At 72.8% G+C, this 43,461-nt stretch carries 35 protein-coding genes, 1 pseudogene and 1 riboswitch; of the genes and pseudogenes, 17 read left to right on the top strand and 19 right to left on the bottom strand.

Annotated features, from left to right (window positions below; genetic code table 11):
- On the top strand, positions 1 to 221 hold a 221-nt coding region (locus ABD54_RS27820), incomplete at its 5' end, for a hypothetical protein (RefSeq protein ID WP_152692020.1).
- Between the two features lie 326 nt (positions 222 to 547).
- On the opposite strand, the gene ABD54_RS08530 is transcribed toward ABD54_RS27820, so the two are convergent.
- On the bottom strand, positions 548 to 973 hold the full coding sequence (locus ABD54_RS08530) for an NUDIX hydrolase (protein WP_042281200.1): 426 nt from the start codon (positions 971 to 973) through the stop codon (positions 548 to 550).
- Positions 966 to 1,712 (bottom strand): GntR family transcriptional regulator, encoded by a 747-nt coding sequence (locus ABD54_RS08525; RefSeq protein ID WP_042281198.1) that lies wholly within the window; start codon positions 1,710 to 1,712, stop codon positions 966 to 968. The genes ABD54_RS08530 and ABD54_RS08525 overlap by 8 nt, the downstream gene beginning before the upstream one ends.
- A gap of 175 nt (positions 1,713 to 1,887) precedes the next feature.
- Here ABD54_RS08525 and ABD54_RS08520 point away from each other — a divergent pair, with 175 nt between their 5' ends.
- From ABD54_RS08520 to xerC, 8 genes are all read left to right on the top strand, one after another.
- Complete coding sequence (locus ABD54_RS08520) at positions 1,888 to 2,220, top strand: hypothetical protein (RefSeq protein WP_013151645.1); 333 nt, start codon at positions 1,888 to 1,890, stop codon at positions 2,218 to 2,220.
- 117 nt (positions 2,221 to 2,337) lie between these two features.
- Entirely contained in the window at positions 2,338 to 3,678 is a 1,341-nt protein-coding gene (locus ABD54_RS08515) for an FtsK/SpoIIIE domain-containing protein (RefSeq protein ID WP_047868890.1), read from the top strand.
- Between the two features lie 116 nt (positions 3,679 to 3,794).
- Positions 3,795 to 4,493, top strand: coding sequence for a DUF2637 domain-containing protein (locus ABD54_RS08510; protein ID WP_047868889.1), 699 nt, complete (start codon positions 3,795 to 3,797; stop codon positions 4,491 to 4,493).
- Between the two features lie 107 nt (positions 4,494 to 4,600).
- The gene (locus ABD54_RS08505; RefSeq protein WP_047868888.1) at positions 4,601 to 4,732 is read left to right on the top strand and encodes a hypothetical protein; all 132 of its coding nucleotides are present in this window, start codon (positions 4,601 to 4,603) and stop codon (positions 4,730 to 4,732) included.
- A 653-nt stretch (positions 4,733 to 5,385) separates the two neighbouring features.
- Positions 5,386 to 5,796, top strand: a complete 411-nt coding sequence (locus ABD54_RS08500; protein ID WP_047868887.1) for a DUF3307 domain-containing protein — start codon at positions 5,386 to 5,388, stop codon at positions 5,794 to 5,796.
- Between the two features lie 204 nt (positions 5,797 to 6,000).
- Positions 6,001 to 7,410 carry a replication initiator gene (locus tag ABD54_RS08495; protein ID WP_047868886.1) on the top strand — a complete coding sequence of 470 codons (1,410 nt, stop codon included), beginning with the start codon at positions 6,001 to 6,003 and terminating at the stop codon, positions 7,408 to 7,410.
- A complete protein-coding gene (locus tag ABD54_RS08490; RefSeq protein WP_019606815.1) occupies positions 7,407 to 7,583 on the top strand; it encodes an AlpA family transcriptional regulator in 177 nt (58 codons plus the stop codon). Before ABD54_RS08495 ends, ABD54_RS08490 begins: the two co-directional genes overlap by 4 nt.
- A gap of 9 nt (positions 7,584 to 7,592) precedes the next feature.
- Positions 7,593 to 8,807 (top strand): tyrosine recombinase XerC, encoded by a 1,215-nt coding sequence (xerC, locus tag ABD54_RS08485; RefSeq protein ID WP_047868885.1) that lies wholly within the window; start codon positions 7,593 to 7,595, stop codon positions 8,805 to 8,807.
- Between the two features lie 39 nt (positions 8,808 to 8,846).
- Here xerC and thiD read toward each other — a convergent pair whose 3' ends face one another.
- The 4 genes from thiD to ABD54_RS08465 all read right to left on the bottom strand — a co-directional run bounded on the left by thiD (position 8,847) and on the right by ABD54_RS08465 (position 13,721).
- Positions 8,847 to 9,650 carry a bifunctional hydroxymethylpyrimidine kinase/phosphomethylpyrimidine kinase gene (gene thiD, locus ABD54_RS08480; protein ID WP_047868884.1) on the bottom strand — a complete coding sequence of 268 codons (804 nt, stop codon included), beginning with the start codon at positions 9,648 to 9,650 and terminating at the stop codon, positions 8,847 to 8,849.
- A riboswitch (TPP riboswitch) is annotated at positions 9,638 to 9,736 on the bottom strand. It overlaps the preceding gene by 13 nt.
- A gap of 126 nt (positions 9,737 to 9,862) precedes the next feature.
- A complete protein-coding gene (locus ABD54_RS08475) occupies positions 9,863 to 10,558 on the bottom strand; it encodes a DedA family protein (protein ID WP_235432011.1) in 696 nt (231 codons plus the stop codon).
- Positions 10,559 to 10,577: 19 nt separating this feature from the next.
- On the bottom strand, positions 10,578 to 11,507 hold the full coding sequence (locus ABD54_RS08470; RefSeq protein WP_047868882.1) for a DUF368 domain-containing protein: 930 nt from the start codon (positions 11,505 to 11,507) through the stop codon (positions 10,578 to 10,580).
- A gap of 540 nt (positions 11,508 to 12,047) precedes the next feature.
- Positions 12,048 to 13,721, bottom strand: a complete 1,674-nt coding sequence (locus ABD54_RS08465) for an acyl-CoA synthetase (RefSeq protein WP_047868881.1) — start codon at positions 13,719 to 13,721, stop codon at positions 12,048 to 12,050.
- 362 nt (positions 13,722 to 14,083) lie between these two features.
- Between ABD54_RS08465 and rocD the strand changes: the two genes are divergently transcribed.
- Entirely contained in the window at positions 14,084 to 15,358 is a 1,275-nt protein-coding gene (gene rocD, locus ABD54_RS08460; RefSeq protein ID WP_047868880.1) for an ornithine--oxo-acid transaminase, read from the top strand.
- 35 nt (positions 15,359 to 15,393) lie between these two features.
- Here rocD and ABD54_RS08455 read toward each other — a convergent pair whose 3' ends face one another.
- A complete protein-coding gene (locus tag ABD54_RS08455; RefSeq protein WP_082166741.1) occupies positions 15,394 to 16,833 on the bottom strand; it encodes an SGNH/GDSL hydrolase family protein in 1,440 nt (479 codons plus the stop codon).
- Between the two features lie 50 nt (positions 16,834 to 16,883).
- A pseudogene (locus tag ABD54_RS08450) lies at positions 16,884 to 18,120 on the bottom strand (8-amino-7-oxononanoate synthase).
- A gap of 247 nt (positions 18,121 to 18,367) precedes the next feature.
- Here ABD54_RS08450 and ABD54_RS08445 point away from each other — a divergent pair.
- Positions 18,368 to 19,720, top strand: coding sequence for an adenosylmethionine--8-amino-7-oxononanoate transaminase (locus tag ABD54_RS08445; RefSeq protein WP_047868878.1), 1,353 nt, complete (start codon positions 18,368 to 18,370; stop codon positions 19,718 to 19,720).
- Positions 19,717 to 20,454, top strand: coding sequence for a dethiobiotin synthase (gene bioD / locus ABD54_RS08440; protein ID WP_047868877.1), 738 nt, complete (start codon positions 19,717 to 19,719; stop codon positions 20,452 to 20,454). Before ABD54_RS08445 ends, bioD begins: the two co-directional genes overlap by 4 nt.
- On the opposite strand, the gene ABD54_RS08435 is transcribed toward bioD, so the two are convergent.
- Entirely contained in the window at positions 20,420 to 20,905 is a 486-nt protein-coding gene (locus ABD54_RS08435) for a DUF3291 domain-containing protein (RefSeq protein ID WP_047868876.1), read from the bottom strand. The two genes, bioD and ABD54_RS08435, sit on opposite strands and share 35 nt — an antisense overlap.
- Positions 20,906 to 21,025: 120 nt before the next feature.
- Here ABD54_RS08435 and ABD54_RS08430 point away from each other — a divergent pair, with 120 nt between their 5' ends.
- Complete coding sequence (locus tag ABD54_RS08430; RefSeq protein WP_047868875.1) at positions 21,026 to 22,501, top strand: PLP-dependent aminotransferase family protein; 1,476 nt, start codon at positions 21,026 to 21,028, stop codon at positions 22,499 to 22,501.
- A gap of 150 nt (positions 22,502 to 22,651) precedes the next feature.
- On the opposite strand, the gene ABD54_RS08425 is transcribed toward ABD54_RS08430, so the two are convergent.
- A complete protein-coding gene (locus tag ABD54_RS08425; RefSeq protein WP_047868874.1) occupies positions 22,652 to 23,266 on the bottom strand; it encodes a superoxide dismutase in 615 nt (204 codons plus the stop codon).
- A 776-nt stretch (positions 23,267 to 24,042) separates the two neighbouring features.
- Here ABD54_RS08425 and ABD54_RS08420 point away from each other — a divergent pair.
- From ABD54_RS08420 to ABD54_RS08410, 3 genes are all read left to right on the top strand, one after another.
- Positions 24,043 to 25,089 carry a class I SAM-dependent methyltransferase gene (locus ABD54_RS08420; RefSeq protein ID WP_047868873.1) on the top strand — a complete coding sequence of 349 codons (1,047 nt, stop codon included), beginning with the start codon at positions 24,043 to 24,045 and terminating at the stop codon, positions 25,087 to 25,089.
- Between the two features lie 236 nt (positions 25,090 to 25,325).
- The gene (locus ABD54_RS08415) at positions 25,326 to 27,338 is read left to right on the top strand and encodes a glycosyltransferase family 2 protein (RefSeq protein ID WP_047868872.1); all 2,013 of its coding nucleotides are present in this window, start codon (positions 25,326 to 25,328) and stop codon (positions 27,336 to 27,338) included.
- Positions 27,335 to 28,990, top strand: coding sequence for a glycosyltransferase family 2 protein (locus ABD54_RS08410; RefSeq protein ID WP_047868871.1), 1,656 nt, complete (start codon positions 27,335 to 27,337; stop codon positions 28,988 to 28,990). The genes ABD54_RS08415 and ABD54_RS08410 overlap by 4 nt, the downstream gene beginning before the upstream one ends.
- A gap of 91 nt (positions 28,991 to 29,081) precedes the next feature.
- Here ABD54_RS08410 and ABD54_RS08405 read toward each other — a convergent pair whose 3' ends face one another.
- The 4 genes from ABD54_RS08405 to ABD54_RS08390 form a co-directional block, all read right to left on the bottom strand.
- Positions 29,082 to 29,537, bottom strand: coding sequence for a MaoC family dehydratase (locus tag ABD54_RS08405; RefSeq protein WP_047868870.1), 456 nt, complete (start codon positions 29,535 to 29,537; stop codon positions 29,082 to 29,084).
- A 208-nt stretch (positions 29,538 to 29,745) separates the two neighbouring features.
- Positions 29,746 to 30,903, bottom strand: a complete 1,158-nt coding sequence (locus ABD54_RS08400; RefSeq protein ID WP_047868869.1) for an enolase C-terminal domain-like protein — start codon at positions 30,901 to 30,903, stop codon at positions 29,746 to 29,748.
- A gap of 186 nt (positions 30,904 to 31,089) precedes the next feature.
- Positions 31,090 to 32,211, bottom strand: a complete 1,122-nt coding sequence (ald, locus tag ABD54_RS08395) for an alanine dehydrogenase (protein WP_047868868.1) — start codon at positions 32,209 to 32,211, stop codon at positions 31,090 to 31,092.
- A gap of 488 nt (positions 32,212 to 32,699) precedes the next feature.
- Positions 32,700 to 33,917: a dihydroorotase family protein gene (locus ABD54_RS08390; protein ID WP_047868867.1), complete on the bottom strand. Its 1,218-nt coding sequence runs from the start codon at positions 33,915 to 33,917 to the stop codon at positions 32,700 to 32,702.
- Between the two features lie 390 nt (positions 33,918 to 34,307).
- Here ABD54_RS08390 and ABD54_RS08385 point away from each other — a divergent pair, with 390 nt between their 5' ends.
- Entirely contained in the window at positions 34,308 to 36,503 is a 2,196-nt protein-coding gene (locus ABD54_RS08385; RefSeq protein ID WP_047868866.1) for a cytochrome c oxidase assembly protein, read from the top strand.
- A gap of 346 nt (positions 36,504 to 36,849) precedes the next feature.
- Here ABD54_RS08385 and ABD54_RS08380 read toward each other — a convergent pair whose 3' ends face one another.
- The 5 genes from ABD54_RS08380 to ABD54_RS08360 form a co-directional block, all read right to left on the bottom strand.
- Positions 36,850 to 37,278: a hypothetical protein gene (locus ABD54_RS08380; protein WP_047868865.1), complete on the bottom strand. Its 429-nt coding sequence runs from the start codon at positions 37,276 to 37,278 to the stop codon at positions 36,850 to 36,852.
- Between the two features lie 47 nt (positions 37,279 to 37,325).
- The gene (locus ABD54_RS08375; protein WP_047868864.1) at positions 37,326 to 40,313 is read right to left on the bottom strand and encodes an AAA family ATPase; all 2,988 of its coding nucleotides are present in this window, start codon (positions 40,311 to 40,313) and stop codon (positions 37,326 to 37,328) included.
- The gene (locus tag ABD54_RS08370; protein ID WP_047868863.1) at positions 40,313 to 41,470 is read right to left on the bottom strand and encodes an exonuclease SbcCD subunit D; all 1,158 of its coding nucleotides are present in this window, start codon (positions 41,468 to 41,470) and stop codon (positions 40,313 to 40,315) included. The genes ABD54_RS08375 and ABD54_RS08370 overlap by 1 nt, the downstream gene beginning before the upstream one ends.
- A 95-nt stretch (positions 41,471 to 41,565) precedes the next feature.
- Positions 41,566 to 42,225, bottom strand: a complete 660-nt coding sequence (locus ABD54_RS08365; protein WP_047868862.1) for an O-methyltransferase — start codon at positions 42,223 to 42,225, stop codon at positions 41,566 to 41,568.
- A 78-nt stretch (positions 42,226 to 42,303) separates the two neighbouring features.
- Positions 42,304 to 43,017 (bottom strand): metal-dependent hydrolase, encoded by a 714-nt coding sequence (locus tag ABD54_RS08360; RefSeq protein WP_082166740.1) that lies wholly within the window; start codon positions 43,015 to 43,017, stop codon positions 42,304 to 42,306.
- Between the last annotated feature and the right edge of the window lie 444 nt (positions 43,018 to 43,461).

The raw sequence follows: 43,461 nt of genomic DNA, 5'->3' as shown, positions 1-43,461 counted from the left end.
TCGAGCCGCGCGCACTGACCTCCGGCGACCTCTTCGCCACCGTCCGCGAGCGCGAGGTCCTCGTCCACCACCCCTACGAGTCCTTCGCCACCACCACCGAGCGCTTCCTGGCCCTGGCCGTCACCCTTCGTCCACGCGCAGCGCAACCGCGCCACCCAGGGGCCACAAGGTGGAGCGCCCCACTGTCCGAACGACCTTGTGGCCCCTGGGTGGTGTGGTAGGTCCTTGACTGGACGACGGGTGAGAGGGGAGAGGGGCGCACCACCACAGCAGACCTGCACCGTGCGCAGCTCCCCCCGCTTCCTGGAGCCCGGAGTCCCCGCCGGAGGCCATGTTCTCGCCGTGGCAACCGCGGGGCCGCAGCCGCCAGCAACGCGCTCGGCCATCCGCCCTCCTGGCCGCGTCCCGCACCCGACCGCCCAGTTCAGCCGAAGGCTGCCCCGCACCGCAGGTGCGGGCTTGAAGACGTAAGGAAACTTCTCATCACCCGGGTTCGGGCATGAAGAAACCCGGAAGACTCCAAGGTCTTCCGGGCTCCTCCTCTGGTTCACACCAGATTCGTACCGTCGTGGCAGCGGATGAACGGGCCGTCATCCCGCAGGGCGTCCAAGACACGAATCAGCCTCGCTTCCGGCATCCGCTCCCGTGCCTCCTCAACGGAGATCCACCGTGCGATCACGGCTTCATCCGATGGCCTCGGATCCCCGCTTTCGACCTCACAGGAGATCGCCATGCTCACCACACCGAGCGGCATGTTCTTGTAGACCCCGATGAGGTTGCCTGGCCTCACCTTCACGCCGGTCTCCTCGAAGACCTCGCGCACGACTCCTTCCCGAGGATCCTCGTGCAGCTCCAGAACGCCCCCAGGTGGAACCCAACGGTCGTCATCCTGGCGCTGGATCGCGAGGACTTGGCCATCGTCATTGAAGACCACACCTGTCACGCTGACCGAGTGGCGCGGTAGTTCACTCATGGGCGTTCCACTCGTAGGTCAGGGCCCACTGGGTGGCGGGGAAGACGTTGAACGTCACGTCCACCGGCTTCTCATCCTGGTCGTAGGCGGTGCGCACGACTTCAAGGACGCTGGTGCTCTCAGTGATGCCGAAGAACGTCGTTTCTTTCTCGGTGGGGCGGCGAACTTCAATACGCTCTTGGAAGCGCGTCACCTTGTGGCCGCGCTGGGCCAACCGCTCATACATCCCTGTGGGGTTGGTGTCAGTGCCGGTGATGTCCAGAGAACCGGCGGCACTGAGCGGTATGTGGGATATAGCGATCTGCATCGGGTGGCCCGATCCGAACATGTGCCGCTCGCGCCGGATCACCTGTCCTTCACCCATCTGTAGGTAGGTCGCCACCTCGGCCGACGGCGTGACTACTTCCGGCTTGGCAGCCAAGGGTGTGTGCGGTTCGAGACCGGCCTCGCGCATCGCCTGGGCGAAGCTGCCGCCCTTCCCCTCGTAAGGGGTTCGCCGGACACGCTTGACGGTAGGTACTTCGAGAACCGTGGCGCCCTTACCGTCCTCAACTCGGACTAGGCCTTCGTTCTTGAGCCGTGCGATCGCACGACCGATGGAAGTCTGCGCCAGACCGTACTTGCGAGCCAACTGTGTCTGGCTTGGCAGCTTCTCGCCCGGCGGGTACTTGCCTTGCTTGATGTCGTTACGAAGGCGCTCGGCGACCTGCTCGTAGCGCGACTTCGGCTTCTCCAGCATGTAGCTCTTCCTCCATCGGTCACCTAAAGGCTAGCGGTTCGCTGAAAAGTTACTGGTAGGTAGCTTCTCAATACTTCTTGACGCCTAGCCGCTATGTGTTAGGTTCGTGTTAGGCCGACTGCCGCAAGCGGTCAGCCTTCGAGCTACCTAACGCCTAACCGCTAGGAGAGATTCCGTGCGAAGCATCCCTGTGGACACGTCCCAGATGGTCTTCATCGCTGCTGGTTCCCCGCGCCCCAAGGTCAAGGACCGCCAGACCGGCGAGATCAAGTACAACGCCGACGGCTCCCCGATGTGGCAGCTCAAGGTGCTCGCCCAGGTGGAGGACAACGACGCCGAGACGCTGCTGGTCAGCTTCCCGGCCACCAACGCCATCACCGCCCGTCTGGGCACCCCGCTGACCGTGCAGGGCCTGACCGCGATCCCCTGGGAGACGAACGGCCGCCACGGCGTGGCGTTCTCGGCCTCCTCGATCGCGCCCCTGGACCTGCGCAGGGCCGCCGAGTAATGCCCGCCTGCTCGGTGTGTGCGGGCACCGGGGAGGTCCGGCACATGCCCGGTTACCACCTCACCCTGTGCCCGACCTGCCACGGCAAGGGCGAAACCCCCTGAGAGGAGAAGGTTGATGTTCCCCGAGATTTTGTGGGCGGTGCCTCCGGCCGCCGCCGCGGTGCCGCTCTCGGCCGCCGCCTGGCACCACTGGTCGCCCACCACTTGGTCCTATGGCCCCGGCCTGGTCGGCTCCGCGCTGCGGGTCCACCTGACCTGGGAGCACGTGGCGCAGGGGTGCGGCCTGTCGCACACCCGCCGCAAGACCAAGGTCAAGGGCGGTATCCAGCGGGTGAGCGTGGAGAAGAAGCCGCGCCTGTACCGGTTCCGCCCCACCCCGTTCGGGTTCCGCGTCCGCGCCCGGCTGCACGACGGGCAGACCCCCGACGACTACGCCCAGGCCCTGACCCGGCTCGCGCACGCCTGGCGGGTGGACTCGGTCCGGCTGCGCACCTCCGGCCCCGGCTGGGTGGAGCTGGCCGCCTCCCGACGTGACCCGCTGGGCACGGTGACCAACGCCGGACCGCTCGCCGCGAACTGGGAGCTGCTCAAGGTCCGCATGGGCACCTTGGAGACCGGTGACCCGTGGATCATCGACTTCCGCGCGGTCCCGCACTGGCTGATCATGGGCGCCACCCAGTCGGGCAAGTCCACCGACATCAACGCCCTGGTGTACCAACTCGCACCACAGCCCGTGGCTCTGGCCGGGCTGGACCTCAAGGGTGGGGTGGAGCTGACCCCTTACGCCCGGCGTATGTCCAAGCTGGCCACGACCCGCACCGAGTGCGCGGAGCTGCTCGATGACCTGATGACCATGCTCACCGACCGCATGACGCTGTGCCGTGATGCGGGGGTGCGCAACATCTGGCAGCTCCCCGAAGAGGCCCGGCCTACGCCGGTGGTGACCGTGGTCGATGAGGTCGCGGAACTCTACCTGATGACGGACAAGTCCGAGAAGGACGAGATCGCGCGCACCTCGACTCTGCTGCTGCGCAACGCCCAGCTCGGCCGCGCCTTCGGCCTGTATCTGGTCGTGGCCGGACAGCGGGTCGGCTCCGATCTCGGCCCGGGTGTGACGGCGCTGCGCGCTCAGATCACCGGCCGCATCTGCCACCGGGTCAACGACGGCGAGACCGCCAAGATGGCGCTCGGTGACCTGGCCCCGGACTCGCTGTCGGCCGCGCTGAAGATCCCCGCCGAGATGCCCGGGGTCGCCGTGACCGTGGGAGCGGACGGGCGCTGGTACCGGGGCCGGTCGGACCTGACCACGGAACAGAGGGCTGAAGAGGCCTCCGCCGAGTTCGCCCACATGGCTCCGGCCTGGGACCTGCTCGTCGCGGGTGAGGTCCGCACGACCGAAGACCTCGTGCCGGTGGACGCCGTGGACTGGGACCGGTTGGAAGAGGAGCTGTCCTGATGGGCCTCTCCTACTGGTGCTCGCGGTGCTGCAACCCCGCGTACACCAAGACCACCAGCACGAACGAGTGGGTGTGTGAGGACCACTACCGCGAGATCGAGAGGGGGTGGTGAACGGTGAAGCGTCTGGCGTCGCTGTCGGCGGACTGGGCTCCGATCCTGGTCCTGGCCACAATCGCAGCCGCGGGCTCCTTCACCCATATCCGCGACCTGGCCGAGAAGTCCGGACAGCACGGGTGGATGGCCTGGGCCGTGGCGGTCTCCATCGACCTGACCTGCGTCATGGCCGCCCGGGAACGCCAGCGTGACGCTGCCCGGGGCGTCAAGGACGGGGTGACCTGGCCGACCGTGGTCCTGGTCGGCGCGGTGGTGCTGACCTTGGCCGCGAACCTGGCCACGGCCCAACCCACGGTGTGGGGCTGGATCATGGCCGCCGTTCCGGCCGCCGCGTTCCTGGTCGCGGTCTCGATGCTGGAACGCCGCGCCGCCCACTCGGCCCCGGAACCTCCGGAGCCCGCGCCTGCTGAACCGGCTTCCTCCGAGCGTGAGGAGTTCCGGGTCACCGAGGTGCACTGGCAGCACACCGAACCCGCCCCGGCTCCCGTGCCCGAACCCCCGCCGGCCCCGGTGGCTCCCGTCCCGCAACCGGCCCCGGCCGCGGTCGAACAGGGTCACCCGTTGGCCTCCTACGCCGCCCAACTGGCGCAGGACTACCGCGTCACCCACGGCCGCGAGATCACCGTGACCGCTCTGCGCTCCCGCCTGGGGGTCTCCGAAACGGTGGCCGCGACCCTGCGAGACCAGATCACCACCTGAGAGGAAGCGAAGCGATGCAATGCCACACCTGCGCGGGAACCGGCGTCAGCCGCACCGGGGACTGCGCGAACTGCCACGGAACCGGCACGACCTGAAAGGCCAACGCCATGAAGACCAAGACCGTGATGTGCCTGGAGTGCTCCGGCACCGGCCGTGTGCTGGTTCAGAAGCTCGGGTTCCTGGTGCGCAAGTACAGCACCTGCCCCACCTGCAAGGGAACCGGGAGGGTGGCGCTGTGATCGACAGCCACCTGTGCTCGTCCTGCTACGGCCACGGCATCACCAGCGAGGGCCACACCTGCACCGGGTGCTCCGGTCTGGGCCACACCCCGACCTGATCCGGTGGGCGGCCTGCTTCCACACACCCGCCGACCCGCCACCGCTTCACCTGACCAACCAACCCAACACGCGAGAACGAAGGAGATCACCGTGAACTGCTGGGAGAAGCCGACCAAGGGCGACAACGACAAGCTGACCGTGGGGAGGCCGACCCGATGAGGCGCACCGAGACCTGCCGCCACTGCGGACACCCGGTCAGCTACAGCGGCCCCCTCGGCACCGTTCCGGAGCGCTGCTACAGCTGCCCCAAGTCGGCCTAGAACCCGCCCGGCCATCCGGCTGATGGCCATGCCGCCCTACGGGGCGGTGTGGGGACCAACCGGGTCCGTCTGAAACGAACAGGAGGCTCTTCATGGGACGGCTGGAAATCTGTAGCAACTGCGGTGACCTGGTCTATCGCGACGGTACGTCCGACTACCACCCGAACCAGTGCCCCAGTGCCTGAGACCAAGTCCGGGGTGCGGCGCTGCTTCCACACACCCGCCGCACCCCGGTTCACCTACCCAACGAACCCAACACGCGAATGCAAGGAACGAAAGGGGCTCGATCAGCCTATGACATCCCACGCCTTCCCCGCCGTGTTCGCCGCGATGACGGCCGCGCACCACGTGGGTGACTACCTGCTCCAAAACGACCACCAGGCCCAGCACAAGATGGAGTCCTGGACCGCGAACCAGGCGCACGTAGCCAGCTACCACCTGGCCCAGCTCGCCGCCATCGGCCTCACCTCCCGCGCCTTGGGGCTGCGGCTCTCCCCGGCCCGGCTCGCCGCCGGGGTCGCGGTGTCCTGGGTGACGCACTCGGTGATCGACCGCCGCTGGCCGGTGCGCTGGTGGATGACACGCACCGGCTCCAAGGGCTTCTACGAGGCCGGGGGCGCTCCGCACGTGGACCAGGCCATGCACCACGCCGCCCTGTTCACCTCCGCGCTCATCGTCACCAGCGGCCCCCAGGACACCCGATGAGGTGCCCGCACTGCCACGGCAACGACGTCACCGAATACAGCTACGACGGCGGCAAGACCGTCACCGGCTACGAGTGCCGCGACTGCGAGCAGACGTGGTGACCTCCGCACGCCTGTAACCCCTTCTCCTGGCCCCGGCGACGGCCCTGCTTCCACAACACCAGCCGCGCCGGGGCCTCACCTATCCACGAAAGGCCTCTTCGCCATGCCCGAACCCGAACACATCGGCGGACTCCTGGGCCCCGCCCTGGCCCGCATCACCGCCCTGGACGAGAACCACCTGGACCGGTGGATCACCCGCACCCGCGCCCTGCGCGGCTGCGCCTGCCCCGTGCGCCTGACCGGCGAGACCACCCGTGTGGACGGCTCCACCGGGGAACTGCTCTCGCGCTACTCCACCGCCACCGAACCCGGCAACGAACTGCTCATGCGGTGCAAGAACCGGCGGGCCTCCCGGTGCCCCTCCTGCTCGGAGGAGTACCGGGCCGACACCTACCACCTGGTCAAGGCCGGAATCGTCGGTGGGGACAAGGGCGTGCCGACCTCGGTCGGCGTGCACCCCCGGGCCTTCGTCACGCTGACCGCTCCCTCCTTCGGGGCGGTCCACCGCGGCCCCGGCAAGGACGGCCGCACCCGGGTGTGCCACCCTCGCCGGACCGATGCGGCTTGCTTCAAGCACCACCGGGCCGACGACCCCCGCATCGGTCAGCCGCTCGACCCGACCCGCTACGACTACGTCGGTCACGTGCTCTGGCACGCCCACACCGGGGAACTGTGGCGGCGCTTCACCCTGTACCTGCGCAACCACCTGGCCTCGGCCGCCGGGCTCTCGCGCACGGCCTTCTCCAAGCGGGTGCGCATCTCCTACGCCAAGGTCGCCGAGTTCCAGTCCCGGGGCGCGGTGCACTTCCACGCCGTGATCCGGCTGGACGGCTACACCAAGGACCCCACCGGTTGGCCACCGCCTCCGGTGTGGGCCAGCATGGACATGCTCACCGCCGCCGTGGACTCGGCCGCCCGAACGGTCTCGCTCACCTCTCCCGAGGTCTCCGGCCGCACCTGGACTCTGGCGTGGGGTGAGCAGGTGGACGTGCGCCCCATCGAGGACTTCGGCCCCGACCGGGCGCTGACGGACACGGCCGTGGCCGGGTACATCGCCAAGTACGCCACCAAGGCCGCTGAGGACACCGGCACCCTGGACCGGCGTATCCATGACATCGACCACGTGGACATGACGCAGGTGCGCACGCACGCGGGCAAGCTCATCTACACCTGCTGGCGTCTGGGCAACGCCCGTCTGTACCCCCAGCTCGAAGACCTCAAGCTGCGCCAGTGGGCGCACATGCTCGGATTCCGGGGCCACTTCTCCACCAAGTCGCGCCGCTACTCCACCACCCTGGGTGCGCTGCGTCAGGTGCGGGCCGACTACGCGGCCGGACGCCCCTGGGACACCGAGACCTTCACCCCGCTCGTGGTCCAGGGCGAAGAGGATTCGACGCTGAGTCTGGGCAACTGGCACTACCTCGGACAGGGCCTCACCCCGGGAGAGTGGGCGCTGGCGTCCTTGGTCGCCGGGATGGGCCGGTCCACCGAAGACGCGGAGGTGGACAGGTGAAGACCCTCGAACGGCTGTGGACCCTGGACGAAACCGCGGCCTACCTCGGCGTCCCGGCCAAGACCCTCTACCAGTGGCGCTACCTGCGCACCGGACCGCCATCTCACCGCGTCGGCCGCCATGTCCGCTACGAACCGACCGAGGTCCGCGCCTGGGTCCTGGAACAGGACTGAGGTGCACCAATGCCTGTAGTCGACACCTGGCACAAGACCGTCAAGCTCCCGAACGGCTCGCTTCGACGTGAGAAGTCCGCCTCCTACGGCCGCGGTAAGCGCTGGGCTGCCCGCTACCGGGACGACAGGGGACAGCAGAAGTCCCCGAAGTTCAAGACCAAGCCCGAGGCCGAACGCCATCTGAAGAGGGTGGAAGGCGAACTCCTGCGCGGTGCCTATGTGGACCCTGCGGCTGGCCGTGTCACCTTCCGTGAGTTCGCCGAACAGTGGCGGAGGGACGCCCTGCACCGGCCGCTGACAGCCTCCCGGATCATCGGAGAACTGGAGAACCACGTCTATCCCGAGTTCGGCAACCGTGCCCTGTCCAGAGTCCTTCCCTCCCACGTGCAGCGCTGGGTGACGCGTCTCGGCAAGTCCCTGGCACCGGCCAGTGTGGAGAGCGTCTACGCCACTCTCCGCCAGGTCTTCGAGGCCGCCGTGCGTGATGACCTCCTCGCGAAGACGCCCTGCCGGGGGATCCGACTCCCCGAGAAACGAAAGGTGACCGAGCCCGTCATGCCGGTGGAGACCCTGCGTGAGGTCGTGGACAGCGTCCCCGAACAGTTCAAGGCCGTCGTGCTCCTGGCCGCTGGTAGCGGCCTACGGCAAGGCGAGCTCTTCGGGCTGGAGCTTCACCACCTGGACACTGAGCGCCTGGTGCTGCGCGTGGAACAGCAGCTGGTCACCCCGGTGGACAACGTCGCCTACCTGGCGCAGCCGAAGAGTTCGGCCAGTTACCGGGACATTCCGCTGACACGGGAAACCGCGGACATGATGCTCGTCCACTTGGACGCCTTCCCGGCCGGGTCGGTGGATGTCGAGGACAGGACCGATCCGCACAAGCCGAGTCGGCGGACAGCACACCTGCTCTTCACACTGCCGAATGGTGGCCCCGTCCGCCGCTGGGAGTGGAACAGGGTCCTCACCCCGGCGATGGCCAAAGCGGGAATGCCGAAGCGCTCCGGGTTGCACTCGGTACGGCGCTTCTACGCCTCCCTGCTGATCCGCTACGGAGAGTCGGTCAAGACCGTGCAGACGCGCATGGGCCACAGCTCGGCCGCCATCACGCTGGATGTCTACGCCGGGCTGTGGCCAGACAGTGAGGACCGGACCCGCGAAGCGGTCGCCAGCGGGCTCGGGAATCTCCACAGTGTGCGCCCTGTGTGCGCCGACGACTCCGGCTGATCACGGCACCGCAGGTCAACGGGTCCGGTGACGCCGCCCCTACCACCAGGCGTGGAAGTGGTGCACCGGGCCCTGCCCGCCGCCCGCGTCGATCTCTTCGGCGCGCCGGATGGCCTCGGTCAGGTAGTCCTTGGCGTCGCCCACCGCGGCGGCCACGTCCGGCCGCTGCGGGAGCAGGGCCGCGATCGAGGAGGACAGCGTGCACCCGGTGCCGTGCGTGTTGCGGGTGGCCACCCTCGGGGCGCGGAACTCGACCGGGTCGGCGTCCACGGCGACCAGGACGTCGACGCTCTGCCCGCCGGGCAGGTGGCCGCCCTTGAGCAGGACCCGCCGCGGGCCCAGATCCAGCAGTCGCCAGGCCTGGGCGCGCATCGACGCCAGGTCGGTCGCCTCGGGCTCCTCCAGCAGGTCCGCGGCCTCGGGCAGGTTCGGGGTGACCAGGTCCGCGCGGGGCAGGAGCTTGGTGCGCAGCGCGTCGACGGCCGAGGCCTCCAGCAGCCGGTCCCCGCTCTTGGCGACCATCACCGGGTCCACCACCACGTTCGGCAGAGTGTGGCGGTCGATGGCCTCGGCCACGGCCTCGGTGACCTCCGAGGTGCCCAGCATGCCCACCTTGACCGCGTGCACGACGGCGTCGGTGAAGAGGGTGTCCATCTGGTGGGCGACGAAGCGCGCGGGGATCGGGTGGACCCCGGTGACGCCGAGCGTGGACTGGGCGGTCAGCGCGGTGATCACCGTCATACCGAAGGTCCCGTGCGCGGAGAAGGCCTTGAGGTCGGCCTGGACGCCCGCGCCCCCGCTCGGGTCGCTGCCGGCGATGGACACGATGTTGTACGCGCTCATGGCGTTCCTTCGCTAGTGCTAACTAGGGCAGGTTCGACGGGTGTGCTCTCAGCCGGGAACGCGTCCCGGCACCCCGCGCCTCCGGAGCCGCGTCGGCGGCCCCGGTCGTTATGTGTTCGTGGTGCGTTCCGGGCAGGATACCCACAGAACGCCGAAGGGGTCCGCCCGGGGATGCGGGCGGACCCCTGGAGGGGTTCACGGGGAGCGGGCGCTCAGGCGGAGGTGCCCTCGGCCCGGCGGTCCCTGGTCCGCTTGTAGACGCGGGCCAGGATGAACCACAGCACCAGCAGGCCGATGACCACGACGACGACGTTGCTGATCACGCCGCTCCACTGGGCCAGAACGGGCTCGATGGCCGGGCCGAAGACGTAGCCGAGGCCGATCCAGATGGTGTTCCACACCGCGGAGCCGATGACCGTGTACAGCGAGAACTTGAACAGGGGCATCCGCTCGATCCCGGCGGGCACCGAGATGAAGCTGCGGACCAGGGGCACGCACCGGCCCAGCAGCACCGCGACGCCGCCGAAGCGGGCGAAGAAGCGCTCGGCCTTGTAGAAGTCCCCGATCTCCAGCAGCGGGGTCTTCTGGACCAGCCAGGCCGTGCGCTCGCGGCCCAGGAGCGCGCCGATCGCGTAGAAGCCCCACGCGCCGACCAGGCAGCCGATCGTCGCCCACAGGATGGCCAGCCACACGTTCATGTGTCCGGCGTAGGCCAGGAACCCGGCGCCGGGCAGGACCGCCTCACTGGGCATCGGCGGGAAGAAGGTCTCGATGAACAGCGCCACGCCGACACCGGGTTCGCCCAGGGTCGTCATCAGGTTCAGGACCCACCCGATGAATCCCTCGTACTCGTGGGCGACGCCGACGTCCGGCGTCGAGGCCGCGGTCATCAGCAGATTCGTTCCCATGCGGTTGTCGTTCCCGTTCTCAGACGTGGGTGGGAGCCCGGTGGAGTTCGGCTTCCTCCATCCGGAGACGCTTGCGGCGCTCCCAGACGATGGCCGCCGCCACGATCGCGAAGCCGACCGCCATCAGGGCGACCGTCACCGGGACGTCGGTGGGGGTCAGGAACGTGCGCTCCTCGTCCTGCCAGGGCCACAGGGCACGCAGCGAACCGGCCATGAGGCCGGTGAGGACCACCAGGGTCATGTGGTGGAAGTTCTCCAGCAGGTGCTGCAGCAGCTTCACGAACAGCGACAGCCCCGTGAGCATGCCGAGCGCGAACACCGAGAGGTAGGCGATGTCCATGTCCCCGACCGCGCTGATCGTGGGCTCGTACAGGCCCAGCGTGAGCAGGATGAAGGATCCGGACAGCCCCGGCAGCACCAGTGCGCAGACGGCCACCGCCGCGGCGAGGAAGACGACTACCGGATGGGTGGGCAGGTTGGCGCCGGGCAGGCCGGTCAGGAAGAACGCGCCCGCGGCGAAGACCAGGGCGACGAGGTAGTGCCAGGCCCGCCACCTGTGGCCCGCTCCGGTGTAGGGAATCCACAGGCAGGCCAGGACCAGGCCGAAGAACAGCGCGTACGCGTACTGGGTGTGGGATTCGACCAGCGGGGCGAGCACCACGGCCGCCATGCCGAGGAAGGCCACCATGCCGACCAGTGCGGGGACCAGCACGCTCCAGTCCACCTGGCGGAACTGCTCCTGGGCGCGCTCCCTCCCGCGTCCGCGCGGAACGTCGGTGACGTAGCGCCTGATACCGCTGACCATGTGGCCGGCGCCGCCGATGAGCTTGTCGTAGAGGCCGACGATGAGGGCGACCGTGCCGCCGCTGATACCGGGAAGGGCCTCCGAGGCGCCCACGGCGCCGCCGCGCACCGCGTTGAAGATGTAGCTGCCTACTGAGTTGGGCATCTGGGTTCTTGGGAGCGCTTCGGGCGGGGCCCGGGGAAGCGCGCCGTCCTCCGTCCTAGTGGTGTCACCGCACGCGCACCGTGTGCACGGGTGGAGGGGTGGGTCAAAAGTGGTCCTCGCGGTCCACGGCCTCGACCGGAGGCGGGTGGACCGGTCGGCCCCGGCCGGGAGTGTGCGAACCGGTCGGAGCGGGGGAGGGGAAACCGTGGGGCCTTGGACCAGGCGACGCCAGTCTAGCGGTGGCGGAGGGGGTCCAGAGCGGCCGACGTCCTGTGAAACCCCTGTTTCGGCTGGGTAAGTCCATATTGACCCTGTGCCCGAAATGAAGGCTCCGGTACCGCTCAGGTGCGGAGTTCCACAGCAGACCGCCGGAGAGGCCGGACACCCGGACGCGACCGCCGACTTCGGCGCGGTCCGGCACCCGTTCCGAAGTCCGTCCCGGGCCCGTCCCGGAACGGGAGGTCCGGCCGCGGGGCCGTTCCGACATGCCCCCGGGCCCGTGGAGGAGCCCCCGGCGGGGACCGGAGAGCGGACCGGCTCTCAGGGAAGGGTCGGTGCGGCCGGAGCGGGCGAACCGGCCCCGGTGACGGACGCCGCCCACCGGTAGTCCTGCTTGCCGACCGCCGTGCGCCGCACCCGGTCCACGAAGTGCACGGTGCGCGGCACCTTGAACCCCGCCAGCCGGACTCGGCAGTAGGCGCGCAGCTCCGCCTCCTCCAGACGGGCGTTCGCGGCGAGCGAGACCAGTGCGGTCACCCGCTGCCCGAGGTACTCGTCGGGTGAGGGCACAACGATGGCGTCCTCCACCGAGGGGTGCGCCTTGAGCGCGGCCTCCACCTCCTCGGGGTAGACCTTCTCCCCCGCGGTGTTGATCACCGCGCTGCCGCGTCCCAGCAGCGCGATCGAGCCGTCGGCGTCCCACGTCCCGAAGTCGCCCGACAGCGCCCAGCGGCGTCCTTCGGCGTCGGTCGGGAAGGTGCGCGCGGTCGCCAGGGGGTCGTTGTAGTAGCCCAGCGGGATCCGTCCGGTGCGCGCGATCCGCCCCACCTCCCGCGACCCCGGGGGCAGCGGGCGCAGGGACGCGTCCAGCACCGCGATGCTGCCCCCCATGGTGAAGCTGCGGCTGCCCGAGGGGCCGCCTCCTGAGGGGGCCTCCGCCGGACCGGCCGGTTCGGCGCCGGTCGCCGACCCGCACACGCCCGTCTCCGAGCCCCCGTAGGCGTCGGAGAGGGACACGTCCTCGCGCCAGGCGTGCCACAGCGCGCGCACCGCCGGGGTGAGCGGGGTGCCGCCGGAGCGGACCGAGGCCAGGTCCGGGCACAGCCCGGGTTCGGTGAGCAGGTGGCGGGCCAGCGGGCGGGCCATGGCGTCGCCCACCAACTGGAGCGCGTGCACGCCCTCCCGGTGCGCCGTCTCCAGCACCCGGTCCGGACTGAAGCTGCGGTCGGTGGACAGCACCACCCGCTTGCCGCACAGCAGCATGCTCAGCGCGTTCCACTGTCCGGCCGCGTGCATGAGCGGACCGAGGACCAGCATGCGCTGCTCGAAGCAGCGCGCGGCGCGCTCGGCCACCTCCCGCGGGGTGCGTGCGCTGGGCGTGCCCGGAGCGCGGCGCTCCAGGGCGGCGCGGAAGATGTCCGCCTGCCGCCACAGCACGCCCTTGGGGTAGCCCGTCGTGCCGCCGGTGTAGAGAAGGTAGTGGTCCTCGCCGCTGGTCGGGGGCAGGGCCGCGTCCTCGGGCGCCGAGGCCAGAGCCTCCTCGTAGTCGAGGCCCCGCGTCCCGCGCTCGGAGCCGTCCGCGACGAGCAGGACGTGGCGCAGCCGGGGCAGGTCGGAGCGGACCGTGTCCACAGCCCCGGCCAGGGAGTCCTCCGCGATCAGCGCGACGGCGTGCGAGTCGGCCAGGACGTGGCGCAGCTCGCCCGCGACGTAGCGGTAGTTGACGTTGACCGGGACCGCTCCCGCGCGCAGGACGCCGAGGAAGGACTCCACCCACTCGGCTCGGTTGAAGGCCAGGACGGCGACGTGCTCGCCGGGGCGCACGCCCGCGCCGACCAGGTGGCGGGCCAGCCGCCGCGAGCGCTCGCGCAGGGCGCGGTAGGTGAGCCGGCGGGGGCCGGCCACCAGGGCGGTCCGGTCGGGCACGGCGTCGGCGACCGCCGCGAACAGGCGGGAGAGCGAGAAGGGGGCGTCCGGGGACGCGGAGGTGGGCACGCCTGACCTCCCTGGCACGGTCGACGGGGCCGTCCACGGCTCGGGGCTCGCGGCGGCTGACTGGCTGATGGTGCGACCGTACCCCTCGTGGGGCGGCCCGACCGCCGTCGGGGCTGTGGAGCGCGTCACCAGGGGCGTTATCGCAGGTCACCATGGATGTGACGGCCCCGCTCAGAGGGTGTGCGCGGCGTTTCGCGGACGGGTTTTCGGGCATCGCCCCCGAGCTGTGATCTCCCCCACCCCTTGTGGGCTCACCGGATCATCTGCTCAACTCTTGGGGACCTCCCGCCGAAGGGGCGCGATCCGGCCCGCTGGTGGGTATCAACTGTCTGACATCGGTCAATGGTGATCGGAGCGGCTAGATGGGCAACACCCAGAACCTGGGACAGCGGGACTCCGCCGGAAACCCCGGTGGAGAGGCACTCTCCGGCGCTGACCACATCGCGCTCGCGCGGGCGCGGTCGGCGCACAACTACTCACCCCTCCCCGTCGTGATCGCCGAGGGCCGTGGCGCCTGGGTGACCGACGTCGAGGGCAGGAGGTACCTGGACTGCCTGGCCGGGTACTCCGCAGTGAACTTCGGCCATCACAACCCCGACCTGCTGGCGGCGGCGCACCGGCAGATCGACCGGGTCACCCTCACGAGCCGGGCCTTCTACAACGACCAGTTCGGCCCGTGGGTCAGCGCCCTCGCCGACATGGTCGGCAAGGAGAAGGTCCTGCCGATGAACACCGGCGCCGAGGCGGTGGAGACCGGCATCAAGGTGGCCCGCAAGTGGGCCTACGAGGTCAAGGGCGTGCCCGAGAACGAGGCGACCATCGTCGTGGCGGGCGCCAACTTCCACGGCCGCACCACCACCATCGTCTCCTTCTCGTCGGATCCGGAGGCCAGGACCGGTTTCGGGCCCTACACGCCGGGTTTCCGGTCCGTGCCCTACGGTGACGCCGAGGCCATCGAGGCCGCCATCGACTCCACGACCGCGGCGGTCCTCATCGAGCCCGTGCAGGGCGAGGCGGGGGTGGTCGTGCCCCCGGCGGACTTCCTGCCCCGGGTCAGGGAGATCTGCGACCGCGAGCGCGTGCTGTTCATCGCCGACGAGGTGCAGTCGGGCCTGGGCCGCACCGGGGCGATCCGGGCGTGCGAGCACAGCGGTGTGGTCCCCGACGCCTACCTGTTCGGCAAGGCGCTGGGCGGCGGCATCCTGCCGGTGTCGGCGATGGTCGCCGACGAGGACGTGCTCGGCGTCATCCAGCCCGGCCAGCACGGCAGCACCTTCGGCGGCAACCCGTTGGCCGGGGCGGTCGGGAGCACGGTCGTGCGGATGCTCACCGAGGGGCCCTACCTGGAGAACACGCGCCGTCTGGGAGAGGTGCTCAAGCGCCGCCTCAAGGAGTTCGTCGGAGACGGGGTGGTGTCCGCGCGCAGCATCGGGCTGTGGGCCGGCATCGACGTCGACCCGTCGCTGGCCTCGGGTCGGGAGCTGTGCGAGCGCCTCGCCGACCACGGGGTCCTGGTCAAGGACACCCACGGCTCCACCGTGCGCATGTCGCCGCCCCTGGTGATCAGTGAGGAGGACCTCAACTGGGGTCTGGACCGCTTCGCCGAGGTGATCAGGGAGCTCCAGGCGGGCCGGTAGCTGCGACGCGGGGCCGACGTCCCCCCGCCCCCGGGTCAGGGGGCGTCGGCCTCGTTGCCGGGCGGCTCGGTGGCGAACTCCGGGTCCAACGGCCCGCCCAGTTCCGACCTCAGCTGCTCCGGATCGACCTTCTCAAGGGTCTCCCGGGCCACGTAGACCTCCCGCTCGGGGCCCTGCACGATCTGCAGGCGCACCCGCTCGGCGATGGACAGCTGTCCCTGCGCGGTGGGGTGGAAGCTCGCCCGGTCCACGCGCAGGCCCTCGCCCAACTGCCCGAGCACGATCCCGTTCAGCCAGGCCGCGTCGGCGCTCACCTCGTGCCCGCTCAGGGCGGAGAAGGTGTTCACGTACTCCACGCTGCCGGCTTGGCGCCCGCCGTAGACGTCGCCGTCCACCCGGTAGGCCGTGTCGCGGATGAGCTCGTTGAACCGCTGGGCCAGACCGTTCAGCCAGAGCTGGTCGCTCCTGGTCAGCGTGTAGTACATGCCCGGGGGGTCCTCCGGGAACAGCCGCGGGTAGCCCAGCACCAGGATGCGGGCGTCGGGCGCGCGGTCGCGGACCTCTCCGAGGATCTCGGTCAGGGTCTCCTCGAAAGTCCTCATCCGCCTGTCGACCTCCTCCTCCTGCTCGACGCAGACGCCGCTCTCCAGGAGCGGCATCCGCACCATGCAGGTGCGCAGGACGGGGATGAAGCCCAGGTCGTTGCCGCCGATGCCCAGGGTCACCAGGGACGTGTTCTCGGTGACCCGATCGATCTGGGACTCGGAGGCGCCGATCTGCTCGATCATCTCCGAGCCCTTGTGGCTGCTGCACGCGTAGAAGGCCAGCGAGCCGGTGAAGTCGAACTCCTCGGCGACCACCCGGGGGTAGGCGTTCTCCGAACGCCAGCAGCCGCCCGCCTCGGCGGTGTCGGGAGCGTAGCCGCCCGCGCCGTCACCGGAGGAGTAGGAGTCGCCCAGTGCCACGTAGTTGCCCCACAGCGCGGCCTCCTCGGGCTCCAACCGGACCCGCCAGTCGGTCTGCTCCTCCTCGGTGATCGGGGGGAGCTCCTCGGCGGGGCACACGCCGTCGGTGGTCTCGCACCACAGGGAGACCAGGCCCTCGCGGGTGGCTGGCAGCGCCAGGACGGCCACCATGACCAGGATGAGCGTGACCGAGACGGCGGCGGTCACCCGGGAGCGCCGGCGCCGTCGGCGCGGACGGCCTTCCCCGTCATCCCCGCCGGAGCCGGACCCGCCGTCGGCCCCGTCACCGGAACCGCCGCGGCCGTCCGGGCCGCCGGTACCGCCCGGTCCCGCACCGGTTCCGCCGTCGTCGGGGCCGCCGACGCCCCCCGGCTCGCCGCTGCCGTTCGCTTCCCCGCCGGAGGGGGCCTCCTCCGGCTCGCGGGGGGCGGCGTCGCGTGCACGGCCGACTGCGGAGGGGTCCGCGGGGACCGGCTCCGGCGCCTCGGGGCCCTCACCACGTGCTGACACGGCCGCTATCGCCTCCCCGGGTCCCGGCGGACTTCGTCATCTCCGCAAGACTATCCGGGACGGTTCGCCGCGATGACGTCCACGACCCTGTCGACGTCGGCCCCGCTCAGCGTCGCCCGGGCGGTCAGCCGCAGCCGGGACCGGCCGTCGGGGACCGAGGGCGGGCGGAAGCAGCCCACGCGCACGCCCGCGGCCAGGCAGGCCTCGCGCCAGGCCAGAGCGGCCCCGGGGGAGGGCGCCGTCACCGACACCACGGCGGCGTCCGGTGCGCTCGCGGGCAGTCCGCGCCCGCGCAGCCCCTCCGCCAGCCGCCTCGCGCGGTCGCGCACCGTGTCGGCCAACCAGGGCTGTGCGCGCAGCACGCGCAGTGCGGCCAGGGCCGCGCCAGCCGAGGCCGGAGCCAGGCCGGTGTCGAAGACGAACGTGCGCGCGGTCTCGGTCAGGTGGCGGACCACCCGGTGCGAGCCCAGCACCGCGCCGCCCTGGGAGCCCAGCGACTTGGACAGGGTCACCGACACCGCGAGGTCGTCCGCGCCGCGCAGCCCGGCGGCGGTCGCCGTCCCGCTCCCGCCGGGCCCCACCACGCCCAGGCCGTGCGCGTCGTCCAGCAGCAGGGCGGCGCCGTGCCCGCGGGCCGCGCGCGCCAGGGCCGCCGCGTCGGTGAGGTCGCCGTCCACGGAGAACACGGTGTCGCTCAGCAGCAGGGCCCTCCCCCCGGCGGTCGCGAGCGCCTCGGCGGCCCGGTCTGCGTCGGCGTGGTCGTAGAGAGCCACGCGCGCGCCCGAGGCCCGGGCCAGCCGGGTCGCGTCGATGAGGGAGGCGTGGTTGTGCCGGTCGCACACCAGCAGGGGAGGGGCGCCGCCGTCCGGCGCGGCCAGCGCGGTGACCATCGCCAGGTTCGCCGCGTATCCGGACGAGAACACCAGAGCCGACTCCGCGCCGTGGAACTCGGCGAGCTCGCGTTCCAGCTCCCGGTGCAGGCCGGTGTCCCCTGTGACCAGCCTCGATCCGCCCGCGCCCGCGCCCCACACGCGGGCGGCGTCCCCGGCGGCGGCCACCACGTCCGGGTGGCTCAGCAACCCGAGGTAGTCGTTGCCCGCCAGGTCCAGCAGGCCGTCGGCCGCGGGCCGGGGCGTGGCGCGCCGCGTCAGCCCGGCCTCGGCGCGTGCGCGCGGCGGCGTCCAACCACGCGAAGGGGTGTCCCGACGGCAGCGTCCGAGCGCGGCGTGCGCGGGACGTGGCGCGCAGGGGCCACGGACGGCGGGTGGGTGCGGCGGTGCTCGGCATACGCGGGCCGGCCTCCTGGGTCGTGGGTGCGGTCGGGCCGGGAGGCGGGGGCGCGTCCCCGGCGGGGACCGACCCAGCGGCGGCCAATCCCGCTGGGGCGGTCCGGTCCTTCGTGCTAGGGAGGCGTCTACGACTCTGCCGTCCCGCGCACGTGCGCGTCATTCACCGAAGCCCACAAAGATCCACCCGGATTCCTGGTGGGACCGCACGGGAGCGCGCACGGGCGCGGGGTGAACAATGGAGCCCCATGACCCCGACGTCCCCCGCGGCCCCCGCAGACCGGGCGCCCGCGGACCGCTCCGCCCGGATCCGCGCCGCGGACACCGCCCATCTGTGGCACCCCTACACCACCGTTCCCGCCGCGGAGCGGCCGTACGTGGTCACCGGTGCCGAGGGGGCGACGCTGACCCTGTGGTCTGAGGAGGGCGAGCGGCGCGTGGTGGACGCGATGTCGTCCTGGTGGTCGGCGGTGCACGGCTACCGCCACCCGGTGCTCGACGCAGCGGTGCGGCGGCAGGCCGACGCGTTCAGCCACGTCATGTTCGGCGGACTCACCCACGGGCCCGCCGCGGACCTGGCCGAGGCCCTGGTGGCGGTCGCCCCGCGGCCGCTGGAGCACGTCTTCCTCGCCGACTCGGGCTCCGTGGCGGTGGAGGTCGCCATGAAGATGTGCATGCAGTACCACCGCTCCACCGGCAGACCCGGGCGGCGACGCTTCCTCACCTGGCGGGGCGGCTACCACGGCGACACCTTCCACGCGATGAGCGTGTGCGACCCCGACGGCGGCATGCACTCCCTGTGGGGCGACGTGCTCCCCGCCCAGGTGCACGCCCCCGCACCGCCCTCCGGGTTCGACGCCGGACCCGACCCCGGCTACGTGGCCGCCTTCGAGCGCCTGGCGGCCGAGCACGCCGACGAGCTGGCCGCGGTCATCGTCGAGCCCGTGGTGCAGGGCGCGGGCGGTATGCGCTTCCACCACCCCGGCTACCTGCGGGAGCTGCGGCGGATCGCCGACGAGTACGGGCTGCTTCTGGTCTTCGACGAGATCGCCACCGGCTTCGGCCGCACCGGCGAGTTCTTCGCCGCCGACCACGCCGGTGTCGCCCCCGACGTCATGTGCCTGGGCAAGGCGCTGACCGGCGGCTACCTGACCCTCGCCGCGACGCTGTGCACCGCACGGGTGGCCCGCGGCATCGCCGGGGGCGAGGTGCCGGTGCTCGCCCACGGGCCCACCTTCATGGGCAACCCGCTGGCCTGCGCGACCGCACTGGCCTCGGTGGACCTGCTGACCGGCGGGGACTGGAGGGGCGAAGTGGCGCGGATCGGGGCCGGACTGCGCGAGGGGCTGGCCCCGCTGGAGGGGCTGCCGGGCGTACGCGAGGTGCGGGTGCTCGGCGCGATCGGGGTGGTCGAGCTGGACGCGCCGGTGCGCATGGCCGAGGCCACGCGGGCCGCGGTGGAGGCGGGGGTGTGGCTGCGGCCCTTCCGCGAGCACGTGTACGCGATGCCGCCCTACGTGTGCACATCGGAGGAGGTGGCCGCCGTGGCCGACGGAATGGCCGCCGCGGTGCGGGCCTGCTTGGGGGAGGAGCGCCGATGAGCGTCCTGGTGGTGACGGGGACCTGTACTGGTGTCGGAAAGACGGTGGTCACCGCGGCGGTGGCCGCGCTGGCGGTCGCGGCGGGGCGGCGGGTGGCCGTGCTCAAACCCGCCCAGACCGGTGTGGTTCCCGGCGAACCCGGCGACGCCGACACAGTGGCCGCACTGGTCCCGGGTGTGACGACCGCCGAACTGGTCCGCTATCCCGAGCCCCTGGCCCCCGCCACGGCCGCCGCCCGCTGCGGGGCCGAGCCCGTGCGGGCCGAGGCGGTGGCCGAGGCCGTGTGGCGCCTGGCGGGTACGCACGACCTGGTGCTGGTCGAGGGGGCGGGCGGGCTCCTGGTGCGGCTCAACGCCGAGGGGCAGACCCTGGCCGACGTCGCGGTGCTGCTGTCCGCGCCGGTCCTGGTGGTGGCCCGACCCGACCTGGGTACCCTGAACGCCACCGCGCTGACCGCCGAGGCGCTGCGCACCCGCGGCCTGTCCCCGGCCGGGGTGGTGGTGGGGTCATGGCCGGACCGCCCGGACCTGGCCATGCGCTGCAACCTCACCGACCTGTCCGCCATGGGGGCGGGTCCCCTGGCGGGAGCCGTGCCTCGGGGCAGCGGGGCGCTGGACCCGCGCGCGTTCGCGGACGCGGCCCACCGCTCCCTGGCGCCCCGCTTGGGCGGGGTCTGGCGGGTCGGCGCCGGGTCGGGGGTCAGGCCGGAGGGGGCACCGGCGAGGACATGGTGAACGCCCGCGCGCCCGGACCGTGCGCGCGCAGCCATGCCGCGCGCTCCTGGGCCTCCGGCGGCGACACCGGGGTTCCGGCGGCCGACCACCACAGCGTGCGCTCCACCTCCGGGAAGGAGCCGACGGCCGCGCGGAAGGCCAGCACGTCCCGGTGCGCCGACTCCACGAAGGACCGCAGGTCGCCGGGGGAGCGCCACAGCGAGACGAGCCGGACGCGGTCCCCCTCGTCGAGGAAGTGGACCTCCTCCAGGTGTCCGGGCTCCCGCCGGGCCCGTTCGCGCAGGGCGGCGGCGAACGCGCCGAGGCGGCGGCGCTCGCCCCGCAGGACGCGCGCCTCCACCAGCACCGGCTGGCCGGCGCGGAGCGCGGGACCGTGCTCCCCGGGGCTGTCCGGACGGCGGCGGGGCGTGCGGCGGACGGTGTCGTGTCGGCGCCGGGCGAGGAAGTGCATGACCGCTCCCGAGGAATTGGACCTCTTGCAAGGGGACCACTTCGGCTCTGGTGGTATCCCTTCTGGTGGTGCCAGTATGGAACCCGGGGGCCACTCCCCACAGATCCATTGGAGGGGAAAATGGACTCTTCCCGGAGTTCCGCCGAACTCGCCGATCTCCTCGGAGCCTGGTCCAGGGGCGGCGGGCCCCTCTACCGGCGCCTCACCGACACCCTGCGCCAACTCGTCGACCAGGGCAGCCTCACCCCCGGCGAGCGCCTGCCCTCCGAACGCTCCCTCGCCGCCGGCCTCCGGGTCAGCCGCACCACCGTCGTCTCCGCCTACGACGCCCTGCGCGCGGACGGCATCCTCGACAGCAGGCAGGGAAGCGGTACCCGCGTCAGCAGCCGGATCGCGCCCGTGCGCTCGGACGGCTGGACCGCCAACGGCACGGGCAACCCCATGTACCGCAACCTCTTCCAGCAGGAGGAGGGGCTCATCTCCGCCGCCTGCCTGTCCACCCCCGCTCTCCCCGGCGTGGAGGAGGCCGTACGCCGGGTCGTGGCCGAGGACCTGCCCGCGCTCATGGCCGAGGGCAGCTACCACCCCAGCGGTCTGCCCGCGCTGCGCCGGGCCGTCGCCGACCACTACACCGCCCGGGGCCTGCCCACCACCGCCGACCAGATCGTCGTCACCACCGGCGCCCACCAGGCAGTCAACCTGGTCGCCCAGCTCTACCTGCGCAACGGCTCGCCCGTCGTGGTGGAGGATCCCAGCTTCGCGGGCTGCCTGGACCTGATGGGAGACCGGGGCGCCCGCTTCCTGCCCGTGCCACTGGACGAACAGGGGCTGGACGCCAACGGCGTGCGCCGCGCCGTGGCCGAGCACGCACCCCACCTCGTCTACACGATGCCCTCCTACCACAACCCCACCGGCACGATGATGTCCGCGGCGCGCCGCCGCGAGCTGGGCGAGCTGTCCGCCCGCCGCGGCGTGCCGGTGCTGGAGGACCACGCATACACCGGCCTGCGCGCCCCCGACGAGCCCCCGCCGCTCGCCGCGTTCGCCCCGCGCGGGGCCGAGGTCATCACCGTGGAGTCGCTGTCCAAGGTCGGCTGGGCCGGGCTCCGGCTGGGCTGGCTGCGCGCGCCCGCCGAGATGGCCCTGCGCCTGAGCCGCCGCAAGGTCCTCGCCGACCTGGCCAGCCCCCTGCTCGACCAAGCGGTGACCGTGCGCCTCCTGGAGCGCTACGACGAGCTGTCCCGGCAGCGCTCCGCGCTGATGCGCGAGGCCCTCGACCACATGGAGGAGCTGCTGCGCGGGGCCCTGCCCGCCTGGGAGTGGCGGCGCCCCGACGGCGGGGCGGCGCTGTGGGTGCGCCTGCCCGGGGTGGAGGCCCGCGCCTACGTCCAGGTCGCGCTCTGCCACGACGTGGAGCTGGTCCCGGGTTCGGTGATGTCGGCGTCCGGAGGGGAGCGCCACGGCGAGTGGTTCCGGCTGCCCTTCGCCTACGACGCCCCCACCCGCGAGGAGCTGGTCTGGCGGCTGGCGCGGGCCTGGCGCGAACTCGACCGGCACGGGCCGGTGGAGGCCGACCCGGTCCGCCTCGTGGTCTGACCCGCCGGGGCGGGGCGCGCCGGGTTCGGGACCGGGGCCCGGCTCGGTCGGGGCCGGCAAGGCGGCCCCGTACACGCGCGAGGGCGGCATCACCGGTGGGTGGTGCCGCCCTCCGCCGTGTCCGGCGACGAACCGGACGGGGGACCGGGCCTAGCCGATCTTGACCCCGCGGGCGTTGGTGAAGCGCTCCTGGACGTCGGCCCAGTTGACGACGTTCCAGAAGGCCTTGGCGTACTCGGCCTTCACGTTCTTGTACTGGAGGTAGAAGGCGTGCTCCCACATGTCCAGCATCAGCAGCGGAACGGAGCTGAGGGCGGTGTTGCCCTGCTGGTCGTAGAGCTGCTCGATGACCAGGCGCTGACCCAGCGCGTCCCAGGCCAGGATCGCCCAGCCCGAGCCCTGGATGGTGGTGGCCACGGCGGTGAAGTGCGAGCGGAAGGCGTCGAAGGAGCCGAACTGGTCGTCGATGGCCGCGCCCAGCTCGCCCTCGGGCTTGTCACCGCCCTCGGGGGACAGGTTCTTCCAGAAGACGGAGTGGTTGACGTGGCCGCCCAGGTTGAAGGCCAGGTTCTTCTCCAGCATCGGGATGGTGCCGAAGTCGCCGGTCTCCCGGGCCTCCGCCATCTTCTCCAGAGCCGTGTTGGCACCGGCGACGTAGGTCGCGTGGTGCTTGTCGTGGTGCAGCTCCATGATCTGACCGGAGATCCACGGCTCCAGGGCCGCGTAGTCGTAGGGCAGTTCGGGAAGCGAGTACGGCGCAGACATCTCTGACGCACCTTTCCAATGACGCGGTTCGTCGTGTTCACCAGCGATGGGATCGCCTAGGCAGCAAGCTATCAGTCGGGCGGCCGCCCACCCGATGTCAGGCTCTTTACACTCCGGCACGGGAATAAACCGAGGCCGTCGGCCCCGGTCCGGAGCGCCCGGCCCCGTGCCCGCGGCCGCCGCCTCCCGTGGGAGCGGGCCCCGCACGGAAGGTCCGCGAGGCCGAGGTCCCACCGCCTCCTCCTTCCCGCACTGCCCGGCGCGGCCGATCCCAATCATCGCTTTCGCGGTGAAATCGCGGGGGATGCGCAGGCGGGTGCGCGGAGTTCGCGGAAAAACACCCGTCGGCGTCCGCCGCCACCGCGTTGAATTCGCAGGTGGGAGGAGTGAGAATTGGCCGTGCTGCTCCGAACGGCACGCGGCCGCCCGCGCCCGGGCCCCGGCGCACCGTGCGGGAGGTCCCGCGGGAGGCCAGCGGGTCGCGGGGCGGGGGCGCCGACGTCCGGGAAAATCCCGGACGCGTACAAATGAGAAGCACGTGATGCGCGGGTGAACGGAAGGCGAATTGCGTGTAATCCAGGTTTCGATTCCCCTTCGGGGGCGTCCGTTATTTCCTCGAAGGGCTAAGGTCGAAAGCGTCTGAGCGGATTGCCGGCCTCCCCGAAACACCGGGCGAAGCGGCAGTTCAGCGCCGGGAAACCAGCCCTTCCCCTCGCGTCCCCCCGCGGCCCGCGCCCGGCGGAACCGCGTCGAAACTCCCGTGGAGGTATCCGCCCATGCGGTCGCTTCGCAGCCGTCTCCGTCCACTCCTGGCCACCGGCGCGTTGGTCGGTGCCGCCGTGCTCTGCGTGCCCACCGCCCTCGGGGCCGCCGGCCTGATCGGCTGGACGGACGTGCTCACCCTCACCTTCCTAGGCCTGCTCGCCGGTGCCGTGGGCGTGCTCGGGCTGGGCACGCTGCTCCTGTACCGCAGGGTGGGCGCCCTCTCCAGGAGCGTGTCCACCTCGATGGAGGCCCACAGCCGCAGCGTCGCCGAGACGCTGGGACGGGACCGCCTTGAGGCGGCCCTGGCCATGGACGGCGTCCGCGAACGCCTCGCCCACCTCCAGGACCACACGCTCCCCAAGGTCAGCCGCGAGATCAGGAACGTGGTCACCGCACGGGGCCGCGACGACTACGAGCAGCAGGTCGCCTGGACCGAACTGCGCGAGCACCTCGACACCGCCGCGTTCATGCCGCCGCTGCGCGGCTGGGCCGCCTCTCCCGACGTGCTCCGCATCCTGGTCCGCCAGATCGACCGGCTGCGCCCCGGCCTGGTCGTGGAGTGCGGCAGCGGCGCCTCCAGCGTCTGGATCGGCTACGCCCTGCGCCGTGCGGGCACCGGCAGACTCGTCGCCGTCGAGCACGACGCCCGCTACGCCGAGCTCAGCCGCGAACTCGTGGCCGCGCACGGGCTCGACGACATCGTCGAGGTCCGGCACGCCCCGCTGGTCCAGACCCCCAACACGACGGTCACCGTCGAGGGCGAGGAACGGCCCACCGCCGACCGCTGGTACGACACCTCGGTCTTCGCCGACCTGGAGGGCATCGGCCTCGCGTTCGTCGACGGCCCGCCCCAGGCCACCGGCCTGCACGCCCGCTACCCCGCGCTGCCCGTCCTGCTGCCGCGCTGCACCGAGGACGCCGTCATCGTCCTGGACGACGCCGCGCGCGCGGACGAGCGCGCCATCGGTGAGCGCTGGCTGGCCGAGCACCCCGACCTCCAGCGCGTCGAGGAGGCCGCCGAGAAGGGCGCCCACGTCTTCAGCCGCAAGGGCGTCTAGGGAGTGTTCCGAGGAGGATTTCGGATCGGAGACTGGCCGTCCGGGCAATCTCTCGCAAGACGGTTCGCGCAGGTCGGCCTGGCTGGCTTTTCAAGCGAAATCGGCACGGCGAGGGGAAGTCCAGTGGTCGCGAGCCCGAAATGTTCCAAGGAACACGACCTAGCCGACACCGCGTTCCCACGCACCGCCTGACGGGCTCCCCGCCGGGCCCCGACCGACACACCCGAGGTCACCCGATGATTACCACCGCCCTGCGGCAGGCACTGCGCGCCCGTGGCACCGAGGCCGCCGTGCTCTGCCACGCGGGTGCCGACACCCGCCCCGCCCTGGCCGAGCTGCCGCTACGCCCCGACGACATCCTGGTGGACCTGGACGCCCACCCCCTGGGACAGCCCCTGGAGCTTCCGCGCGCCTGGATGCGGGACGGCGAGCCCGAGGTGGGACTGGTCGCGGTCGTGGCCGCCACGACCACCGACCTGCACCGCGCGCTCACCGTCTCCACACACCTGCCCAGAGCCGTGCACATCGTGGTCGCCTTGGTCGCCACGTCCGGCCACCAGGAGCCCCCGATCCCGGCCTCCCCGGGCATGGGCCAGTGGCGCGAACTCCAGGAGGCGCGGGTCCGCCGCGTCAACAGGAACGGCTGGCTGTGCGAGCTGTTCTTCCCCAACGGGATGGACACCGTCCAGGTGGTCGACGCCGTCGTGCACGGCACCCGTGGACGGCGCCGGGGACCGGCCACCGCGCCGCTGGCCGTCCTCAGCGGGCCCGAGGCCGCCCTGTGGCGGCCGGGCGACACCGGCGTACGGGGCGTGGAGGCCCAGGGGCCCGTCCCGCTGCGCAGGGTGACCCCCGTGGGGGACCTGGCGCTGCGCGTGTCCGACGACGTCGCGCGGCCCGAGTGGACCGACCCGGTCGTCCCCGTCCTGGACCGCGCCACCACCGCCGCCGGCTCCTGGGCCCGGATCGCCGGGCCGGACGGGCACGTGCGGGCCCACGGGGCGGTGCCGGACGCCGCGCACGCGGTCGCGCCAGTGGACGAGCTCACCGTCAACCCCACCGGGTTCACCAGGGTCGAGGACGGCGACCTGGCCGACCTGACCGTCCACGGCCCCCACGCCGTGGTCAGGGAGGGCGGCAAGGACCTGGTCACCGTCGCCGCCGACGGCACGGTCACCGACGTCGACCTGGCGCGCCTGCGCCACCTGCGCGGGGTCAGGGTGGACTGGTCCGGGCACACCGGACCCAGCGCCGCCGTGCGCGCGGTCGCCTCCCTGGCCGCCGGCGGGGTGCCCCTGCTCAGCGGCGAGGTGCCCGCCTGGGCGTCGGGCCTGGGCGGGCCGCTCACGGACCTGGTCACCGGGGCCCGCGACGAGGACCTGCGCGACCAGCTGCGCCGCGAGGAGTACAGCGTCCGCCTGCGCCGCACGGCCCTGCGCGCCCACGGCCAGCGCTCCCGCTGGCGGGCCCTGGGAGCGCAGGCCGGGATCCCCCTGCCCAGGGAGCCCCGGATCTCGGTGATCCTGTGCACGCGCCGCCCCGAGATGGTCGGGTTCGCGCTCGCCCAGATCGCCCGGCAGCGCGACGTGGAACTGGAGGTGGTCCTCACCCTCCACGGATTCACCGCGGACCTGCCCGAGGTGCGCCCGGCGATCGACGCGTTCCGGGAGACGGGGCTGCCGCTGGTCCTGCACGAGGCCGACGCGGGCCAGATCTTCGGTTCGGTGCTCAACGACTCCGTCGACCGCTCCTCCGGAGACCTGATCTCCAAGTGGGACGACGACGACTGGTACGGCCCCGACCACCTGGCCGACCTGCTGCTGGCGCGGACCTACTCCGGCGCCGAGCTCGTGGGCACCGGACAGGACTTCATCTACCTCCAGGAGGTGGACCTGACCGTCTGGCGCAACCGCAGGTCGGAGGCGGCCACCCGGTTCATCGCCGGGGGCACGATCCTCACCGACCGCGTGGTGATGGAGGAGATCGGCGGCTTCCGGCCGCTGCCCCGCGCCATCGACACCCAGCTGCTCCTCGCCGTCATCCGGGGCGGCGGCCGCATCTACCGCGCCCATGGACTCGGATACGTGCTCCGCCGCACCGGCGGCGGGCACACCTGGTCCGAGGACATGGCCTTCTTCCTGCACAACCACACCCAGCAGTGGTTCGGCTGGCGTCCGAGCGCCATCGTGGAGGGCGAGCCCTCGCCCCTCGGCCAGCCCGCCACCGAGTACACGGGGGAGATCCGTTGACCACGCTTGACACCACTCCGGAACCGGTATCCGGCGCTGGCGCGACCGCGCCGCTCCTGCCCCGCGCGCAGACCGACTACCGCGACCAGCCCCGCGCGCGGCGCAACGACTACTCCGTGCTTCAGCCGCCCGCGATCGGCGAGTGGACCCCGACCCTGTCTGTGTCGGTGGTCGTCCCCGCCCACGGGCACCAGGACAAGCTCGAACTGGTTTTGGCCTCCCTGTCCGCGCAGAGCTACCCCGCGCACCTGATGGAGGTGATCGTGGTGGACGACGGCTCGCCCGAACCCCTCAAGCTCTCACCGGTGCGCCCGGAGAACACCCGGCTGATCGCCTCGGCCCCCGGCGGCTGGGGCTCGGCGCACGCCGTCAACAGCGGTGTGGCCGTCTCCTCCGGCCAGGTGGTCCTGCGCCTGGACGCGGACATGCTGGTCTACCGCGACCACGTCGAGTCGCAGATGCGCTGGCACCACCTGGTCGACTACGGAGTCGCCCTGGGCCACAAGATGTTCGTGGACTTCGACCCGGAGGCCATGACCGCCGAGTACGTGGCGACAGAGGTGCGCGAGGGGCGCGCCGCCGAGCTGTTCGACCGCGAGAGCGCCGACCCGCACTGGGTGGAGCAGACCATCGACGGCAAGGACAAGCTGCGGACCGCCGACCGCCTGGCCTACAAGGTGTTCATCGGCGCCACCGGCTCCCTGCACCGCACCCTGTTCGACGCCGCGGGCGGCCTGAACGGTGAGCTGGTCCTGGGCGGCGACAGCGAGTTCGCCTACCGGGTCTCCCAGCAGGGCGCCCTGTTCGTCCCCGACCTGGACACCAGCAGCTGGCACCTGGGCCGCACCCAGATGCAGACCCGCCGCGACGCGGGCACCCGCTACCGCGCCCCCTTCGTGGCCAACCGGGTGCCCGACTTCCACCTGCGGCGCAAGCGCCCCGACCGGCAGTGGGAGGTCCCGCTGGTCGACGTGGTGGTGGACGTGGACGGCGCCACCCTGGAGGACGTGGACACCACCGCGTCCGCGCTGCTGTCCGGTACCACCCCCGACATCCGGTTGTGGCTGGTCGGCCCCTGGGACGTGCTGGACGAGGGGCGGCGCTCCCCGCTGGACGAGGAGCGGCTCGACCTGCGGCTGATCCGGGAGACCTTCCGGGGCGACCCCCGGGTGCGTCTGGTGGAGGAGGCGCCGGGCCACGACCCGCTCGTCAACTTCCAACTGCGCGTGCCCGCCGGTCCGGCGCTGAGGGAGCGGGCGGTCGTCGAGCTGGTCGACACGGCCAACAAGAACAAGGCCGGGCTGCTGTGCTCGCCGGTGCCCGGCGCCACGCGCGGTGACGGCGTCATGCGCCTGGAGCGGATCGCCGCCTACGCCAGGGCCCGCCACCTGTGGCCCGAGGCGGGTTCCGGGGAGCTGGACCGCCGTGTGGAGGAGGTCTACGGCACCCACTGGGTCCCCGGGACGGACTTCGTGTTCCCGGAGGAGGGTGAGCGGACCAAGCCCGAGAACCCCGAGGCGCTGCGGCGCAAGCTCGACCACGCGCTCGCCGAGGTGGAGCGCATGCGCGCGCGGGCCAGGCGCGCCGAGCGCAAGCTGCGCTGGTTCACCCCGGGGCTCACCCGCAGGGCGCTGCGCAAGCTGGTGCGCTGAGCACGCGGTCCCGGCCGGGAGGGGGACCGCCCGGCCGGGACCGCGCCCGCGACCCCGGGCCGCCCCGCGGCCTCGCTGGGAGCTGAGGGCCTCAGGGCACCCAGAGGCCGAGCGACTCGGCCACCAGGGCGGGCCGCTCCCGGCCCTCGATCTCCACGGTGTGGGTCGTGGTGACCAGGTAACCCTTGGGGGTCTGCTGAACCGAGCTGAGCTCGACGCCGTCGCGGATGCGCGAGCCGGACACGACCGGCTGGAGGAAGCGCACCTTGTTGAGCCCGTAGTTGATCGACATGCTCGGCTTCTCCGTCACCGAGATCACCGACTGGGAGAAGTGGGCCAGCATCGACAGGGTGAGGAACCCGTGCGCGATGGTGCCCCCGAAGGGGCCCGCGGCCGCCCTCTCCGGTTCGGTGTGGATCCACTGGTGGTCCTGCGTCGCGTCGGCGAACAGGGAGATCCGGTCCTGGTCGATGGTCACCCAGTCGGTGTGGCCCAGGTGCTCGCCCTGGGATGCGAGCACCTCTTGGATGTCGGCGAATACGCGCACCGCGCCTCCACGGTCTTGGGGTCCGGAAACGGGGGCCGGACGGTGCCGCAACTCTACCTAACGCTGTTCGGTTAGGGGAGGAGGGAACCCGGCCCGGCGCGGCGGAGTTCCGCTGCGGTTGCTGCGGTTGCTGCGGTTGCTGCGGTTGCTGCGGTTGCTGCGGTTGCTGCGGTTGCTGCGGTTGCTGCGGTTGTCCAGGTGTCGCCGGTCAGCGCCGCCGTCGGGCGCCGTTGGCGCGTCCGCGCTCCACGCGGGCCTCGCGCGGGCCGTCGGCGTCCACGACCAGGGCCCGGGCGGTGCGCTCGGCCACCGCCGAGCGGTCCACCGTGTGCCCCAGACCGCTCTCGGCCAGCGGGACCGGCACCACCCCCTCGTGCGCGCGCACGGGCGGGAGCACCAGGTCGCGGCCACGGCTCCCGGCACCGGGCACCTCCACGGGCAGCGAGGCCCCCGACAGCGAGGCCAGCGCGACCGTCGCGGCGCGGCCGACCCCCGTCGCCGCCGAAGAGCCGCACCACACCCGCCAGCCCGCGTCCACGGCTCGGTCCACCGCGCGGCGGGCCGCCGTGAGACCGCCCATACGGGCCGGATCCACGTTCACCGCGCCGCCCGCCTCCGCCCGGATCGCCTCGGTGAGGTCGTCCACCGACTCCAGGGAGCGGCCCAGCGCCACCGGCGTGCGCATCTGGGCGGACAGCCGGGCGTGCGCCGCGAGGTCGTCCGGCGCGAAGGGGTCCTCGACCGCCAGCAGGCCGAGCCCGTCCAGAACGCGCAGCGCGTCCAGGTCGGCGGGGGACTCGGTGTAGCGGCAGCCCGCGTCCGCCTGGAGGACCAGGAACGGGAAGCTCGACTGCACCGCGCGCACCACGTCCGCGTCCCAGCCCGGCGCGATCTCCAGCCGGATCCGCCGGAAGCCCGCCCCCACCTGGCGGTTCACCTCCGTGACCACCGACTCCACGGCCGCCTGGCGGGGCAGGGTCACCCCCGCGGTGAGCGCGGTGCGCTCCCCGCCCAGAGCGTGCGAGAGCGGGGTGTCGCGCTGGCGGCTCCACAGGTCCCAGCAAGCGGCGTCCAGGGCCCCTGCCACGGCAGGGTCACGGGGCAGGTCGGCCCAGGCCCCGCCCGCCTCGGTCGGACGCCGCCAGGAGTGGCCGAGCAGGGCGGGGGCGAAGGCGCGGGCCAGGGAGTCCCACTGGGCAGCGCTGGCCTCCGGCAGCTCTCCCCAGCCGCTCACGCCGTCACCGTCGGCCACCCGGACCAGGACGGGGCCGTCGGCGCCGGGGCCCCGGCCGCCGGCCGGGGGCCGCAGCCGGATCAGCTCTAGTTCGACGATCCGGGTCGCGGTCGCCGAGCCGGTGTGTGCCACGCTGTCCCACCTCGGTACTCGTCCTCCCGCGACCGGCCGCAGAGCCGGACGCGCGGGCTTTCCCCACGACCGTACCCCCGGCCGACCTGCGCGACCACCCCGAACGGTGCGGTCCGCGCCACCCGTGCGGCCGGGCGGCGCGGACCCCGGCCGCGTGCCGCCCGCGTTCGGGGGCGGTGGCCCCTCCTAGCCCTGTACCAGCACCTCTTCCAACGGGCGGTGCTTGAGCCCGTGCGCCTCGGCGACCGGGGCGGAGACCACGTCACCGTCGAAGGTGTTCAAGCCCCCGGCCAGCGCCTCGTCCCCGTTCATGGCGAGCTGCCAGCCCTTCTCCGCGAGTGCCACGGTGTAGCGCAGGGTGTCCTTGGTGAGGGCGTGCGTGGAGGTGTTGGGCACCGCGCCCGGCATGTTCGCCACGCAGTAGAACACCGTGTCGTGTACGCGGAATGTGGGGTCGGCGTGCGTGGTGGGGCGCGAGTCCTCGAAACACCCGCCCTGGTCGATCGCGATGTCCACCAGCACCGCGCCCGGCCGCATCCGCGACACCAGCTCGTTGGTCACCAGCTTGGGCGCCTTGGCCCCCGGCACCAGCACCGCGCCGATCACCATGTCCGACTCCAGCACAGACAGCTCCAGCTCGAAGGCGTTGGAGACCACCGTCTTGACCCGGCCCCGGTAGAGGGAGTCCACGTGCCGCAGCTTGTTCACGTTCAGGTCCAGCACGGTCACCTCCGCACCCATGCCCACCGCGATCTGCGTCGCGTTCAGGCCGGAGACCCCCGCGCCGATCACGGTCACGCGCGCCGGGCGCACGCCCGGCACCCCGCCCATCAGCACGCCGCGCCCGCCGCTGGGCCGCTGGAGGGTCACCGCGCCCATCTGCGGGGCCAGGCGGCCCGCGACCTCCGACATCGGGGCCAGCAGCGGCAGGGAGCCGTCCGGAAGCTGCACGGTCTCGTAGGCGATGCCGGTCACCCGCCGGTCCAGCAGGGCGTCGGTGCACTCGCGCGAAGCGGCCAGGTGCAGGTAGGTGAAGAGGGTCTGCCCCTCCCGCATGCGGTGGTACTCGGCCGCGACCGGCTCCTTGACCTTCAGGATCAGCTCACCGGCGTTCCACACCTCGTCGGGCGAGTCCAGAATGCGCGCGCCCGCCGCCTCGTACTCGGCGTTGGAGATGGAGGAACCCAGGCCCGCGTCGCGCTCGACGACCACCTCGTGGCCGCGTCGGACCAGTTCGTGGACACCGGCGGGGGTGATGGCCACCCGGTACTCGTGGTTCTTGATCTCGCGGGGCACGCCGATGCGCACGGTTCCTCCTACGGCCGTCTCCGGTGATACCCCCACTGTGAACTGCGGGGGTGCCCCGGCGCCATCGCCAACATGCATCGCTGTCGACGATCTTGTTGACAGGGTGTAAGTCCGATGTGTGCTCTGGGACACGGGTACCTGCCCGTGACGCGCGGACTCAATCCCCCGGGGCCCCAAGCGCCGGAAGCCGCCGCCCGGGGCGCCTCCGGTCCCGGCCCGCTCCACCGCGCTCCCGGTAGGGGTGTCGTCCCGCCGGGGCCCGCCCAGCGGGCTGCCGCGGGTCCGGCCGCCGCGCCCGGTCGTGTCCCCCGGATCATTCCGGTCCCGCCCGCCGCCGTCCTCAGCGCTGAGCCTTCGGCTCCGGCGCTTCCGCGAGCGCCGGGCCGCCGCCGCGCCGGTTCCGCCCGCAAAGCCGACCGGGCCGACCCGTGCGAACCGTCTCGCGGGAGACGTCCCGGACGGCCGCCCGCTGATCCGACGGCCTCTCCCTAGCGGACGCCGCCCGCCGGGCGGCCCGAGATCCACACCCGCCGCACCCTGCCGGTCAGCTCCCGGCCCGCGTAGGGGCTGGGGTCCGCCGCGGGGACCGCCACCCGCGCGCCGGGATCGAAGGCGACCAGGTCGGCGTCGAACCCCGCCGCGATCCGGCCCTTGCCCACCAGCCCCAGCAGTTCCGCGGGGGCCCGCGCCGTCCACCGTGCGAGGTCGGCCAGCCCCCGGCCGCGCCGGTGCGCCGCCGTCCACAGCGCCGACAGGCTCCACTCCAGCGTGTACAGGCCGTGGGCGGGAAGGTGCCCCGACCCCACCGTGGTGATCGCCGAGTCCCGCGCCAGCAGCGCGTTCCACAGCGCCTTTCGGTTGGCGTCCGAGCGCAGCGGAGGCCGACAGGCGTGCGCGGGCGACTCCGGCGCCAGCGACTCCGAGGGCAGGCACAGGTAGTGCGGGCAGGTGTGCGCGGTCAGCGCCACCCCCACGGTCCCCGCCGTCGCCAGCAGCGCCGCGCACTCGGCCGCGGTGAACGGCCCCACGTGCGTGCGCGTCCCCACCGCGCGGGCCGCCGCGATCACCCGTTCCAGACCGCGCCGCTCCGCCCGGGGCGGCCGGTGCTCCGCCGCCGTCGGCGGGGTCCCCAGCTCGGCCGCGTCCTCGGCGTGCACCAGCAGCACGCTGTCCAGCGCCGCGAGTTCGGCCATCGCCTTGCGCAGTTGGGCGTCGTTGAGCGCCGCGATGTCCGGGGCGCCGCCGTCCGACAGCGAGCAGTGGAAGGCCACCGCGCCGGCGGCCTGGAGGTCGGCCAGGTCCAGCGGGCCGGTGCCCGGGGCCACCCCGCCCAGGAACAGCACCGGTACGGGGGACAGGGCCGCCGCGCGCTGATGCGCGGCGAGGGCGTCCGCGTAGGTCAGGGCGGGCCGTGCCGGGGCCGGGGACGCCACCACGCAGGTCACACCGCCGCGCAGGGCGGCCGTTCCCGTCCGGCGGTAGGAATCGGCCAAGTCCTGCCCGGGCACGTGCGCGCCGGTGCCCACGTCCACGGCGCCGGGCAGCAGGGCCATGGCGCCGAGGTCGGTCGTCACGTGGGCGGGCATGCGCGCGCCGTGGGCGCCCACGGCCTCGACCCGCCCGTCGCGTACCCCGACCGAGGCGGGTCGGACCCCCTCGGGGAGGACCACGCGCGTGGACCTGACCACACTGTCGTACACGGCCATCCGACGTCCCCTTCGCTGCGCTCGCTGGAGGGTGTGCTGAGAGGCGCCGCGGGCGACCGCGGCACGGGAGGGGAGGCCGGACGCCGAAGGCGGGGAAACCGTCGTCTCGACCGGATACGAGCGTATCGCGAGGAGCCCTGCCGCAAGGGGGGAATCCGACATCCCGGCCCAGGCGCCGCCGCTCCGCGCGATTCGCGGACGCCCCGAATCCGCCCGCGGGGGTGTACGGGAACGCCCGAGTCCGACACTGTGTAGTAGACGGACTAACCTTGGCCGAGGTGTTCCTCCGTGCGCGGCCCCTGCCGGGAAAGTCCCGGACAGCGGCGAGGCGGTCACACGGCCAAGGGCGCTGACCAGCCAGTTGCAACGAGACCGACGACGGAGTGGCGCGTGGCTCCTCCCGCACAGAACCAGAAGTCCCCCCTCAAGGAACACCATGACGACGCCCCGGGCACGGGACGGGCGCCCCTCTTCGCCGCTGCGGCCGCCGCCCTGTGCCTGACCGGCCTGAGCCTGACCCTGGTCCTGGGCGGAGCCGCCTTCCCCGAGGTCATCCCGGGGTTGCCCGACGCGGGTGAGGCGGTCCGCTGGGGCCTGCCGCTGGCCAAGGTCACCATGGACGCCTCCGCGGTCGTGGCGATCGGCCTGCTGCTGCTCGCCGCCGTCCTGCTGCCCTCCCACAAGGGCAGGCTCTCCCCGCAGGCGACCTCCTACGTGCGCGCGGCGAGCTGGGCGGGCCTGGTCTGGGCCCTCGCCGCCGTGTTCACCCTGTACTTCCAGGCCGCGGAGTTCCTGGCCCGCGAGGTCGGCCAGATCAGCGTCGACGAGGTCACGGCCTACGCCGGGTCGGTCTCGGGCGGCATCGCGCTGATGTTCGTCGTCCTGCTCACGACCGGCATCGCACTGTTCGGCCGCACGGCCACCACAGCCACCGGCGGCCTGTGGCTGCTCGTCCTGGCCCTGGCCGCCACCACGCCGCCCGCGCTGACCGGCCACTCGGCCTCCTCCGGCTCGCACGAGCTGGCCGTGACCGGGCTTGCCCTGCACGTGATCTCCATCAGCGTGTGGGTGGGCGGCGTGGCCGCGCTGACCTACCACGCGCTGCGCCGCGACGCCCAGGACCCGTCGGTGGCCGCCAACCGCTTCAGCCGCCTGGCGCTGTGGGCCTACGCAGGCGTGGCCGTCAGCGGCGCGGCCAGCGCGCTGGCCCGCCTGTACTCGATCGGTGACCTGGTCGCCACCGAGTACGGCCTGATCATCCTGGTCAAGGTCATCCTGTTCGGGGTCCTCGGCGCGTTCGGCTACATGCACCGCGGGTTCGTCTTCAAGCGCCTGGAGGGCGCCCCGACGGGACCGGCGGGCGAGGCCTTCCGGCGCCCGCTGTTCCTGCGGGCGGCGCTGGCCGAGGTGCTCATCATGGCCACCGTCATCGGCGTGTCCGTCGGCCTGGGGCGCACCGCGCCGCCCCCGCCGCTGGAGGGCACCGTGGACCCGGCCGCCGTGATCCTGGGCTTCCCGATCCCGCCGCCCATGACCGCCCAGACCCTGCTCACCCTGTGGCGCCCCGACCTGTTCTTCATCATGATCGTGGTCGTAGCGGGCGGGCTGTACGCGGGCGCCGTGACCCGGCTGGTGCGCCGGGGCGACTCCTGGCCCGCTGGGAGGACGGCGGCCTTCGCGGCCGGCCTGCTCACGATCGTGGTCACGCAGCTCACCGGGTTCGCGACCTACTCCATGGTGCTGTTCTCGACGCACATGATCCAGCACATGGTGCTGTCGATGCTCACCCCGATCCTGCTGGTGCTGGGCGCGCCGATCACCCTGGCCCTGCGGGCGCTCAAGCCCGCCCCGCGGCGCGGGGACCGGGGGCCGCGGGAGTGGCTCAACCTGTTCCTGAACAGCCGTTTCTCCAAGGTGGTCACGCACCCGGCGATCGCGGCCCCGATGTTCGTGTTCGGCCCCTACGCGCTGTACTTCACGCCGCTGTTCGGCACGCTGATGAACGACCACCTGGGCCACCTGCTCATGGGCGTGCACTTCCTGCTGGTGGGCTTCCTCTTCTACTGGATCATCGTGGGGGTGGACCCGGCGCCGAGGAAGGTGCCGTTCCTGCTGCGCATCCTGCTGCTGCTGGTGGTGATGGGGTTCCACGCCTTCTTCGGCATCACGATCATGATGCAGTCCGAACCCCTGGCGATGGACTACTACGGCCAGTTCGACATCCCGTGGCTGGAGGACCAGGCCGCCGACCAGTACGCGGGCGGCGGCGTCGCCTGGGCGCTGGGCGAGATCCCCACCGCGCTGGTCATGATCGCGCTGGTGCGTCAGTGGTCGCGCGACGACGAGAAGCAGGAGCGCCGCCGGGAGCGCCACAGCCGCCGGGGCGGCTCCGACGACGCCGACATGGACGCCTACAACGCCTATCTGGCCGAGCTCGAACGCCGCTCGCGGGGCGGGACCCCGGCCGGGGCCACCGCGGCCACGGAGGCGCCGCCGCGCACCGGCGGTGAGCCGGAGGCGCGCAGCGCACCGGCGGCCGGGTCCGAGGACGACGACCCCGACCCCGCCGCGAGCGAGGGTGTCTGAACCCACACGCGGGGGCGCACCGGCCGGTGCGCCCCCGCCGTCGTAGCGGGCCCCGCCTGCGCGCGCCGACCCCTGGCGCCGGGGCGCGCGGTGGTGTCGGCCCGGTCCCATGAGGAGACCCCGCTTCGGAGCGACACGCTCGCCGACGCGCCCGGGGACTGTGCCCGGGCCACATGGATTCGGAGTTCGACCTCGCGGGGATCACCTGGCGCCCCCGCGCCGAGCGCAACGCGCACCTGGTCGCCGCCTCGGACGGGCTTGAGCGGAGGCCGGCCGGGAGCAGCCCGACGGGTGGACCCGGCCGGAGAGGCGGGGCCACCGGGCGCGCGGACGCGCGAGCGCGGGGTCAGACGACCAGGGCGGCCACGGAGGCCCCCACCAGCCCCAGGACCAGGCAGATCAGCAGGGCCGCGGCCAGCAGCGGCAGGGACGGCCGCAGCGCGGAGACCGCGGACCCGCCGCCTCCCGAGGACTGGCGGCGCGCCACCACCGGCAGCATGACCACGTTCACGGCGCACAAGAAAGCCGCGACGCAGGCGGCCGCCCCGAACCCCGCCCAGAACCCGGACCCGGCGGCCAGCGTGTTGGCCGCGGTCAGCGTCGGCAGCGCCACCAGCACCACCACGGAGGCGATCCCGAACGCCGCCCGCGACCGGGGCGACGCCCCGCGCGAGCTCCCGGAGACGACGAGGAGCAGGCCGAGCAGGGCCGCCATCAGGATGGCGCCCACGACTCCGAACACGGCGATATTGACCAGCGAACTCACGCTCGCCATTGTCGCACCGAACCCCGGGTGCCCGGATCCGGGGTGGACGTGCGCGCTCAGCCGGTGTGCTCCACCCGCGAGCCCGCCGAGGTCTTGACCACCCTCAGGCGGGTGGACACCCTCTGCCGCAGGTCGGCGACATGGCTCACCACGCCCACCGCACGGCCGCCGTCCCGCAGCCGGTCCAGGACGTCCAGCACCTCCTCCAGGGTGTCCTCGTCCAGTGTGCCGAACCCCTCGTCCACGAACAGGGTGTCGATGTCGGCGCCGCCCGCCTCGGCGCTGGCCACGTCGCCCAGGCCCAGCGCCAGCGCCAGCGAGCTGAAGAACGTCTCCCCGCCCGAGAGCGTGGCCGGGTCGCGCTCCACGCCCGTCCAGGCGTCGACCACCCTCATGCCCAGGCCCCCGGCCGAACGCGCGCGCCCGTCCCCGGCGGCCTTGTCCACCGTGTACCGCAGCTCGTACCGGCCGTCCGACATCGTCACCAGCCGGTCGTTGGCGGCGGCCACCACCTGCTCCAGGCGGGCCGCCAGCACGTACGCCGACAGGCGCACGTTGTCGGTGTTGTCGGAGGAGGTTCCGGCGGTCAGGCCGCGCAGCCCCTCGGCCACCGCGTAGCGGCGCAGCGCCGGTTCGCAGTCCCGCAGCCGCAGGCCCAGCTCCCCGCGCAGGGAGGCGAGCCGACGCGCCCGCTCCTCCAGCATGCTCCGCCAGGCCACCGCGCGGTCGGCGGCCACCGAAGCGGTCCGCGCGGCACGGGCCAGCTCCTCCGGGTCCGGGACGGGCAGCTCCCCGGCCGCGGCCAGCTCGGGGTCGGCCAGCGACGCCTCGACGGCGGCCAGGGCGTCGTCGAAGGAGCGGGCGCGCTCGCGCAGCGCGCGGCGCCGATCCTCGTCCAGCGCGGCCTCCCACACCCCGGCCTCGTCGGCGAAGCGGGCGTCGGCCCGCTGCCGCTCGGCCTCGGCGACGGCGGCGCGCAGTTCGTCGGCCGCGCGGTCGCGGTTGACCGCGGCCTCGGCCGCGGCGCGCAGCAAATCGGCCTCGCCGCTCAGCCTGGCGATCCGCTCGTCCAGCCCGGCGTCGTCCCCGCGCGCCCGGTCCAGCAGGGCGGTCAGCCGTCCTTGCTCGCGGACGGCGTTGTCCCGGTCGGCCCCGACCCGTGCCTCCTGCCGGACCAGCTCGCCCTCACGGGCGCGGGCGCGCTCCAGGTCGCCGGTGACGCGCTCCAGCTCCTCCTCCACCCGCCGGGCCTCACCGGCGGCGGCTTTGGCCTCCGCCAAAGCCGCGGTGTGCGCCTCCACCTCCTCGCGGGCGGTGTCGGCGGTGCCGTCCTCGGCGCGTTCCCGGGCGGCGGTGCGCCTCTCCCTCAGGGCCACCACGTCGCTCTCGGCCTCCGCGCGGCGCGAGGCCGCGGCGTCGGCGGCCGCCTGGGCCCGCCTCTCCTCCTCGGCCGGGACCAGGCCCTCGCCGCGGGGTCGGGCGGGGGAGGGGTGCGCCACCGACCCGCACACCGCGCACGGCTCCCCTTCGGCCAGGCCGGACGCCAGTTCGGCGGCCATGTGGGTGATGCGGCGCTCGCGCAGGTCCAGGGCGCGGTCGCGGGCGGCCTGGGCCCCGTCCACGGCCTCGCGGTAGCGCTCCTGCGCCCGCGCCAGTTCCCGGCCCAGGCGCTCGTACTCCGCGGCGGCGTCGAGGCGCCTGCGGGCGGCGGCCAGGGCGGTCTCGGCGGCCCCCTCCTGCCCGGCCTGGTCGTGCAGGCGCCGCAGCTCCGCGGTGAGCGCCTCCAAACGGGGCGGCAGGGAGGCGGCCAGTGCGCGCTGGCGCTCCAGCTGCGAGGCGATCTCGTCCAGGCGCCCCGTGAGCGCGGTGACGGAGCGGCCCAGGGACCGGCTGCGCTCGGCGTCCGCGCGCAGCGCGTCCAGGCGGGCCAGCTCGTCCCGGCGCTCCCGCTCGGCGGCGCCCAGCTCCTCGCGCGGCACCGCCTCGCCAGGCCGCGTGGAGAAGCCCGGAAGCCCGCCCACCAGCGCCAGACGGTCGGCGACGGCGAGCTCGGCCTTGTCCAGCTCGGTGCGGCGGTTGTCGCGGGCGCGCAGGAAGGGCAGCACCGACTCGGCGCGCTCGGCGTCGCCGAGCTGGGCGTCGATCGCGGACCGCCACGCGCTGTGCTCGGCCAGCTGGGCGCGGCGTTCCCGGGCGTCGGCCAGCCGTTCCTGGAGCGCGCGCAGTTCGCGCCCCTCGGCCAGGGCGCGCTGGGCGTCCTCGCGGGCCCCGGTGAACTCCCCGGCCACCCGCCCGGCGTCGTGCGCGGTCGCGGCGGTGACGCACGCCAGTTCAGCGGCCCAGCCCGACAGCTCCTCGGGAGGTTCGGGGGCCCGGGACCCGCCGACCTCGGCGATACGGTCCGCGACCGCGCGCACCTGGGCGTTGGCGGACCGAACCTCGTGTTCGAGCCGTTTGGCGTGCGCCCCCAGCCAGGTCTCCACGTCCCGGAACAGCCGGGTGTTGAAGATGCGCTCCAGGGATTCGCGGCGCTCCTCGGACTTGGCGCGCAGGAACCGTGCGAAGTCGCCCTGGGGGAGCATGACGGTCTGGCAGAACTGGGCGAGGGTCAGGCCCAGCAGGTCGCCGACGAACTGCCCCGCCTCGTCGGGCCGGGTGGTGACGCCCTCCCACCTGCCGCCGGTGAACTCCTTGACGACGACCTTGGTGTTCTGCGTCACCGTGCCGGTGCCCCGCTTCTTGGGACGCTCCCAGCGCGGCTTGCGCTCGATCCAGACCCGCCGCCCCTGGACCGTGAACTCCAGGACCACCCTGGGCTCGGCGTCCGGCGGCGCGTGGTCGCTCTTGGGGGAGCGGTCCTTGCCGCGGGCGCCCGGAACGTTGCCGTACAGGGCGAAGCACACCGCGTCCAGCACCGTGGTCTTGCCCGCGCCGGTGGGGCCGTGGACAAGGAAGAGCCCGCCCGCGCTGAGGCGGTCGAAGTCCACCTCCTCGGTGCCGGCGAACGGGCCGAACGCCTGGACGGTGAGGGTGTGCAGCCGCATCAGCGCGTCCCCTCCTGGAGCCGTACCTGCTCGACGGCGGTGTTCACGAGGGCCTCCTCCTCGGGGGTGGCGGGGGTGCCGCGGGCCCACTCCACGAAGTCGCCGACCACCTGGCGCTCGCTGCGGTCGGCGACGGAGGCGGCGATCGGGCGGGTGTCGGGGGCACCGCCCTCGGGGGCGAAGTCCAGGACCAGGACGTGGGGGAAGCGTTCGCGCAGCCGGTCCATGGGGTGGGCGGGGCGGCGCGGGTCGGTCAGGGTGATCTGGAGCCAGTGGCCGGTGCGGGACTCCCACTCGGGACGGGTGAGCAGGTCCTCGATCCGGCCGCGGATACGGGCCAGGGGGCGGGGGACGGGCGCCGCGGCGAACTCGGCGCCCGCGAGGCCGTCGGCGTCCAGGTCCACCAGCCAGTAGCCCTTGACGTGGTGCTCCTCGGAGAAGGAGTAGGCCAGCGGGCTGCCCGAGTAGCGCACGGACGGGGTGATGGTCTGCCGCCCGTGCAGGTGGCCCAGGGCCGTGTAGTCGACCCCGTCGTAGACCGGGACCGGCACGTGCGAGGCGCCGCCCACCGAGATGTCGCGTTCGCTGTCGGAGGGCTCGCCGCCGGTCACGAACGCGTGCGAGAGGACCACCGACCGGGTGCCGGGCCGCTCGGCGAGGTCGGCGCGCACCAGGTCCATGGCGTGTCCGAGCGCCGCCGCGTGCCCCCGCTCGGGCAGGTCCCAGTGGTGGCGCGCGATCTCCGGTTCCAGGTAGGGGATGCCGTAGAAGGCCACGGGCCCGTGCTCGTCCTCGATGACCACCGGCGTGCCCACGCCGTCCAGGGAGCTGCGCAGGTGGACGCCGGAGGCGTCGATGAGGCCGGAGGCGAAGGACATCCGCGCCATGGAGTCGTGGTTGCCGCTGATGAGGACGGCCCGGGCCCCGGTCCCGCGGATCCGGCCCAGGGCGCGGTCGAAGAGCCGGACCGCGTCCACCGACGGCAGGGCGCGGTCGTAGAGGTCGCCGGCGACGACCACCACATCGACCCGGTGTTCGCGGATGGCGTCGACGAGGTGGTCCAGGAAGGCCGCCTGGGCGTCGACGAGGTTCTCCCGGTGGAAGGAGCGGCCCAGGTGCCAGTCCGAGGTGTGCAGCAGGCGCATGGCACTGGACATTACCGAAGCCCGGCGCTCCGCGTGCGGGACGAGGGCCGTCCTGTGGACGGCCTCCGGGGTCGGCGCTCCCCGCGGCGCGTCGGTGCTCGGGCGCGTCAGCGCTTGCGGGCGAGGGTGAGGCCGTCGCCGATGGGCAGCAGCACCTGCGTGACGCGCTCGTCGGAGACCAGACGGTCGTTGAAGTCGCGGATCCCCCGTACGGCCGCCGAAGTGTTCTCGCGGTCCACGACCCGTCCGTGGGAGAGGGTGTTGTCGGCCAGGATCAGGCCGCCCGGCCGGACGCGGGGGACCAGCTCCTCCCAGTAGCCGACGTAGCCCTCCTTGTCGGCGTCCACGAAGGCCAGGTCGAACCGCGGCTCCCCGGGAAGCTCCCGCAGCGTCTCCAGCGCCGGGCCCAGCCTCAGGGTGATGCGGTCCGCGACCCCGGCCCGCTCCCAGTACCTCCGGGCCACCGAGGTCCACTCCTCGCTGACGTCCAGGGCCAGGAGGCGGCCGTCCTCGGGGAGGCCGCGCGCGAAGCAGATCGACGAGTAACCGGTGAAGGTCCCGATCTCCACCACCTCCCGCGCGCCGCAGATCCGCGTGAGCATCGTGGTGAAAGCGCCCTGTTCGGGGCCGATCTGCATGCCCCGGTGGTCCGGGAACAGCCGCGCGGTCTCCTCGGCGAGGTCCGACAGGACCTCGTCCACGGGTTCGCTGTGCTCGACGACGTAGGCGTGCAGTTCGGGGCTGAGGCCCTCTGTGGATCGTGTCACGCCCGACAGCCTAGGCCAGCCGCGGCGCGGCCGACAGGTGCCGGGCCGCCGCGGGGAGGGGAACCGGACACCGCCCCGTCAGTACTCGGGCAGCAGCGCGGGCCAGTCGAACAGGTAGATGGTCCCCACGATGACGCCGATGGTCAGCAGCGGGGTGACGAACTTCTGCTCGACCGGGCCGTCGGTGACGAAGCCCTTCCCCTGGCCGAAGCGCTTCTTGAAGAAGGGCCAGAAGATGGGCACGCCCATCTTGGTGATCATGTCGCCGAAGAAGTGCAGGACCACGCCGAAGGCCACCGCCAGGCCCAGCCAGTTGTAGTTCACCCCGGAGGTGAACAGCGCAAGCGTTATGCCCGCCGTGGCCATCGCGTTGATGACCCCCGACGCGACCTTGTTCTTGTCCAGGCCGAAGCCCAGGCCCTGGAGGGCGATGCCGATCAGCAGGAACACGAAGACCTGGACGGCCAGCTCGGACCACAGCGCCAAAAGCTGCACCAGCGCGCCCATGAGCACCGCGAAGAAGAACGAGTGCGTTCCCATCCGGTGCCCGCCGAACAGGAAGCCCAGCATGCCGCTCAGCACCTCGGTGACCTTGCCGTAGGTCTTGGTCACCGTGGCGCTCTTGTGGTCCAGGTCGGGCAGTAGGGCCGCACCGGCACAGACCAGGGAACCGGCGATGACCTCGCCGGGACCCAGGTCGAAGCTGAGTCCGAGGAATTCCCTGCCCTGGACCAGCGGAACAACCGCCATCCAACCGACCACGCCGCTCAGTGCGTGCGAGTGCCCCATCATGGCGGGAACCGTAGCGGAGTACGGCATTTACCGCCAACGCGGGGTGCCCGCCAACGGCGCACCGGTCACGCAGCGCACACGGCCCGCTTCCCCGCCGCCCTCCCGGCGGCGCCCATCCGGCACCCAGCGTGTGCCCGCGACCCCTCTGCGTGGGAACGCGGGGCGGTCGTGCGCCTTTCCGCGTTCTCCGCGCGCCGGTCGCCCGCGCCGGTCGGTTTTCTCCGCGTGTCCCCGATATTTCCGGTGACGGTTTCCGGACGCTTTCGCGGTGACATTCTTCCGGCCGAATCCAGGCCGATGTCACGGCGCTCCACGGAGGTCATTGACGCTCGTCGTCGTCCGTTGGTAAACAACCACCAACCCCCAGGTGGCGTGCCACCGACCCACGATCCTCTGACAGGAGGGGCCGCACATGAACGCCCACCACCCTCCCCCCGGTTCCCC

The sequence above is a fragment of the Nocardiopsis sp. RV163 genome, from assembly GCF_001029525.1.
GTDB classification, from domain to species: domain Bacteria; phylum Actinomycetota; class Actinomycetes; order Streptosporangiales; family Streptosporangiaceae; genus Nocardiopsis; species Nocardiopsis dassonvillei.
The sequence above is the reverse complement of the archived record's forward strand: the minus strand, read 5'-3'. Positions and strand labels throughout refer to the sequence as shown.

Bases quoted from the DNA above. Each gene is read 5' to 3' on its own strand.
- ABD54_RS08530 (WP_042281200.1), bottom strand. From the start codon at position 973: ATGAGTGAACTACCGCGCCACTCGGTCAGCGTGACAGGTGTGGTCTTC.
- ABD54_RS08525 (WP_042281198.1), bottom strand. From the start codon at position 1,712: ATGCTGGAGAAGCCGAAGTCGCGCTACGAGCAGGTCGCCGAGCGCCTT.
- ABD54_RS08515 (WP_047868890.1), top strand. From the start codon at position 2,338: ATGTTCCCCGAGATTTTGTGGGCGGTGCCTCCGGCCGCCGCCGCGGTG.
- ABD54_RS08505 (WP_047868888.1), top strand. From the start codon at position 4,601: ATGAAGACCAAGACCGTGATGTGCCTGGAGTGCTCCGGCACCGGCCGT.
- ABD54_RS08500 (WP_047868887.1), top strand. From the start codon at position 5,386: ATGACATCCCACGCCTTCCCCGCCGTGTTCGCCGCGATGACGGCCGCG.
- ABD54_RS08495 (WP_047868886.1), top strand. From the start codon at position 6,001: ATGCCCGAACCCGAACACATCGGCGGACTCCTGGGCCCCGCCCTGGCC.
- xerC (WP_047868885.1), top strand. From the start codon at position 7,593: ATGCCTGTAGTCGACACCTGGCACAAGACCGTCAAGCTCCCGAACGGC.
- thiD (WP_047868884.1), bottom strand. From the start codon at position 9,650: ATGAGCGCGTACAACATCGTGTCCATCGCCGGCAGCGACCCGAGCGGG.
- ABD54_RS08475 (WP_235432011.1), bottom strand. From the start codon at position 10,558: ATGGGAACGAATCTGCTGATGACCGCGGCCTCGACGCCGGACGTCGGC.
- ABD54_RS08470 (WP_047868882.1), bottom strand. From the start codon at position 11,507: ATGCCCAACTCAGTAGGCAGCTACATCTTCAACGCGGTGCGCGGCGGC.
- rocD (WP_047868880.1), top strand. From the start codon at position 14,084: ATGGGCAACACCCAGAACCTGGGACAGCGGGACTCCGCCGGAAACCCC.
- ABD54_RS08445 (WP_047868878.1), top strand. From the start codon at position 18,368: ATGACCCCGACGTCCCCCGCGGCCCCCGCAGACCGGGCGCCCGCGGAC.
- bioD (WP_047868877.1), top strand. From the start codon at position 19,717: ATGAGCGTCCTGGTGGTGACGGGGACCTGTACTGGTGTCGGAAAGACG.
- ABD54_RS08435 (WP_047868876.1), bottom strand. From the start codon at position 20,905: ATGCACTTCCTCGCCCGGCGCCGACACGACACCGTCCGCCGCACGCCC.
- ABD54_RS08430 (WP_047868875.1), top strand. From the start codon at position 21,026: ATGGACTCTTCCCGGAGTTCCGCCGAACTCGCCGATCTCCTCGGAGCC.
- ABD54_RS08425 (WP_047868874.1), bottom strand. From the start codon at position 23,266: ATGTCTGCGCCGTACTCGCTTCCCGAACTGCCCTACGACTACGCGGCC.
- ABD54_RS08420 (WP_047868873.1), top strand. From the start codon at position 24,043: ATGCGGTCGCTTCGCAGCCGTCTCCGTCCACTCCTGGCCACCGGCGCG.
- ABD54_RS08415 (WP_047868872.1), top strand. From the start codon at position 25,326: ATGATTACCACCGCCCTGCGGCAGGCACTGCGCGCCCGTGGCACCGAG.
- ABD54_RS08390 (WP_047868867.1), bottom strand. From the start codon at position 33,917: ATGGCCGTGTACGACAGTGTGGTCAGGTCCACGCGCGTGGTCCTCCCC.
- ABD54_RS08380 (WP_047868865.1), bottom strand. From the start codon at position 37,278: ATGGCGAGCGTGAGTTCGCTGGTCAATATCGCCGTGTTCGGAGTCGTG.
- ABD54_RS08375 (WP_047868864.1), bottom strand. From the start codon at position 40,313: ATGCGGCTGCACACCCTCACCGTCCAGGCGTTCGGCCCGTTCGCCGGC.
- ABD54_RS08370 (WP_047868863.1), bottom strand. From the start codon at position 41,470: ATGTCCAGTGCCATGCGCCTGCTGCACACCTCGGACTGGCACCTGGGC.
- ABD54_RS08360 (WP_082166740.1), bottom strand. From the start codon at position 43,017: ATGATGGGGCACTCGCACGCACTGAGCGGCGTGGTCGGTTGGATGGCG.